The organism is Imperialibacter sp. EC-SDR9 (assembly GCF_902498805.1).
Classification (GTDB): domain Bacteria; phylum Bacteroidota; class Bacteroidia; order Cytophagales; family Cyclobacteriaceae; genus Imperialibacter.
The window spans coordinates 1-55930 of sequence record NZ_LR701609.1; the positions used below are offsets into that span (position 1 = coordinate 1).

The window sequence follows — 55930 nt, forward strand, 5'->3', positions numbered from 1 at the left end:
TCTACCCCTATACAAACCCAAAATAGTTGACCAGGGGGGCTTGTTCCCCAATTGGAACCCAAATTCACCATAGAACTCTCTATGACAACTTATTTATCCTAACTTCATATCGTTTAGGACGCTATTGGTCAAAAACAAATCATGTCGCTGAAATATTTGGGAATCATGTGATAAAAAGAAACAAAGAGGAGGGCAGCTTTGACGCATCACGCTTCCTCTATTTTTTTACCTTGCCCATCAAAACTAATTTTAACTGGAATCGTTAGTTACATGTATATACATATAATTAACTGAAAGGAACACATATGTCAGCCATTATCAAAATAAAACCGCTGGGCTTCCCCTGGGAAACCCAGGATCCCTTCCTCTTCTGTGTGCACCACGCCGATGCCTATCCTAAGGGCAACGACCACATGGGCCCCGATGCTTCCCTGGCTGGAAGAGCCATTGGCAACGACTTCACCATCAAAGACGGCTGGAGAATGTACCACGGCTCCAAGGTGCCCGGTTTCCCGGCCCACCCTCACCGTGGCTTCGAAACAGTGACCATTGCCACCAAAGGCCTGATCGACCACTCTGATTCTCTCGGTGCCGCCGCTCGCTTCGGCAATGGCGACGTGCAGTGGATGACAGCCGGCAAAGGCGTGCAGCACTCGGAAATGTTTCCGCTGCTAAGCAAGGAGAACGGCAATCCGCTGGAGCTGTTCCAGATCTGGCTCAACCTGCCCCAGAAGCACAAGCTGGTGCCTCCCCACTTTGGCATGCTTTGGAATGAAACCATTCCCCGGGAAGTGGTAAAAGACGCCAATGGCAAGGCCACCGAGGTAATGGTCGTGGCCGGTAAGCTGGGCGACAAGACCGCTCCAACGCCCCCACCCCACTCCTGGGCCAACGAAGCCGACCATGACGTTGCCATCTGGACGATCAAAATGGAGCCGGGCGCTACGTTTACGCTGCCTAAAGCTTCGAAGGGAGCCAAAAGGTCGATCTACTTCTACAAAGGGGAGCTGCTACAGGTGGAAGACCAAAGCATCAATGCCTACAAGGCTGTGGAGCTGCATGCCGACCAGGAAGCAGTATTAGTGAATGGCAAAGAGCCAGGCTTTATCCTGATGCTACAGGGCAAACCGATTGGGGAGCCAGTGGCACAGTACGGCCCGTTTGTGATGAACAACCAGGCTGAGATACAGCAGGCGATGCAGGAGTACCAGCGTACGCAGTTTGGCGGCTGGCCCTGGCCCAACCACGAGCATGTGCATGCGAGAGAAAAAGGCAGGTTCGCCATCCACGCTGATGGGAAGGTAGAGGAGAAAGGGTAATCAGTAAAGAGGTCGCTCTGGCCATCCAGCAAGAGCGCCCTCTTTACTTTTTGTTCTTGCTAACCGCACCGTGGTCTGTCCCCCGACAGATGGGAATAATGAAGTGTGCTGTCAGGGGACAGCACACGGGTACGGGAGTATCAGCGCACGCAGTTTGGCGGCTGGCCGTGGCCCAACCACGAGCACGTGCATGCGAGAGAAAAAGGCAGGTTCGCTATCCACGCCGATGGGAAGGTAGAGGAGAAAGGGTAACGAGTAAAGAGGTCGTTCTATCCGCCAGCACAAGAGCGCCCTCTTTACTTTTTAACAAACCCTTTCTTTACCGCACCCTGGTCTGTCCCCCGACAGACGGGAATAATGAAGTGTGCTGTCAGGGGACAGCCCATGGCTGCCGAGTAATCCCAAAGCACCAAACCCCCGACCCACCGGTTATTGCGAGGCACAAACTCAATCACTTATTGTGCTACATTATTGATTTGCCGTGGCAATCTGCCGCTTGGGGAATCGTACCTTACCTGGCAGATTGCCCGTGACGGGGAAACACAGCTGCCGTCACGAGATTTCACACACAATGATCAAATATTGAGGCAGCTTCGTAATTACCGGTAAGGGGGCAGCGGAGGGCATCGCCATCAAATCGTTCAGGTGTGGTGTCTTCACCCGCCGATTGCCGCCACAAATACCCTCTTCCCCTGATACGATTTGCCACACGGCACTGATACCCCCGACCGATGCTACGCAAGATATTTGTGCAAAAAAAACCTATGCGCAAATTAGCACTTACCCTATTCGTAGTTGTCGTCACGCTGAGCCAACTCAAAGCACAGAGTTATTCTTACACCGTTCTTGAAAACAACCCTGAAAAGGCTTACACCAAGTTCATAGCGCCAGAATTTGGCTCAGAGTATTCCGGAGCTAACATAAGCATACTGGTCGGTGCCAATGCCCGCATGGGTATTTCTGATAAACTAACTTTTGAAGGCGATGCCCAATTGGATGTCTACCAGTTGAATGGTAAAGGCCTGGGCTATCACCTGGAAGGCGGCGTTTTCCTTCCCCTGAAAACAAAGACCAAAATCAAAGACGTGCCGGTGATCCTGAGCTACAACCCCTACGCAGGCACCAAATACGAGAACGGCAAAAGCTACAACATAGAGGAAACCAAATACCTCAACATTCCGAATATGGACTACAAAGACCAGTACGGCGTAAGGGGTGGTATCTACACCCGTGGAATGAGTGTTGAAAGCGATGGTATCAGAGCGGCTGCGGCAGTAGGAAACCTGTCTCTTGTGGGCCCCTACATTGGGGTTCAAAAAACGTCGCAGGCTTATGTGAAAACAAAAATCAACGATGACGTTGACAGAATTGGCGCTGGCTTTGGCCGGTACTTCATAGATGTGATGCTCTTTCCGGTAAGAAGCTTAAGCGACGAGGCTATCGCACCCGAACTAAAGAAAGACAAATTTGTTGGCTGGCGTGGCGGCTTTCAGTGGTACCTCGATCCGCATGATGGTGACTATAAGCGCCTGATGAACAGCGTGTTTACAGCAGAAATAGGCTCCAGGCCCTACACGGGCTTCTACCTGAACTTCACATGGGGCTTTGCCTTCATGAATCAGCGATAGCGAAGCGCTTGAAAGCTTTCGGCCGGCACAAGCCAGCCGAAAGCTTTTCACACACACCAAATTTTACTTTTTACCGAACAGGTACTTATTCAGCAGCTCTTTCCCTTTTTTGATTTCCGCTCGACCGCTCGACTCAATGCCATACCAGCCACTGTAGCCCGATTCCTTGGCCATGTTGATCATTTTGGCTGTCAGCTCCTCCGTTGGCTGGTTGCGGTAGCTCATGCCGTGCGCATAAGGCAGCGTCTTCTCCAGGTAGCTTACATTGTCAAAGTCATCCATCGGGCGGCGCCAGTCGGGGTACGTGCCAAAGTACAGGTTGTTGACCTCCTGCATCAGCCTCACCATCCAGTCGCCGTCGTTCGACACGCCACCATGATTTTCGATCACCACCTTGATACCGGCTTCCATGGCATACTCCAGCAGCATATTGTACGATTCCACTGCCCATTTAAGCGCTTCGTCTTTGTTGGCTCCCTCTGGCCCTCTGCAGTTGGTGCGAATGGCATGACAGCCGAGATACTGGGCGATGTCGATCCACTTGCGGTGATTGATCACAAACTGCTTACGGCCCTCTTTGGTATCGGAGGCTCCGTCGCCTTCGGCATCCACCATAATGAGCACATTTTTTACACCGTGGTCGGCGGCATTCTTGTTAAGCTGTTTCAGGTAGTTTTCGTGAGGCACTTCCATGAGCGTGTTCACATATTCTATCCCGTTAAGACCAAAGTCTTCCCTGGCCACTTTGGCAAAATCGACGGTCTTCCATTTTCCTTCTCTGACCTCATCCACCAGCGACCACTGTGCAAGCGAAATGTCATCTTTCATAATGATAGGGGTTGACGTTTTCGTTTTGGAGGCCGCAAAGGCAGCAGGCCCCACCAGGGAGGCAGCCCCAACAGCCGCTGTCTTTCCCATAAATTCTCTTCTGTTCATGTTGTAGGTGTTTAATTCTTCTTTTGGTTAGTCTTGTCGGTGCAGGTCGTGCCACCAACAAGTTGTGGGCACGACGTCAGCCATCCTTTTGCTATAACTCCCATCCTTTCCGGTACTCCCTTCTCAGGAACTTGTTCGCTTCGGCATCATTCGTAATTTCCATCTTCGCCGAGTCATACACCACCCGTTTGCCTGCTCGAAGGGCCACAGCCCCAAGGTTGATCGTTTCAGAAATAGCCCCTGCATAAAGGAAGCTTCCGGGCGACTGCGTTTTGCTCTGAAAAGCATCAATCCAAACATCGTCGCCTCTCACTGTGGTCTCTTCCGGTGCTGGCTTCCCTACCAGGTAGCTTTTCATCCTTGCTTCGGGCAGCAGTACTGGGTTCTCACACCTGAACTCCGCCAAAATCTTTCCCTTATCACCCACGAACATCATACCCTCCTGAGGCATGTCTTTGCCATCCACCTCAAGCTCCTCAGGTGTCGGGGGTTTCATACCACCGTCGTACCAGAAAAGGTCGAAGGCAGGGAGCGCTTCCTGTTTGGCAAACTTGAACCGAACGATGCTGGAATAGGGGAATGCGACGTCGTTTACCACCGCTTTGCTTACCCCATCCACAGTTGTTCTGGTAGTAGTGCCATAGGCTTCCGCACTGTAGGCGGGTGTCTTCACTCCCAGTGTCAGAAACAGCGGCCACAGGCTATAATGCCCCATATCGGCTATGCTGCCTCCACCGAAATCGTACCAGCCCCGGAACACACAATGTGTGTAGTTTTGGTGATAAGGGCGGTCAGGCACGGGGCCGAGCCACAGGTCCCAGTTGAAGCCATCGGGCACAGGCTGCGTCTCCGTAGGGTTTTGCGTCCATTGCTGCCACACCGGGCGGTACGACCAGTTGTGAATTTCTTTCAGGTTGCCAATGGCCCCTTCATCAATCCATTTTTTCACCAGATCATTACCACTTCGCTTGCTCCAGGCCAGCAGGTGGGTGCTTGTGCCGGTTTTCCTGGCTGTGTCTATCGTCAATTTGGTTTCGTACATCCTGTTGGCAATGGGCTTATGAATCACCACATGCTTGCCTTTTTTCATGGCTGCTATCGACACGGTGGCGTGCAGATGATCGGGCGTCATCACCTTCACCGCATCAATGTCTGTTTCCTTTTCAAGCAGCTCCCGGAAGTCTTCATAAGACTGGCAGCCTTTGTACTTTCCGGATGGCTTGTTCTTAGCGTAGTATCTCGTTACAAAATCGTGACCTACATCCCTTCCGCCCATAATCCCATTGAAGTTGGCACCCCATGAGTCGTCGCCCAGCGCCTTTCGGATGCTATTCCTTATGCCGTAGGGTGACCAGTCGATGTAATTGGTGCTTAGCTTATTGGGATCGCAAACGGAGGTGATCTGTAGCTTGGGGTTGGCAATAAGGCCAACCATTTCCCGCATGCCCTGGGTGCCGCAGCCAATGTAGGCCAGGTTGAGTTTGTCGCTGGGAGCAACATAGCCTGTGCCGCCCACAACGTGCCTCGGAACAATGGTAAATGCCATCGACGCCAAAGCAGCAGATCCAACGAACTCCCGCCGGTTGATTTTTCTTGCTGGTGCCATAGTTTAAGTAGTTTGAGCGTTCTATAGTTTTTCCAATACATGGAACGTACTATAAGTTACTACCTGGCTATGAAGATCACAAAGCAAAAGTGTTGAATGGGGAAATTGTTGGCGGAAACATCGGTATACCGAGTCGTCGCTGGCAAGAGGCTAGGCTAGCTGCACCTCATGATACTCCAGTGCCCACTCCAAGCATGAGCCTCACCCTGTTGGGCACGATCTTGTACATGATTAGCTGGGGATTATCAACGCTGCCCAGGTAGTGCTGCAACAGGCGGTTGCCGTTCCAGATGTCTTCCAGCAAGGCCCTGTCAATCACCTCTTTTTACATTTGAGTGACACAGCGCTATTGTGTATTTAAATGCATTGAGTCTTTGACTCTTTCCACCAAAGAAGCTACGAAAGATCTGTCACAGTTTGATATAAACCGAGTCGGAGACTCCCCGCTATTACCTATCCTGGAGCCCTTTGAAACCCCAGGGAAAGTTGGTGGAAAACGACCCGATTGACTTATCTATCGTTTGAGATGCCGGATGAATTTATTTGTAAATTGGCCCGACAGTAAACGGTTAATTATTAATTTCACCTTGCAGGGCAGGCACGAAAAACTATTAATCAAAATTCTACGTGGAACTTCCGATAAAAATATCGGGTTTGAGGAATTCAGAAAATTGCTCCTGCACTTAGGGTTTGAAGAAAGAATAAAGGGAAGCCTCACATTCTGTGGAAAGATGGTATTAGCGAAATCTTGAATATTCAAGAAACTTCGGGCAAAGCCAAACCATACCAGGTTAAGCAAGTAAGGAATATCATTGTGAAATATCAGATTAACTTGAGAGAGAATGAATAATAAACCCAGGTACGAAATAATTATTTACTGGAGCAAAGAAGACGATGCATTTGTCGCTGAGGTACCAGAACTGGCTGGGTGTGCCGCAGATGGAGAAACATATCAGGCGGCCTTGGCAAATGTCGAAGTGGTGATAGAGGAATGGATAGAAACTGCCGTTGCGAACGGACGAAATATACCAACTCCCAAAGGAAAGCTGATGTTCGCTTAAGCAGGCTATTCTAATTTTAAAGCACTTCTTAACGCTATGTATAGCGGTTCAACGACTTACGTTAGCGGCACCTCATGATACTCCAGTGCCCACTCCAGCATGAACCTCACCCTGTTGGGCACGATCTTGTACACGATTAGCTGGGGATTATCAACGCTGCCCAGGTAGTGCTGCAACAGGCGGTTGCTGTTCCAGATGTCTTCCAGCAAGGCCCTTTCATTGACCACCTCTGCCACGCCCGTAATGCGCACCTGGTTGTGCTCTTCGTCTACATAGCAAAGCTCTACTTTTGGATTGGCAGCAATCTCCGCTGTTTTCCCGTAGCTCTTCAGGTTGGCCACATACACCGTAAAACCGTCTGTGCGCACCGGCGACACGGGCCGCACCCTGGGCTGACCGTTGTCGATGGTAGCCAGCACAGGGAACTTCACTTTTTTCACAAGCTCGGCTGCAAGCTGTGGTACTTTGGCAGGGTCGATAGGTTCTGGAGTAGGCTTCGGCATAGTTCTCTTTTCTTATTGAGCTAAAATTAACTGTTTCCTTTGAAAAACAGCAGGATAAAAACCATCCCACTGTTGGTTAAATTACGTCTCCTGAATACCTTCGTTCATGCGTCTTCTTTACCTTTTCCTGGCCCTGGCAGCCATAGTGCTGATCTCCTTCTTCATCTGGGGCGATCCGCTCATGGAGACTTTCTCTATGGAAGGCTCGGTTAACTGGCTGAGTCAGTATGGCAGCTGGGCCTGGGCCATGGGCATTGTGCTGCTGATGGGCGACCTGTTATTACCGCTCCCAGCCACGCTTGTCATGTCTGCGTTGGGCTATATTTATGGGCCTGTCGTTGGGGGACTTATCAGCGCAGCAGGTTCTTTTATCACTAGCTCCTTCGGTTACTGGCTGTGCCGACTCATGGGCGAGAAAGCTGCCATCAAGCTGCTGGGTGAAAAGGACTATGAAAAGGGCAAAAAGCTTTCCGGCAAAATAGGGGGCTGGGTAGTGGTGCTTTCCCGCTGGCTGCCGGTATTTCCTGAGGTGATTTCGTGCATGGCTGGCATGGTGCGCATGAACGCTACACACTTTCACCTGGCGCTGGCCAGTAGTGCCATACCCATGGGGTTTGTTTTTGCCTTTATCGGAAGTGCGGGGACAGAGAATCCTACCATTGCAGTGATATTAAGCGCAGGGCTGCCTCCGCTGATTTGGCTTGCCATCAGGCCGATTTTTAAGGCAAGGCTTACAGCGTAAGCCCCGCCTTCATACATTAACGTGAGTTCGATATAAGAATGTAACAAAACATCACCGAGGGGCGTCATTGCGGAAATTTTCTTCAGATATTTTTCTTATCTGAAGAAAATTATCCGTTCCACGTCGGCGCAATCTCCGCCTCAAGACATATGAGATTCCGGGCTGCCCGCCTGGGATAAATATTGGCCTATTTTGATTTTAGGCCAATATTTTCCGGAATGACGACATTCTTATATCGAACTCACGTTACATTAGCAATTAAAGTCGCTTTACGCTGGGTTTCAAATCCGTCAGGTCGGCAATCTTGATCTTCTTATTGCCTTGTTCAATGCTTTTTCGGGCTGCCACACCAATCAGCACCGCCATAGCGCCATCCCGGCTACCGGCCGCATGGCGTAGCGGATCAGGCGCATTGGGGTCCTTAAAAATTCTGTCCTGCAGTCGGCTATCACCTCCCCCATGGCCAGCTCGCACTCTCGGCACTTTGATCTGCTGGTAGTCGGCAAAATTCTTCATCACCATCATCTGATCAAACTCCTCAGCTTCTTCCTTTTTGCCTTGCGTCATTTCCAGCTCATGGCGGTTGGCCTGATCTACCTCATCCTTCCCCTGCTGCCATGGAATGTCCTCCCAGCTATCCAGCCTGCCTTCCATGCCATTGAATGCCACTCTCCAGCCTTCGTAAGGCGAATACGTAGTCAACGAGTAGTTCACTACCACCCCATTGGCATATTTGATCTGGGCACTCATTTTATCATAGATATTGATATCGTCTTTCCATACGCAGCCGTCTCTCAGGTAACCATCATATTTTTCATTGTCGGCGTACAGGCTCATCAGGTTTTTACTTTTGGTCATGTCCCAGTAAAACTTGCAGTTGCTTTTGTGCGGGCACGGCCGACAGTTGGTGTGCTTGAATTCAGTATGGTTATTGCCGTAGTGCTCCAACTCGCCAAACGCTACCACTTCAATAGGATCAGAGTCTATCCACCAGTTGAGCAGGTCAAAGTGGTGGCTGGCCTTGTGCACCCAAAGGCTACCGCTGTTCTCAACCAACCGGTGCCAGCGACGGAAGTAATCCGCCCCGTGATACACGTTCAGGTACCAGTGAAAATCTACAGAGGTGAGTTTACCGGCTACATTGTCTGCCAGTTGCTGTTTGATGGCGGTGGCCAAAGTAGAGTACCTGTAGTTAAAGCCCACAATCACCTTTTTGCCCGACTTGCGCTCGGCATCCAGTATCGCCTGGCATTTCACATCATCGGTCGTCATGGGCTTTTCCGTCAGCACGTTATAGCCTTTATTCAGCGATTTGATAACAAACTCATGGTGCGTAGAATCCATGGTGGTAACAATCACCAGATCGGGCTTTGTTTTGTCAAGCATGTCGTCGAAGTTGTCGAACATCTTGGCATTTGGTGCAAATTCGTTTTTGGCCAGGTCCATCCGTCCTTTGTTCACGTCATGCAGCCCAACAAACTCAAGGTCGTCGCCATAGCTGCTCACAACCCTTTTTCCCCAAAAGCCAATTCCCCTTGACCCTGTACCCACCATGACAACTTTTCTTTTTGCCCTTTTGGCGAAAGCATTCATGGGATTCACAAGCATGGAGCCCGCAACAGCCGCTCCGGTAGTAGCTACAAATGATCTTCTCTGCATATCTGTTTAAATAGGTTTCAATCAAGATACCCATTTGTCCCGGGAATTCGAAGCATTTCTTGCAAATAGCCAAATGGTTGACGTGAACGGTGGCTCATGCTTTCAAATTTGGCTATATTGTGTAATGAAAAAAATGCACCTGACCTTCCTGGCTGTCGTCTGTTTCGCCTTCAGTTGCCAGCAACCTGAAAAGTCCTCTACTCCCTACGAAGCTGCCATTGCTGAAAGTAGTCGCATGATAGATTCGCTAATGACTGCTGAGAAAGTGCCTGGCATCGACGCAGCTATTGCCATCAACGGGGAGATTGTCTGGTCACAGGGCTTTGGCTATGCCGATCTGGAGCACCAAGTTCCCGTCAAAGCAGGTTACACACTTTTCAGGATAGGTAGTGTTTCAAAGCCAATAGCCGCATCCGCCGCTGCATGGCTGATGGATGAAGGTAAACTTGACCTCACACAACCTGTTCAAACTTACGTACCCAGTTTCCCTGCAAAGAGGTATCCCGTAACCGTGAAGCAAGTGGGCGGCCATATTGCAGGCATCAGGCACTACAGGGGAAATGAAATGCTAAATAGCAGCTATTACTCATCGGTTTCGGAGGGGCTCAATATCTTTAAAGACGACACGCTATTATTTGCGCCCGGCACCCAGTATTCTTATTCGAGCTATGGCTTCAACCTTCTGAGTGCCGTGGTAGAAGGCGCCAGTGGGGAAGATTTTCTACCTTTTGTGCAAAAGAATGTGTTTGACGCCCTGCACATGGATCGTACTACACCAGATGTCAACCATGACATCATCCAGGGGCGCACCTCTTTCTACGACCTCGACAGTCTGGGAAGCATCGTGAACGCAACTTATGTTGACAACAGCTACAAATGGGCTGGCGGCGGATTTATTTCCTGCACCACCGACCTGATAAAATTTGGTGAAGCCTACAGAACAGGAACTTTCCTGAGCGATAGCAGTCGTTCCATTTTGCTCACCTCTCAAGTGCTGGCAGACGGCAACCCAACTGGTTACGGGGTTGGTTGGGGTGTTTGGGAAAAGAACGGCAGAAAGGGCTTTGGCCACACCGGCGGCTCGGTGGGAGGAATAACAGATTTCCGGGTCTACCCCAAAGAAGGCTTGATCCTCGTGCTTTTATCAAACTCTTCTGTTACAAAGTATGGAAATGTGGGTGACCGGATCGTCGAGCTTTTTCTCGCCGGTGACAAATAATGATGATATGTCGAAGGCTGTAAAAGAAGAAAAGCCTCCTGAAGATCAAGAGGCTTTCTTTACTGTTAAACAGGTGTATGAATAAATTTGTGTTATGTAAAGGTATATACGTGACATACCCATTAAGTAACCACCTCCCCCAGAAAATAATTTACTTTTTTTCATTTTATTTTAAAACCTGATATTTGAGCATGGTAAAAGTACTTTTTGTGTGCCTGGGAAATATTTGCCGGTCACCTATGGCGGAAGCAATTTTCAACAGGCAGCTCAAAGAGCGGGGGCTGTCCGACCAGATAGCGTCCGATTCAGCTGGAACTTCACGGTACCACATCGGGGCCGACCCCGATCCACGTACCATCGACTGTTCCATCACCAACAATACCCCCATTGACCACAAAGCCAGGCAGGTTCGTATTGAAGACTTTCACGAGTTTGATTATGTCCTCGCTATGGATCAAAACAACTACAGAGACATTGCGTCGGTTTTCAAAAAGGAGCATCCACACTTTCACTTGATGCGAGAGTTCGATGAGCGACGAGACAGCCTCGATGTGCCCGATCCCTACTTCGGAGGCATGGACGGCTTTCAGCAAGTGTACGACATGCTGTGGCGGGCAAGCGACAAACTGATTGACAGCATTGCCAGGGAAAATAACCTCTAAATGTTTGATGAGCATTTTAAATCGTTCTTCGAAAAGGTCATCTTCCAAAGTACGGGTGTAGAAACAGAAGAGATCGATTTTAGCTTTGTGGCCGGTGGCTGCATCAACAACACAGTCAAATTAAGCTGCAAGGCAGGTGTGTTCTTTCTGAAATGGAACGAAAGCGCACCAGCAGGCATGTTCGAAGCAGAAGCCAAAGGGCTGAAGCTCTTGCAAGACACAGGAGCCGTGGGGGTGCCGGAAATAATCAACAGGGGTAACATTGAAGGGAAAGATTATTTATTACTCGAATTCCTGGAGCCGGGCAGGCGGGCTGCCAACCAGGCGGAAACACTTGGAAGGGAACTGGCCGCCCTTCACCAAAACTCCTCCACCAGCTTTGGCCTCGATCACGACAATTACATTGGCCGACTCCCTCAAAAAAATGAAACGAGACCATCGTGGATCGATTTCTTTATCGAGTGTCGGTTGAAACCACAGGTGGGTCTGGCTGCTTACAATGGCCTCATCGCAAACGATACGGTGTTGCGATTTGAAGCCTTCTACGCTAAGCTGCCCGCTCTTTTTCCTGAAGAGCGCCCTTCCCTGCTCCATGGCGACCTTTGGAGTGGCAATGTGCACATAGGGCCCGGCGGACATGTCTGGCTCATTGACCCTGCAGTTTATTTCGGACACCGGGAAATGGATCTGGCCTTTACCCAGCTGTTTGGAGGATTTGATGCCTCCTTCTATTCCGCCTACCACGAATCCTTCCCCCTGCAGCCTGGCTGGAAAGAGAGAATCGATCTCTGTAACCTCTACCCTCTGATGGTGCACGTCAACCTGTTTGGCACCTCCTATCTCGCAGCCGTTGAGCGAACACTTTCCAGGTATATTTAAAATATTTCCAGCAGTTTTCTTGCTGGTGCAATCGATTTAGATGTAGTTTTAGGCCTGTTTTAGACGTTAACCCAAAGTTTAAGCGGATGGTAGACAAAAGCAAATTGGGCCAACCCGTTGGCACAACGCTTGATCGTTTTATTAAAAACAAACAAGACGAATTTTCTTTTGCTACCGGGGAATTATCCCAAATTCTGAGAGACATCGGGCTGGCAGGCAAAATCATCAATAGAGAGATCAGCCGTGCCGGCCTGGTGGACCTGGGAGGCTCAGTCGGTGAGCAGAACATCCAGGGTGAAAATCAACAAAAGCTTGATGTCATTGCCAATATCCGTTTCAAAAGAGCCCTGAGAAACGGCGGCGAGGTGTGTGCCATCGTATCGGAAGAAGACGACGGCATCATCGACCTCAACAATCCGCATGGTCGCTACATTGTGGCCATCGACCCACTCGACGGCTCTTCCAACATTGACGTCAATGTATCCATTGGTACTATTTTTTCCGTTTACCGAAGATTATCGCCTGTAGGCGGCCCTGCCCTGCGGGAGGATGTTCTGCAAAAAGGTGACGACCAGGTGGCTGCAGGCTATCTGCTCTATGGCTCCTCCACCATGCTGGTATACAGCACAGGGCATGGCGTGAATGGATTTACTTATGATCCGTCGCTGGGAGAGTTCTTTCTGTCGCACCCCAACATGAAAACTCCAACCATTGGCAATATTTACTCCATCAACGAAGGGTCGAGTCAGCTTTTCGATCCTGGTGTTCAGCAGTATATTCAGCACTGCAAAGAAAACCAACTCACCGCCCGCTATATCGGCTCATTGGTCGGCGACTTTCACCGAAACATGCTGAAAGGCGGCATTTACATCTACCCGACCACTCCGAAAGCTCCCAATGGGAAATTGAGACTGCTTTACGAATGCAATGCACTGGCCTATATCATTGAGCAAGCAGGCGGAAAAGCCACAGACGGAAAAGGAAAACGAATTCTTGACTTACTACCCAACGAGTTTCACCAGAGAACACCCTTTTTCATCGGATCCAGCGAAATGATGGAAATGGCAGAGTCGTTCAGTCTGGCGACTGCCGATACCTCTCCCTTAGTTTGATTTTCTCCAGCTGCCGATCAACAATGGCAGCGGTAAGATTGGCCGCCACCTGTTCGGGTGCGCTCTCTTCCAGCAAGGATATCAATTTAGGCTCGGGTAGGTCGATCCGGTAGAGGATGTTCAGTAGCTGTTCAAAGGATTGATCAAGCATTCGACGAATGACAGGAGTCAGCACTTCTATAAGCAAACTCCTGGCTTTGTCTTCATCATTGGCTGCGGTGTTCTCAACGCTTTCAGGCACCTCGAAATGCTTGTTCAGCAATTCCAGTGCCCTGTTGGCAAGATCACGCTCGGCCATTACTTGCCTGCGGACTTCTTTTTGGCAGCGGGCTTGGCCTTGGATTTTTCCTCTTTAGGTTGCTTTTCAGCAGCCTTGGCAGCAGGAGTCTTCGTAGCAGCCGCTTCTTTAGGTGCCTTTGCCTTAGCTAGCTTTTCTTCCTTCACCTCTTCTTTGGGCTCGTCGAAAACCTCAGGGGCCACCTCCACCAAAATGCTGTACCAGTTCACCAGCTTCTTAATGTCGGACACGTATACCCTGTCGGCATCGTAAGTGGGCAACACATGCTTCAGAAATGACTTCAGCTCCTCGTTATCAGAGTTTTTGGTTAGACCAGTGTCGCCGGCAAATTCCTTGTGCACCTTGCGCATCACGTCCTCCAACGCCACCGTGCCTTCATTGTCGGTGGTGTAAATAGAAATCTCATGAAGGATAGACACTTTGGAGTTAGCGTTGACTATCAGTTTGGACTTCTTCTCATCTAACGATTCCAGTATGACGCCTGAGCGGGTAGGATTGAGAACTTTGTAAAGTCCGCCTTTGCCAGACACTGTTGCAATTTCTTTAAACTCCATATTTGTCAGTTTGTGGGCGCAATTTTAGATATTTTAATCTCACCATTCAACGCTTAATCACTTTTTTCCATAAAAAGCCCATTGGCTTCTTCTATATAGCCGAGCAATTCTTCCTTGCCCCGCTTGTCTTCAGCAGAAGTTACGAAGGATGGAGGCAGAAAAATCCAATACTTCTTCAATTCCCTCATAAAGGCCGCCACGGAAGATTGGGTATGGTTTTTTGATTGTTTGTCGGCTTTTGTGAACACTATCGACAAAGGTATTTCGTTCTCCCCAGCCCAGTTAAGAAACTCCAGGTCAATTTTTTGCGGAGGGAGCCTCGAATCGATAAGGACAAACAGGTTGCACAGGTTCTTTCTTTCCAGCAGGTATTGCTGGTTCATGATCTCCCACTTGGCTTTTTCAGTCTTGCTAACTTTGGCCCAGCCATACCCTGGCATGTCCATCAGCAGCCACGAATCATTGATCAGAAATTGGTTGAGCAACTGTGTCTTTCCTGGCTTTGAGGATGTTTTAGCCAACTTACTGTGATTGGTCAGCATGTTAATCAACGACGACTTGCCGACATTACTGCGCCCAATGAAAGCATACTCCGGCAGCTCGGATTCGGGGCAGGTATTAACGTTGGCATAGCTTGCCAGAAAAGTGGCTGTATCAATTCGCATTTTTTGAAATTTTGGCAAAGATACAAACCCTGCCGAGAACAAATTTTAAAAACGCAAGGTTTGCAGTATACTTGCGAAAAGTTTCGCACACCAGTTCCCTCATTCATTGCCCTTTTACTGGTTTTATTGACAATTATTTGCATTAGATGACCGTAGTACCCTACAAAGAAAAGGAAGGAAGCAAGAAAGCCCAGGTGGCTGAAATGTTTAACAACATTAGCCGCCGGTACGATTTCCTCAATCACTTCCTCAGCCTTGGCATCGATATCGTTTGGAGAAAAAAAGCTGTTCGGGAGCTCAAAGAGATACAACCAAAGCAAATACTCGACATCGCTACGGGCACCGGCGATTTCGCTATTGAAGCCCTTTCGTTGAAACCCGACAAAGTAATTGGTGTCGACATTTCGGAGGGCATGCTGGCCATGGGCAAGAAGAAAATCGCCCGGATGAAGCTGGAAGACAAAGTTGAACTTCAGATGGGCGATTCAGAAAAGTTGCTCTTCGATGACAATACCTTCGATGCGGTGATCGTTGCCTTTGGGGTAAGGAACTTCGAAAACCTGGAAAAAGGGCTGGCCGATATGTGGCGGGTGCTGAAACCAGGAGGAAAAGTGGTGGTGCTGGAGTTTTCAAAACCCACCCGCTTTCCCATGAAGCAGCTTTATAGCTTTTATTTTAAGTACATATTGCCTATTATCGGCAGAATGATCTCTAAAGACCGGGCGGCATATACATACCTTCCCGAGTCGGTAAAAGCGTTTCCCGACGGGGCGCTGTTTACTAACATACTGGATCGGGTTGGGTTCAAAAAAACAATATGCAAACCACAAACCTTCGGCATTTGCTCCATTTATACCGGCATCAAGTAGCAACAATCGTTTTGCTGCTTGGCCTTGCTTCGCCATCCATAGCGCAGCACAGCACTGTTATCAACCTGCCCAACTACACTGAAAAGTTTCTTCATTACGGATTTGGCATGGGCCTGCACAGTTCCCGATATGCCATTCAATATTCCGATGCCTTTGCTGACGACGACACGCTCCATTCTATTGTTCCACACAGCCTGGGCGGTTTCAAAATTGGCTTTATCTCCAACATGAGGGTGCTGCAATACCTCGACTTCCGGTTTCTCATTACCGTTGGTTTCTACGAAAACAAACTATTGTATCGGTCGGTGACAGGAAACACGCTGGAGCAGCTGGTTGACGCCACCACGGTGGAGTTGCCTATGCTACTCAAATACCGATCAGTGAGGCGTGATAATATTGGCATGTACCTGATAGGCGGCATCACTCCCACTATTGAGGCCCGTGGAAAAGACGACAAAGCTGACGCCAGCGAGCGTTTGCTCACGAAAAGCACTTCTGTGGCGCTGGAGGCAGGTGTTGGCTTCGACCTCTACTACCCGCTGTTCAAGTTCGCCCCTGAAATCCGCTACTCCTGGGGGATCTCCAATATCCTGACTAACGACGTCAACAAGTACAACGATCCGCTAAAGCGGGTTTCGCCTCACAACCTGACCCTTTACATCACCTTCGAAGGCGGTCCATCTTAATTCTGCCGATGACCATTCTCAACCTTCAGCGACTATTTGTCCACTGATTGTGGCAGGCTATGCGCCATTTGGTTGAAGTTTAGGTCACGATATCTTTAATTGCTGCTGTTTACTCACCAAAGCATTTTAGCTCCATGAAAAAAATTGCCCTCATCACAGGTGCCACCTCAGGCATTGGAAAATCAACCGCTCACTACCTTGCCGACCAGTTTTACCTGATCATTTGCGGAAGGCGAAGAGACAAGCTGGAGGAGCTGGCACACAACCTGCGAACCGAAACTGACGTGCATATTCTCAACTTTGATGTAAGAGACCAGCGTGCTGTAAATGAAGCCATTGAATCGCTGCCATCAAACTGGAAAGACATCGATGTGCTGATCAACAACGCCGGCAATGCGCATGGCATGGATGTTATTCATGAGGGCAGCACGAAGGACTGGGACGACATGATTGACATTAATGTGAAAGGGCTGCTTTATGTAAGCAAGGCCGTTATCCCCGGCATGGTTGAGAAAAAATCTGGCTTTATTGTAAACATTGGGTCAATTGCCGGAAAAGAGGTGTACCCAAAAGGCAATGTGTATTGCGCCAGCAAGCATGCCGTAGATGCCATCACCAACGGAATGAGACTAGACCTTAACCCTTACGGCATTAGAGTAACGGGCATTCATCCCGGCCTGGTGGAAACTGAATTCTCACTAGTTCGCTTCAAAGGCGACGAAGAGAAAGCCAAGCAGGTATACAAAGGCATGAAACCTCTGACAGGCGACGACGTGGCGGATGTTATCAAGTACGTGGTTACCCGGCCTCCTCATGTGCTGCTCAGCGACATCGTGCTATTCCCGACCGCCCAGGCAAGCGCCACCATGGTGCACAGGGAGTCTTGATCAAATTTCGGACTCAAAGGGAAACGGCATCAAGTCACTGGCTTTTTCGAGCACCAGCACTTCCTCGTTGGGGTAAAGCAATAGCAGCTTGAACGGACGGCGTTGCTTATGCTGCATTTCCATCATTACCTGTCGGCAGCCTCCACACGGATGAGCCGGCTCGGCCACCGCCAACTTTGCAGGAAAAGCGACAACAGCCAGCATTTCAATAGGTGTGTCGGGGTAATTAGAGGAAGCATGATACAGGCAAACCCTCTCAGCGCAAAGCCCTGCAGGAAAGGAACGATTTTCCTGATTGGAACCGACAACAACTGTACCGTCAGCCAGCAATGCCGCCGCCCCCACCTGAAAATTGGAATAAGGGGCGTGTGCAGTGAAGCGTGCCTGCAAGGCGCTTTCCATTAGTGCTGCCTCTTCTTTGCTGAGCTCCTTTAATGACACGATTGTATAATCGATTTCTACTTTGCCCGTTCTTCTCATGTATACATATTCGATGGACAGCATTATACTGATTTATTGTTGAAAAAGTTTTAAAGCCTCCACCAAATCGGCTAATTTTCGAGCGATTTAACCCAAAATATACATGACGAAGCGCATACTGTTAGTCGGAGCCGGAAGATCTTCCTTCTCTTTAATCAACTATCTCATTAGCCTCTTAAGAGAGAACAACTGGCAGCTTTGCATTGGCGATCTCGATGTTGGTTTTCTAAGTGAAAAGTTCGGCTCCGTTGAGAATGTGCAAGTAATCTCCTTTGACGTTTTTAATCAGGAGCAAAAAAACAAAGAAATAACCCAGTCCGACTTAGTGATTTCTATGCTTCCTGCCAAGTTCCATATCCAGGTGGCAGAAGTGTGTGCTGAGCATGGCATCAACATGATTACGGCGTCGTATGTTACCGACGACATCAAAGCGCTTGATGAAACCTTCAAGGCCAAAGGAGCCATTTGCGTCATGGAAATGGGCCTCGACCCCGGCCTCGACCATATGTCGGCCATGAAGGTGCTTGACCGGATCAAGGACAAAGGCTACAAACTCCATGCGTTCGAAACCTTCACCGGAGGGCTGCTTGCCCCCTCCACCGAAGACAATCCATGGCAGTACAAGTTCACCTGGAACCCCCGTAACGTGGTGCTGGCGGGGCAAGGCATTGTAAAATTTATTCAGGAAGGGCGGTTTAAATACATTCCCTATCACAAGGTATTCAGGCGTACAGAAGTCATCCACATACCCGGACATGGCTATTTTGAAGGATACGCCAACAGAGACTCGCTGAAGTATGTCGACTCCTACGAGCTTCAGGATATCCAGACCCTTTATCGGGGCACGTTGCGCAGGCCTGGATTCTGTAAGGCCTGGGATATTTTTATCCAGTTGGGAGCGACTGATGATTCCTTTAAGATGGAAAAAGTTGACGAAATGACACACCGCCAGTTCATCAACTCATTTCTTTATTTCAACCCTCATGACTCAGTAGAATTGAAGCTGGCCCATTACCTGAACATTGACATGGAGTCGGAAGAAATGTACAAGCTGAAATGGCTGGGGCTGTTCGATGACGAGTTGGTGGGCTTAAAAGAAGGCACCCCGGCACAAGTTCTGGAGCATATTCTGAAGAAAAAGTGGACGCCCCGCAAAGACGAAAAGGACATGATCGTGATGTGGCATAAGTTTGATTTTAAAGATGGCGAGCAGGCCAGGGAAATCCAATCGTACATGGTGGTAACGGGTGACAATGCCAACGATACGGCCATGGCCAAAACAGTGGGACTACCCCTTGGCATTGGCGCTAAGATGATTCTGAAGGGAGAATTCAAACTGACTGGCGTGCAAATACCTACGAAAAGAGAAATTTACAAGCCGGTGCTGAAAGAACTGGAAGCCATGGGCTTCGAATTCAGCGAAAGGGAAATAGACTTGATGGAAACAGCCAAAGGATAGAAACTGTCATAGATTCAAGTAATAAGGCGCCAGCAGCTTTTCAAAGGCTGCGGTATAGGCATTCGAGTCATCTCGTATGATCAGTTCACTTTGCGTCGCCGTAGTTTCTGTTTTACCATAACACGTGATCATTCTGAATATCGAGCCACCTTCCTTGTTCCTGATAATGTGGTTTTCCAACGGATGTAGCCCTTTTAATTTGGCCGTTTGGGCAAACAGGCCTGCCTCGTAGGCAGGATAGATCACGTAGAATCTTCCTTCCGGCTTTAGCAACTGGCTCACAACGTCGGCAAGATCCTCCATCGAAAGGCTGTAGGTGTGCATCGCCAGCTTTCTTCTGACATCATCGGATGGTAAGTAGTTGGTGTAAAATGGCGGATTGGAAACGATCAAGTCGAAACGCTCCTTCGCTTGTTCTGCAAAGACCTGAATGGTGCTGTTGACTATATTCACTCTTTCACTCCACGGACTGCTTTCCACATTTAGAAGGGCCTGGATCGCTGCCTCCTCGTCAGCTTCAACAGAGGTTATTTTCCCATTCGTGCGTTGAGCGATCATTAAAGCCAGCAAGCCCGTGCCGGAGCCAATGTCCAGCACGCTGGGATCGTCACCGCAGGTGGCAATCGCTCCCAGCAGGCAGCCCTCAGTGCTCACCTTCATGGCGGCACCCTCCTGGTTGATCCTGAATTGCTTGAATTGAAAAAAGTTATTTCCCATACAATATCGCCCTCAAAATCTCTCACCTTCCAGTGACACGCTCATTTGTAGCCCATAAAAATCCTCATTTGGAAGGTTAATACGATTTCTGGTGTTAAAAATACCTAAAAATAGGTATAGAACTCCGTGTTATTCTTGGGTACTTCGATAGTACAAAAACGACAGCAGAAATCCTCTTCGGAAGCGATACTTAGAAAAAGTAAAGCACCCGGAAAAATGACCTGAGCAATCATTGGGGTTTCTGAAAATGTCGAACTACTAACTTCTAACCCCCGTGAGGCCATGCAACCTGAAATCAACAATGATAAACCAATTGCGGATGATCTTAAAAGCTCATCTGTAATAGGGCTGATTACCAATTACAAGAGAAAAGGAATGTTTGAAGCTCGTTTGGTAGAAAAAGACGACGATGATAAAAAATATATCTATTTGAAAGTGGGCCACGAAGACTTCTATATTGATCTGGACGAGAATGACATCCTAAGCGATATGTTCTCAGAGCATGAAATGGCCTCGCTTATCGAGGAACTGATCATTGAAAATTTAAGACTGGAAAGCAACCTGAGGGCTGCATCACAATGGCTCACAACTGATGAGTCGACTATTTTGGAGCTATCGGCCAAAGGATACAACGCACAGCAATTGTGCTCAAAAACAGGCCTTTCATCAGACACTATCGAAACACTGAAGGGAGATCTAAGCTTAAAACTGAACAAGAGCAGCTTCGAGGAGGCTCTGGAATTTATCAGAATCAAGAAACTTTAGTAGTCGTAAGTTTAAGTAGTAGAATCCTCGAATCCTTGGTCAACTAGTAAGTGCGGAGCTTCAGCGCTTTGCACTGCTAGCTGATCACACCTCTCATTCTCTACGTTACCTGCATGGCCCTTCACCCAGTGAAACTTCACTTTATGAGGTGATGAAGCTTTTAAATACTCCTCCCAAAGATCCTGATTCTTCTTTCCCTTAAACCCTTTTTTCACCCAGCCTGCCAGCCAGCCTTTTTCCACTGAATTCACCACATACTGTGAGTCGGAATATACATCCACCTGCACGCCCGGCCTTTTGAGTGCCTGCAGTCCTCTGATGACAGCCAGCAGCTCCATTCTGTTGTTCGTAGTCAGCCTGTAGCCTTCACTTAGCTCCTTCCTCAGGTCTTTGTGCAGCAGCACAGTGCCGTAGCCACCAGGGCCTGGATTGCCTTTTGCTGCGCCGTCGGTGTACATGATTACCTTCATGTCAGCAGATTGGTTTTAATCAGTTTGATGGCTATCGAAAGCAAGATGATTCCAAATACCTTGCGAAGGATGTTGAGCCCGGCCTTCCCCAGTTTACGTTCGAGCCAGTTGGTGGTTTTTAACACCAGGTAAACGAACAGAAGGTTGACCACGATGCCCACCAGAATATTCGGCAGCGAGTACTCGGCCCTCAGTGAAAGAAGGGTTGTCATGGTGCCTGCCCCGGCAATTAGCGGAAAAGCAATGGGCACAATGGAGCTGGATGTAGCTCCTCCCTCTATTTGCTCGTGTTTAAAGAACTCTACCCCAAGAATCATTTCCAAACCAATAATGAAAATCACCAGTGCTCCGGCAATGGCAAACGAGCTGATATCAACCCCAAAAAGGCTGAGAATTTTTTCTCCAAGAAAAAGAAAAACGATCATTAAAACCCCCGACGCCAAAGTAGCCTTTTCTGACTGGATATGCCCTACCTTCTGCCTGAGCGACACAATGATGGGAATGCTACCAAGGATATCGATAACAGAAAAGAGGATAAGAGATACTGAAAGGATTTCTTTGAAGCTGAACATTTTCCTTATGAAAAATTGGGAGCGCAAATTTTGCTCTCTGAATCAGCTAATCAAAGTTTTTCTTGAGGAAAAACCGAAGAGATTGGATTTCTTTTTTCTTGATAGATGGAAAATTGGCAATTCGTATAGTGTCTTCCTTCCACTCACCATAGCCGCTTCCGAGGGTAAACCCTGCATCGGAGGCCTTCTCTAGCAACTCCTTTATCACCGACGGCGCAGCCTTCAATGGGATAACGGTCGTAGAACGCACCGATTCATTCTCCACAAGGGGCGTCCATGAGTCGAACTTATCCAGAAAATCCATCCAGTCGAGAAACCTGTTTTTGACTTTTCTATTAATTTCTTCAATAGGTCTTCTGTCTTCCATTAGCCGATAGAGCAGGTAAATACCTAATATATTCGGAGTGTAGGGCGTCTGGTCTTTTCTGCTATTGGCAATAGAAAAGAGCAGGCTATTGTAGTGATCGTTTTCATTCAGCTGCTCAGCCTTTGCCACGGCAGCTGGCGATAAGATCATAACCCCCATACCTGAAGGCAATCCGAATCCCTTTTGAACGGAGGCAAACCAAACGTCGCCCATTTTGAAAGGCAGGGTTGTGGCCGCCATGCTGGAAGTAGCATCCACAGCAATGAGCCTGTCGGCGAACTGCCGCCGTAAAATTGTTAGTTCTACGTCGCTTACCTGCGTGCCGTTGGAGGTTTCATTTTGTGTAACGCAAACAACATCCGCCTCGTCAGGAACGGCAAGTAACTTTATGGGGATTGAATCTTCTATATCAAATGAAGCGGCATGGGTTTCAATACCAAGCTTTCCAGCATATTCACACCATTTATTACCAAACGCTCCGTTATACACATGAAAACTGGCTTTTGCTGTCAAGCTCTGCGCAATAATCTCCCAACATTCGGTAGCTGACGAAGTGAAAATGATCTCGTAGTCTTCGGGCACATCGAGTTTTTGTTTGAGCAGCTTCTTTGTCTTTTTGAAGAGCTTCATAAAGGCAGCACTCCGATGGTTTTCGGAAAGTATTCCTTCCATGTAAGCATCATAGAAGTACTCAGTCACCTTTGCATTGACCCTCGACGGCCCCGGATAAAAGGAGATGTGGCTCATTTATTATCAAGCAGATATTGAACTCCTAGTTTGTAGCCTGTAAGCCCCAGTCCGCTGATGATGCCTACACAATTCTTTGTCAGGTAGCTGTGATGGCGAAAAGCCTCACGGGCATAAATATTGGAGATGTGAACTTCCAAAACCGGTGTTTCGATAGCGGCGATGGCATCGGCAAGCGCCACCGAGGTATGTGTAAACGCACCTGCATTGAGCACGATACCTTTGTATGAGAAACCCACCTTGTGCAGGTAGTCCAACAACTCCCCTTCGTGGTTTGACTGAAAATACTGCAAATCGACAGACGGAAATGCTTTCTTGAGTTCCTCGAAATAGGTTTCAAACGACTGAGCACCATAAATGCTTTTCTCCCTCACTCCCAGCAAGTTCAGATTTGGTCCGTTAACGATACTTATTTGCATACCTTAAGCCTGTGTTATCTAAATATTTTGTAAAGTAAATGTTCCTTGACTATTGGCAAGTACAATTCCCCTAAATTTACTGCCTATGGCCTGGGAACTTTACGTCAAGCAATTTAAGAATTACCTGAAACTGGAGCGCTCTCTGGCTCAGAATTCTATCGATGCCTACCTCCACGATGTGCGCCTGTTTGCTCAATTCATGGAAATCAACGGGCTTTCGCTAAGCCCGGAAGAAGTAAAACCCAAGCATATCCACGACTTTCTTGAACATGTGAATGAACTTGGATTGGCAGCTCACACGCAGGCACGGATCATCTCCGGTCTTAAGGCCTACTTCCGGTTTTTGCTCAATGAGGGCGACATACAGAAAGATCCGATGGTGCTGATTGAGTCGCCCAAGCTTGGGCGCAAGCTGCCCGACACTCTAGATTACAACGAAATTGAGCAACTTCTTGCTGCCATCGACCTATCAACACCTGAGGGAATGCGTAATAGAACCATTCTTGAAACGCTCTACGGGTCTGGTCTTCGGGTATCCGAATTAGTCGGTCTCAAAAGAGAAAACGTGTTTCTGGATGTCGACTTTCTCAGGGTGCTCGGCAAGGGCAGCAAAGAAAGGCTGGTTCCGCTTGGCTCCGACTCCAAGAAATACCTCACTATGTACATGAACGAGGTGCGGGTGCATATTCCCATCAAACCTGGCAATGAGAGCTTTGTGTTCCTAAACAGGCGGGGCTCGAAGCTCAGCAGGGTAATGGTGTTTATGGTCATCAAAGACCTGGCAGCCAAAATCGGCTTGAAAAAGAAAATCAGCCCGCACACTTTCCGCCATTCATTTGCCACCCATCTGATAGAAGGAGGTGCCGACCTGAGGGCGGTGCAGGAAATGCTGGGGCATGAGTCGATCACCACCACAGAGATTTACACCCACCTCGACAGAGACTACCTGAGGCAGGTGATTACGCAGTACCATCCGAGGAGTTAACTAATTCACCTTTCTTGAAGTGATAAGATTCTGACACGCCGGTAAGCCGGATTAAGTGCCAAACCGTACTGAAGTCGAAGAAATTCCCTTATTTGGAGAAGGTTTCCCCTGGGTATTTTGAATTCAAAAAAACCATTTAATTCCGTATCATCTATCAGAATAGTGTCGGACATTGATTCCAACTCGTTTATTAAATGAGTGATGTGGGCATTCTTAAGTAAAACATAGTCTTCAAAAACCGCCCGACTCATACCTCCAGTTGATGTTGCAGTATCTAGCGCATTTTCCACCAACAACAAGGGGTCTTCAAGGCTAACTTCGAAAACTTCTACCTCCTTATCTTCCCAGGAGGAGGAGATATTCAGTTCATCAAGAATTGCTTCGAACGTGGTGGCTTTGATGTCGATGCCTTTGCTTGCACTCTCAAGGGAAAACTGAACATCATAGTTCTGATATTGCCCCAAGGCTGCCGATATCCTTGAACCTGATAAACCTAAAAGTAGTTGGGCTATTTCAACGACCGACTTATTGACGATATTGACCTGGCTTTGGTCATATTGAAAACCTGAGCCGCTTTTTTGGTCATCGTTTATCCCCACTTCAATGTTGTAGGCGATTTCCCCCCTTAACTCGCCAGTATTATAGGTAACGGACTCATCCTCCGTTACATCTGCCTGGTATCGATCTCCAATCAAATAGTCTAACATTCCCTCCGTAATCTTTCCGGGATATCCGCTCCACACAACTCTTCCTTTCCGATCAATGAGGTATGTCGTAGGATAGCTTTTGACATCAAATTTTTGCGTCAAATGCTCAGTGCTGTCTATCCCAATTTTGGCATGAATGGTTCTCCTGCTTAAAAAGCGTGACACAGTTTCCGATGACTCAAAGGAAATCGCAACAAACTCAACACCCCTGTCCCGATATTTATCGGCCAGTTCGTTGAGATGCGGGATGGTATAAATACAAGGCGCACACCTGGTAAACCAAAAGTCGATAACTACTACTTTTCCGTCGAAGTGATCTGATGAAAACTGTGATTCACCTATCCATGCGTCCGGCCGAATATCCGGCGCAGGGTAGTTCAGCTGGACGTTATCCTGACCAAAAGCTCTAGCAGACAGGATAAAAGTGAGTGCCGTAATTATTGCTTTTTTCATCCTCATGTTTTTTTCAATCACTTAAGAGCAGGAGCAGAACTATTGGCTGTCTGCTCCCACATCAATTGCACTATTGCTCGTGATTTGTTATTTTATCGCACTTGCAGGTTACTGCACTAGAATCGCAGCACGCATAATAGCCCTCTGAGCAGTCAACGGAACAGCCACCAAGGCCAAAAGGCTCATCAATTGAACAAGAGGTAGAGCCCTCACCTCCACTCGTACACCCCAAAACCTTCCCATTGGGTGCTGGTTCGACAAGGCTATTTGTCGAAAATAAGCGAATTGCATCGAACGCTGTAAGTTCGGAAGACATCTTTGTCCTGTCGATTATCCAGTCTCCTTTGAAGGCTGAGAGTCCATACCCCATTCTGATGGCTGACTCTTTAACGCCACGCTGCTTTATGTCTTTAAGTACCGCTTGGGAAACTTCGCTATCAACCGACAAAGTAATAAAGTCCCCTGAATTACTTTGCAACAAAATGACGCCATCCAGTTGTAGCAGGTTTCCGCTAAAAATTGGGTTGTTTGCGAAACTACGATACTCCTCCGAAGCGAGTACGTAAGCTTTGCTAAAGTGCGTTCTGGACCCGTTATCAAACACTACGATCAGCGTCTCATTGTTGCTCATGCTAAAGACCTCTACATCTACATTGGTAAATAGTTCGCCATCATAGGTTCTTGAAAGTTCGTGCATATAGGGTAGACTAATATCTGGGCTATCCAATTGAAAATTTTCGCTACAGCTACCAAAAAGCAAAAAAACAGATAGATAAATGATTTTTTTCATTTTTTAAATAGTTATAGTTAAACATAATTTGTACAAAAAAAAGAACAGAAAAATAAAATGTCAACAAAAAAATAAAATCTTTGGTATACACTTACAAATCACACAACTACTTACCTTCCAATAAAAACCTGGAAATACAGGGCTTTATAGCTACTTTTGCCTAATATGTACAAAAACCTCCTCAAACCTCTCTTTTTCCTCCTTTCCCCCGAAAAAGCGCACTACCTGGCCATGGATTTGCTTTCGCTGGTTTGCAAAATACCTGGTGGAAAGTGGCTACTATCAACACTCTTTCGCTACAAGCGACCTTCACTGGAAAAAGAAGTGTTTGGCATCAAATTCCCCAATCCTGTGGGCTTGGCAGCGGGATTTGATAAGGATGCCAAGTGGATCGACAGCCTGGATGCTCTGGGCTTTGGCTTTATTGAAATCGGCACATTGACGCCAAAAGCGCAGGACGGAAACCCGAAACCACGGCTTTTCAGACTACCCGAAGATGAGTCGCTTATAAACAGAATGGGCTTCAACAACCAGGGAGTGGATGCTGCGGTGGCAAGGCTTCGTCAAAGAAAATCAAAAGTCATTGTGGGTGGCAATATTGGCAAAAACAAAGTAACCCCCAATGAGAAAGCTGTCGACGACTACGTGCTCAACTTCCTGAAGCTATTTGATGTGGTCGACTATTTCGTAGTGAATGTAAGCTCGCCCAACACGCCCAACCTTCGGGCGCTGCAAGAAAAGGAGCCTTTGAAACAGCTGCTGTCCAGTTTACAAACGGTGAACCTTTCCAAGCCAGCACCTAAGCCTATCCTCCTGAAAATTGCTCCCGATTTGACCAACAGCCAGCTGGATGACGTAGTGGAAATTGTCACTGAAACCGGCATTGCTGGCATTATTGCCACCAACACCACTATCAGCAGAAATGGCCTTGTTACTGACAAGCAAGAGGTAGAACAAATTGGCGCCGGTGGTCTCAGTGGAAAGATTCTGAAATCAAGATCAACCGAAGTCATTCGCTACCTGCACGAAAAGACCGGAGGAAGCATCCCCATTATTGGGGTGGGTGGCATCTCTACAGCGGCCGATGCGAAGGAGAAACTTGATGCTGGCGCCTCCCTGGTGCAGGTGTACTCAGGCTTTATTTACGAGGGACCAGCCATTGTGAAGAACATTCTCAAGGAGCTTTGATCCTGCCAAAGCTATCAGCATAAAGCATACAGCGGCTTCAACGGAGACCACAAGAAACTCCTGTGTCTTTCGTTGAATTGCTGAAGAGGTATCACTATTTTTGAGGCTTATTCATACATCCTGGGAGAACCTCCTACATGGCAAAAAACACTTTCAAAACAAATAATTACAAAAAAGAAGAACCAAAGAAGGAGAGCACGCCCCTTCCCAATTTTTTCAAGGACAAAAGAACCCACCTCGTTTTCGGCTTCTTTTTGCTCATTCTTTCCATCTTCCTATTTGTGTCATTTTTCTCCTACTTGTTTTCGGGTAAGGCCGACCAAAGTGTGGTGGAGTCATTCATGGATACGGGAATAAGGGCTTCGGGGTCGGAAATCAAAAACTGGCTTGGGCTCCTCGGTGCCGTCACTTCACATTTCTTTATTTTCAAGTGGTTTGGTATTGCGTGCCTGCTGGTTCCCCCGTTTCTATTCATCGTTGGGTTCAAAATACTGTTTGGCAAATACCTGCTCCCACCCTTTCGGGTGCTTTCGTTTTCTTTGTTCTTCATCTTTTGGACAAGCCTCCTGCTGGGCTTCTTTTTGCTTTCCAGTAATGAGATTTCGGAATACGGATTCCTTAGTGGAGGCATCGGCTACGAGCTGGCCCTGATTTTTAACGAATTCATGGGCTGGGGCACCTTCTTGTTCCTGGTGTTCGCATTTCTGGCTTTCAATATCTATTTCTTCAACATCACTAAACTTTTTACTGAAACAGTTCCTGCTCCGGTAGTCAAAAATGAGGCTGGGGAGGGAGAATTTACGGAAGAAACAGAAGAAGTTTCCGACGAAGAAGAACTCGAAAGCTGGACTGTGAGCGGGAAAGAAAACGAAGAGCCGATAGAACTAGCCCTTGACAAGGAGCCACCCGTAAAAGAAAAAAGCACCGGCAATGTGCCGCTGGAGCTACTCAATGAGGAAGATCTGGAGGCAGAGCAGGAAGTAGACAAAGCCCTCAAAAAAATCCTCAGCACATCGCCCAAGCCCTCAGTGTCTGAAGACGTAGCCCTTGAGGTGGAGGAAGTCGAGGAAGAGGTTGTGGACGGAAAGCTGGCCAACTACGACCCCACTCTTGACCTGCCGAAATATAAGTATCCTACGCCTGAGTTGCTGAACGACTACCCCGACAACAAGGTAAAAGTGACGAAAGAAGAGCTGGAGGCCAACAAGGATAAGATTGTAGAGACCCTTACCAACTTCAAAATTGGCATTTCCAGCATTAAGGCAACCATCGGCCCTACTGTTACGCTCTATGAAATAGTGCCGGACGCTGGGGTGAAGATTTCTAAGATCAAGAACCTCGAAGATGATATTGCCCTAAGCCTGGCTGCTCTGGGGATACGGATTATTGCCCCCATTCCGGGAAGAGGAACCATAGGCATTGAAGTGCCTAACAAGAACCGGGAAATGGTGGACATGAAGTCGGTGATCATGACGGAGAAGTTCATGAAAAGCGACAAAGAACTGCCCGTGGTTTTGGGTAAAACAATCTCCAACGAGGTCTTCGTTCTTGACCTGGCCAAAATGCCCCACATGCTGATGGCAGGTGCCACCGGACAGGGAAAGTCAGTGGGTATCAACGTACTGCTCACCTCTCTGATCTACAAAAAGCATCCTTCTCAGCTCAAGTTTGTGCTGGTCGATCCGAAAAAGGTAGAACTAACACTATTCAACACCATCGAGCGGCACTTTTTAGCGAAACTACCCAACAGTGAAGAAGCCATCATCACCGACACCAAGAAAGTGATATTCACGCTGAACTCTCTGTGTATTGAGATGGATCAGCGCTACGATTTGCTGAAAGATGCGGCTTGCCGGAACATCAAAGAATACAACGGAAAGTTCGTCAACCGAAAACTGCTTCCAACCAAAGGGCACCGGTTCCTCCCCTACATCGTAGTGGTGATTGACGAATTAGCCGACCTGATGATGACAGCCGGCAAGGAAATAGAAACACCCATTGCACGACTTGCGCAGCTAGCCAGGGCCATAGGCATTCACCTGGTGGTCGCCACACAGCGCCCCTCTGTGAACGTCATCACGGGTGTAATCAAAGCGAACTTCCCGGCAAGGCTTTCATTCAGGGTAGCCTCCAAGATCGACTCACGCACCATTCTCGACGCTGGCGGCGCCGATCAGTTGGTGGGCATGGGTGATATGCTGCTGTCTACAGGAAGCGACATCATTAGACTGCAATGCGCCTTTGTTGACACGCCAGAGGTAGAAAGGGTGTGCGAATTCATTGCAGCTCAAAGGGGTTATGACACGGCCTACATCCTTCCGGAATTTGACGGAGATGAGGGCGGCGAAAGCGGAGTTGGTGAAGTAGATCTATCCGACCGGGATGCGTTATTTGACGAGGCAGCCAAGCTTATCGTTATGCATCAGCAGGGCAGCACTTCGCTGATCCAGAGAAAAATGAAACTCGGCTACAACAGGGCGGGAAGACTCATCGACCAGCTGGAAGCAGCCGGAATAGTAGGGCCATTTGAGGGCAGCAAGGCGAGAGAAGTGCTGGTGAAAGACGAAATGGAGCTGGAATTTATCCTTAAAGGGCTTGATAATTAAACTTGGCACCAAACTTGGACAACAGGTACCTGACGTCCACAATCTGAAGCATTCAAACTTTATTGAGAGATTGGTGAGATAAAAGGTGTAGTTTTACAAGTTGAAAATGATAGTTTTTAAAAAAGAAGCAATGACATTAAAAGGAGTATTGAGTTTATTAGCATTAGTATTGACCACTTTTGTTTACGCACAGCAAGACCCGGCTGCAAGAGAAGTGCTTGACGCCATGAGCAATAAATACCGCAAAGTGCCAGCGTTCACAGCCGATTTTACTTACACACTTGAGAATCCGCAGGAAGGTCTCAATGAACAATTTGCAGGGAAAATTACGGTAAAGGGAGCAAAGTTTAAGCTCGAGCTCGAAGGGCAGGAAATCATCAATGATGGCGAAACAGTTTGGACTTACCTTGGCGAAGTCAATGAGGTGACGATCAACACCTACAGCCCTGATGATGCTGAGATTAACCTGAACAATATCTTTGACTTGTATAAAACAGGTTACAAATACATGATGGTGGATGATATGACCACTGCTACCAAAAAGACGGTGGACTTGGTTCCCGATGACAAAAACCTGAACTACTTTAAGATAAGGATGGACATTACAAGCGCAGGAAACAACCTGAACAGCTTTAAGATCTTCGACAAATCGGGTAACAGATACACTTACGCAATCACGAAATTTACTGAGCAGCCAACACTTAGCGACAAAGTGTTTGTGTTTGACATAGCTGCCCACAAAGGTGTAGAGGTGATTGACTTTCGTTAGTCATCCTGCTTCTAAAGAACATAAAAAAGAAGGCCATCGGAACATCGATGGCCTTCTTTTTTATGTGATTCTGTTTGAATTACCTCACGCTGAATCCAACGCCAGCAGTAATTGTATTGTACTTCTGCACGGTATAATCACCATGTAGGGTGAGGATAGCCAATTTCAAACGAAGTCCGATGGTGGCTCTTGCTCCTCCTGACTTGAACATCAAGTCGACAGGATCCTGCAATTCGATATCCGCAGAAGCACCGTTTGAAGCTTCAGCTTCGATTGTGTAAGTACCCAACATTTTCAAGTTCGACTTAATCGAATTGGCACCAAACCCGCCGTATACGGTAAGGATGGATAGCTTTTTGGATACAAGTATCTGATAAGTCAGCGAGCTCACGGAAATCTCTCCGGTTCCATCATCAGTGATTTCAGAACCAGCAAAACTGTTTTCAGCACTTAGCTTTGTGTAGCCAATAAGTACCGAGGCATCGAACGGGAGCACTTTCATTCCAGGAATCCATTGTTTGAAGTCGTGCATGACGCCAATACCGAATAGGCTAATAGAAAAATCCTCTGAAGCAATGGTTGGCATCAACCTCAGTTTCAAATCAGTGCCTTTCGGCAAGCCTATGCCCAATTGTGCTACAGGCGTTGGTACATAAGGAAACCCAAACCCTGAAGGTAGCTCAACAGCGCTATTTACCGTATAGGTCTGTCCCTGGTATTCTCTTTGATAACTTAACTGTAATTCTGATTCAGTGTCTCCTGGCCCGAAAAGTGTTTCCACATCGGCAGTGCTTTGGGCAGCGCCGCCATTTTGACTCACGCCAGAAATTGAACTGTAGTCGGATGCATTGAACTTAAAAACCTGTCCCTCTTGCGGAACTGAGGCCAAATTCACGGAAACGGTCAAATCAAAGCCCGGAAATTTGTGAGGAGCAGCAGTGTTGTACCATCCATTGGCCATCCCTACGCCAAAGCCAGTAAAAAAAGGCCCCACGTAGTTTTCCAGCAATTTTTCGGCATCGTCACCTTGCGCTTTCAACACTTCAGAGAAATCCTGACCTCTTGACTCCTTTGAAGAAAGAACAACAATAAAAAGGGCTAACCCGAGACAACTAAAAACTTTTGTAAAAACAGACTTCATACGTTATACGATTTAGATTGGTTCATTATTTAGTCAAACCTATTAAAATGTAATTTTAATCAATTCATCTCAAGATTTATCAAAATGTTCTCAAAATTGACTTTTTCGAGCGTTGGCATCAATCCCCTAAAGTGGGTATTTATTTTGCATAGCTCCCCGTTGACTTAAAAGGGAGCACACAAAGTCCGCCCAAAAGCGTCAGCCAGCATTCCCTGCGAAGAAGCGAAGTTGGTCAGCATGGTGGTGCGTTTTTTACTTAATTTGCGGCATGATCTACTTTCTTTATAAAGCAGGGGCCTGGATATACTTTGCATTGATAAGAATTGTTGCTGTTGTGAACCCGAAAGCCGCCCTTTTTTATAAGGGGAGAAAGAACCTGTTTCGTAACCTTGAGGACAATTTACCTTCGAGCAGCGAACCACTTGTTTGGTTTCATGCCGCCTCACTGGGAGAGTTTGAGCAGGGAAGGCCCGTGATCGAAGAACTCAAAAGAAGGCTGCCAAACGTGAGAATTCTGCTCACTTTCTTTTCTCCATCGGGCTTTGAGGTGAGAAAAGGGTATGCGATGGTCGATTATATCTGCTATCTGCCCATTGAGTCTGCAGAAAACGTTAAACGGTTCTATGATCTCACCAATCCAAAGCTGGCTGTGTTTGTTAAGTACGAGTTTTGGAAGGAATACATAGACCAGGCACACAGCCGAAACATCCCACTGCTCTCCATTTCGTCTATTTTTTGGGAAGCCCAGATTTACTTCAAAAGCTATGGCAAGTTTCTTAAAGAGTCGCTCTATTATTTCGATCACTTTTTTGTGCAAAATGAAACGAGCAAGCGACTACTTGAAAGCATCAATATTGACAGAATAACAGTTGCTGGTGACACCAGATTTGACAGAGTAACCACCATAAGGCAACAAGCAAAGGACATTGAGATAGCCAGGGTATTTAAAGATGATGAGTTGGTCATTGTGCTCGGAAGTGTGTGGGAGAGTGACATGAAAGTACTCTTTCCGGCGCTCAACGCTCTGGGTAAAAAAGTCAAAGTCATTATTGCTCCTCATCAAATTGAGCCGGGTTTTCTGACTAAAATTGAAATGAAGTTCAATCACTCATCCGTCCGTTTTTCGAAAGCAACCGCTGAAAACGCCGCTAACTACCGACTGCTCTTGATCGATAATATTGGCATGCTATCATCTCTTTATGGCTACGGGGAAATCGCCTTTGTGGGTGGTGGCTTTCGGGGAGGGCTTCACAACACCCTGGAGCCAGCAGCCTTTGGCATTCCAGTGCTGTGGGGCGACAGCGAAACAAATGCAAGATTTGCGGAAATCGCAGGCCTTGTCGACTCTGGAGGAGGGCTGCCAATAGGCAGCTCTACCGATGCTGCAAAGGTACTGGCCGATCTGGTGGAAAACGCAGAAACTAGGAAGGCGAAGGGTAAGGCAGCCGGAGACTACGTCCAAAGTAAAACAGGAGCCACCGACACCATAGTTGAGTACCTGACCAAACAACTTAAGTAGCATGAAGGGCAGAGTTATTAAGTCGACCGGGTCATGGTATTCAGTGCTACTGGAAAATGAATCCGTTGTGAACTGCCGCCTCCGGGGAAAATTCAAACTGGACAAGCAGAAGGTAACCAACCCGGTGACGGTTGGAGACTGGGTGGAAATACTTGTTGAGCCAAGTTCTGACACCGAGTACATCATTACGGATATTTATCCAAGAGACAACTACATCATTAGAAAGTCGCCAAAAAAAATGGCCTATGGGCACCTGCTGGCTTCTAATATCGACCTGGCAGTACTGGTCGCTTCCGTCGTTTACCCAAAAACTTCTACAGGCTTTATCGACAGATTCCTTGTCACTGCAGAAGCCTACCGCATACCTTCCCTTATTTTGTTCAATAAGAAAGACTTGTGGGATGACGAGGCACACAGTTTTGTCGAAGAAATGGTGGAAACGTACAAATCGATCGGCTATTCGTCACTCATAATGTCTTCATTTGACGACGTGGATGTTCAAAAGCTAAGAGAAGTACTCCACGGAAAAACATCGTTGTTTTCAGGCCATTCCGGCGTGGGTAAATCGACCCTTTTGAATAAGCTCACCGGCAGCGTCACCCAAAAAACACAGGAAGTATCTGACTTTGCAAACAAAGGTGTGCACACCACCACATTTGCAGAAATGTTTGAAATTGAAAAAAATACTTTTGTAATTGATACACCAGGAATAAAGGAGCTAGCTTTGGCAGAGATTGAAGAAGAAGAGCTCAGCCATTATTTCCCTGAAATGAGAGAGCTTATCGGGCAATGCAAATACCACAACTGTACGCATACCCATGAGCCGGGGTGTGCGATAGTTGAGGCGCTGGATAGTGGGAAAGTGCCAGCGAGCAGATACAACAGCTATTTGTCGATGTACGACGATGAGGACAATCGCCGTTAGCGCCTACCCCAAAAGAAAAGAGCAAAAGATATAATTAAGAAAAATGAAGGCAAACGTAGGATTTGGATCAATTGACTACAAGGTAGAAGGGGAGCCTTTCGTTGGCAGGAATGAAGTGCTGGCAAAGCTGGATGATGATCTTACTGCAAGGAGAAACTGGCACAAACAGGGCTATGTAATAAAGAGGTTCCTCCCTTCTGGCACCTACCTTCAATTTCATGGAGGCATGGAAGAACTGTTCCGCAAATGCCTTACCCGGGCAGGTATCGAAGTCAACCCAAATTTCAAGTCAAGCAATTATCATGAGCTTGTTAAAGGTAATTATGATCTCCACCTTAAAGTAATAGAGCAAACCAAACTGCTTCAATGGTATGACTTACCTATTCATGTGTCAATAATTGAGGAGATCGTCTCAGAGATAGTATCGATACCAGTGAGATCCGTCAAGCCTATGAACGGAGAGAGAGTCTTCCATTTTCGGGTGGTGAGACCAGGAGAGCCAGACTTCAATCCGTTGCACAGAGACGCCTGGCAGGAGGAAAATAAGGGTGCCATCAATATTTATGTGCCACTTGTAGGGAGCAATCAAAACTCATCACTATTGCTGGCTCCGGGTTCCCATTTATGGCCTGAGCATAGAATTACCCGCTCAAAGGAAGGTGCCGTGATGAATGGTGTGAAGTTCAATGTACCCGGAGTCATCGACTCTCAAATACCCATCGCTCTTGAGCGGCCAAACCCGGGCATCAACCATGTGATGGTGTTTTCTCCCTACCTTATTCATGGAGGGGCTGTCAACAAGAACAGAAGAACCACCCGAATATCACTTGAAATGAGATTTTGGCGCAAATAAGTGGCCTTGCAGCCAATGGTAAGTGTTTCGCAACCACCTAAGATCAATTTTAAGCCGGTTGAGAAGCTCCAAAATAAGATAAATCAAGGGGAGGCGGCCATACCCCTTAAGCAAATCCAAAAACAACGTGGCTTCTTTGTGGTTGGCACTGAACACCGACTGACGTATTTCGTACCTGAGCCTTCTTCTAAGGGCGTGATCCTCCTCTTCAGACCGGTTCATCTGTTGTATTTTCAAGCAAACCAGATAGGTAGAATGCAGTTGTTCGTCGCCCTTTTTATACCACCGGGTTGATAGGGATTCTGAATGCTTCCTGATCGAAGTAAACACCTCAGGCTGATAGGCATATTTATACTTTCTGGCAGACCTCACCCAAAAATCGAAATCTTCGTAAGAGAGCCGGGCATCGTATCCGTCAAGATTGTCAATCACCTGCTTCCGGAACATCATTGTGGGTGGAGCGATAAAATAGGTGGAGATAAGCAGCTTGTAAATGTCTGCTTCCGGCTGACGAAAGGAAGTAAAAAAATGGTGCTTCAGAAAATTGCCGTTTTCGTTAATGTATTCAGCGTTATGGTAAATGACTCCAAAGCTTTCATTCAGTGTTTCAAAAAAAGAGACTTGGGCAGCGACCCGGTCAGGGCGCATCACATCATCAAGCGAAAAATCGATGATGTAGTCACCTTCTGCCAGCTTCAGTGCACTGTTGAACGAACTACAGTTCCCCAGATTTTTCGTATTCTCAATAAATGGAACATCTGGTTTACCTTTCAACAAAGACTTGATAACTTCACCGCTGTTGTCCGTGCTGGCATCGTCTACTACGATCACCTGAATATCAGGATAGGTTTGGTTCCAAACCGACTCCAGCGCCTCCTGTAGGTAGGGTGCCTGGTTATAGCAAAGACAGATGACGGATACCTTTTTCAAATCGTTTGCAAAATGTACAAAAATGGTGAAAATAAGATTTTTTGCATTGGACTGCTGAGAACGGGTACTACTTCCAAGAGCAAACGCATTGAAAAAAGCTAGTGGTCATTGTTGGAGATGAGAGTCAGCAAGGCAGGCAGACCTGACACGAGGTCTCATATTCGATTGTTAAAAAAAACGCCCCATCTGAACCAGTTCAGTAGGAGCTAATTTGAGCATTATCTCCGATAGTTTTTTTGACTGTTTTGGAGAAAATGAAAGACTCCAGAGGAACATAGAAGGGCAACCTGATGACTTCCCGGGCAAGACAATGCTTAGGTCGTATGACAGTCATCGGCAGCACAAACTGAAATAGAAACTGGCTGGCATATCAAATCATCATGTACACCCCGACCCCTTGAGTTATTGTCATTACATGCGGATTTATAGAAGCATTCTAAAACACTATGTTTTAATATCAATTTTTCAAGAAATAAGCATTTTTTAGCACATATCCTATCATACTATATTCTCTTTCTACCAAAAATTTAACAAACTTATTGTTATTATAATCCTTAAAATCAAAGGTTTCATCCTCGACAACTATCAGTTTTGGCTGATACGATGAAAAGTCCAGAGAAGTTAAAACTTCAAGATCATGCTCCTCACAATCTATAGATAAAAGATCAAACTTATTTGGGACATTATATTTTTTAAGTATTGAATTTAAGGTTAAGGTTTCTCGATTTTTAGTTTGGTAAGATAAGCCTAAGTTAACTGCTTCTTTGAGATTGTTTTTGTCAAGTGTTGACAGGACATTATTTTCAATTTGATAAAAATCAACTTGTTGAACTGAATTAGAAATGACTTCAGCTATAGCTATATCTTTTGGTCTGTACAAGCAGTATTTTGCAATCAATTTCTCGTTAGCGTCTATACAAATCCCTCTCCAGCCTTTTCTATATAAGCCATATGTATTAGAAAGAAATTTAGGATGATTACAGCCGACATCCACATAAAAGCACGGATTGGATATTATTGGTTTTAATATTCCTTCTATTATTCTGTCTTCACCTGTAAATGCAAAACTGTATTTTGTAATTCTTCCTAATAGCAATCGAGTAGTTGATGAAAAAAGAATACCAATAATATTAAATAGGCTTCTAAATGGGTATCTGATTGTATAAAATTGACTAAAAACACAGCGAATCTCTTTCAGCGAAAGCCCAATCATTGTATAAAATGCCCGTGAATACGCCCTATTATATAACGACTTATGTAATTTGTTTTGTAAGTAAGATTTCATCAAACTATAATTTGTGATAACGTCCAACTATCATCCGTAAGCTGAGCTCTTCAAATTTCTATAAAAGAATCGAACCGCACTAGCCTTTGTAGCTCCATTTGTACTCTGCTACGCTGGAGTCCACAATTTCACGAGGTAAGAAGGAAAGTAGCTGGCAAAGTATGGGCTGACCGCTTAATTTGCATTCTCATCCATGATGTAGGTTGTTTAGCCCCGCCAAACATCATGACTTTGGTGGGGTTTAACTACCTCGCTATTGTACTTTTCTTAATCTTCATTAAATTCATTAGCTTTTCCCCCAGAGGACAGTATTAGAAAATTGAAAATTTCACTAGAAAATGAAGTTAGCACGATTACTACTGCAAATTCCTTTCAAGTTCAATACGATTGACTTTAAGGAACGGTGGGAAGGCCGCATACCGGGAATGTTAGCCGAGGATGTCGGCAAACTTCAAAGAGAATATCCCATCAAACCAACGAACAGGTGGGTAAACAAAATCCCCTTTCTATTCTCCGTGGTTCAAAATATATCTGTTCTTAAATCCTGTGTCTTTTATAAGCCAACAATAATCCCAAACCTTGAAAAAGGAATCGGCTATATAAGAATTCACAAATCAGGAAGCTCTTCGATTGCTTCGGCATTATCTCCTTCCCCTGGCGACCACAAGCGATCATTGGAAGCAGTGGAGTGGACTGCCTATTACTACTATCAGCAAGGGATACCGCTCGCAGAACATGACCTGAAATACTTCACTGTTGTCCGCAACCCATTTACCCGCCTGGTATCCGCCTACCTCAACAGCTACTTCGAAGGTGAGTCTTTCCACTACGTGTATGACTGTTATTTTTTTGGTTTGTTTCAACAAAGACATTCGTTTTCCGAATTCGTCGAACGTGTTTTCATGATTCCAGAACCTCTTTTGCTTGACCATATTAAGCCACAAACGACGGTATTAAGACACCTGAGGGTTAACAAAATTAAAGTCTTTAAGCTGGAACAAGACAGTCAGAAAATAACACAATTCCTAGGATTAAAAGAGGGGGAGTTTAGCAAGCTTAATGTCACCAGTTACTATGATTATAAGGACTTTTACGACCTGAAATCATTCGAAAGAGCCAGCAAGGTTTATAAAAATGATATTGAGTCTTACGGCTACCAAAAAGAATGTGAAGAGTTGAAAAATCATGTTTCTAAATAAACGAGATGCTACAGTGTGCCTCGCTACACCAAGTTTCTTAGATAAAAACCTAATAATAAAAGCTAGCCGAACTATTTTACCTGCCGAGGCTGATCAGGAGTTTCATACATTTTACTATTTGCACAAGAACATTTTCGTCATTCCGTCGTGGTACCCTACCAAAGATGAGCCTCGCACTGGCATATCCATCAAGGAGCAAGCTGTTTGAGGCAATGAAACAATTCTCTCAAAAGGATATTGTTTTTGAAACATTGAAGATCAGGGAGTATTTTCTTACCCACTTCTCCAAACAGGTAATTACGCAGCAGTTGGGGGCTCTTTATAAAGAAGTCGTCGATGGGTTCTCAGCGTAGTAACCTTAGGCAAGCAGCAAAGCCCACTTCAGCTCCCATCTTCTCCTTAAAACTAAACAAGCCTTTCTGAGACTCACCACGCACTGACGACTTGCCCATGTCAATGAGTGTATAACCTTGCTCAGCCGCCCAGGTGTAGAGCTGAACGATCAGCAGCACCATTGGGCTGTAATTATTGAAAGCCGTGCTGGCAGCTGGCAAAAAATAGTAAAGCACGTCATTTGACACATGAGTGGTGACACATGCAGCAATGATGCGTTGGTCATCTCTGACCGTGAATGCCTGATAAACCCCTTCCAGGTTCACCCACGAACGCCGAAGGTCACTCTCCGAGATATTGATGGCAACACCCTGCTCCCTCCTGCACTCTTCAATAAATGAATACACCTCGCCGAGTTTTTCAAATGGCTCGGCAGCAAAAATGAACCCGGCATTGAGGCATTTGTTTAAGCGCCGCACCTGACTGTCATGCATTTTTTCTTTCAGTCGGTGCGCTGGCGTTACAGCGATGTGTTGATGCAAGTCAGCGAATTGTGTAAAAAACCCAGCCTCCTTCAGACACCTCACAAACATATTCCCGGCAGTTGTCGGAAGTTCGGGGAAGGGTAAATAAACTGTTACGTGGTTCTCCGAAGACTCACCTACTATCCGAGCGGCAAGGGCTTGAATGTGTTGTTCGCCCACTTCCTGCGCAACCGAGAGCCCCCCAAAAGGACTTTTTGGCATACTCACCCAACCGCCATTATCAATAGAAAAGTGAATGATCCCATAAATCTCCCCACCCTTCTCCAAAGTAAATGACACATACCCCCCTTCAGGAAATTGGTTTCCCATAAATGCCATAGACTGAAATAGCAACGGATTAAACGCCCACTGCCTTTTTTCCAGGCCCTTTCCATTCTGATAGAAATTTACCTCCATACAACCTGGGTTACCCATGTTTGACGCCAGCCTCCGTTGACCATCTTATTGCTAAAGAAAAAAAAGCTTCACAACATAATTCATGCATAGTTAAACGTTTAGTTTTTAGTTTTGCAACTGAATGAAAGATTATTGCTGCCATCTATGAAACCAACCTTTGGGCTAGTTATTGTTCTATTGTTCGTCATCCTCTCTCCTCCTCACACCGCAACATCGCAGGAAAGGCTTCCCCTTTTTAGCAGCAAGAGTAAAATAAAATTAGTGCAGCTGTGTGTGGACCACATCTACAACATGGAATTTGATGAGGCCAGAGTGCTTTACAAAGAGATAAAAATTGCTTTGCCTGGTCATCCGGCCATCGATATGCTCGATGCCTTTTTTATCTCCTGGCAGGAAATGCCTTTCAATGTTCATTCCCCGGGTTACAAGAACCACATTGCCAAACTTGAAGCGGTAATTGAAAAGTCGCAAAAAATATTGAAAGAGGACACTGACAATGAAGAAGGCATTTTCTTTGAAATGTCGGCCCGAGGACTCCTGGCAGAATATTACGCCGACGAGGGCAGCTACATGAGGGCCATCAGCGAGGCGAAACAGACTTATGATTTCATCAAAAAAGGTTTCGAGCTAACTGACAAAAATCCGGAGTTTCTGTTTACTGTTGGCTTGTACAATTATTTCAGAGAGACATACCCTGAAAGGCATCCTATCTACAAGCCATTTTTGTGGTTTTTTAAGAGTGGAGACAAAGAGCTCGGCCTTAAGCAGCTTGACCAGGCCTGTCGGCAAGGGGTGCTGACGAAGGTTGAAGCCAATCTTTACACTTCGTACATCTACTTACGATATGAGAACAATCCGGAAACTGCCCTCAAATACCTCAGAAGACTTAATAAAGACTATCCGAAAAATGCCTTTTTCCAAACGAAGCTTGCTGAGGCGCTGGTAATGAATGAGCGTTACAAGGAAGTAGGTCCACTGGCTGATGAGCTACTTGGGAATTCAGACGCTTACTACCGTATGTCGGCCAACTTATTTCTTGGCATCATGGAGGAAAAGAGAGCTCAAAACTTAAGTGACGCAACCTATTATTACCAAAAAGCCCTGAGCGAATCAGCAACATTTGAGTTCAAGGGCGAATACTACAAAAGCCTGGCCTACCTGGGCTTGGGCCGAATTTTTCGGAGGCAGGGCAACAGCGACCTTGCCGACGGGCAGTTTAACCTGGCCATTGAATGGGCCACTACCGAGGAGGTAGAAAAAGAAGCCAAAGGTTATTTAAAACATTAGTGAAGTGGCCTCTTTTCAATCCATTAAAGCCACATCAGAAGGTTTCTACAAAGAAAAGGGCAGCAAGTTTCTGGCATTTGCATTCCCAGTGCGGACGGAAGATGATATCAAGCACCGGCTTGATGAGCTCAGAAAGCAATACTATGATGCCCGGCACCACTGCTACGCCTACATCCTGGGCAACAAAAGTGACAAATACAGAGCCAATGACGACGGCGAACCCAACCACAGTGCAGGCGACCCTATACTTGGCCAAATCCGATCCAAAGACCTGACAAACACCCTTGTGGTGGTGGTTCGGTACTTTGGTGGGACAAAACTGGGCGTATCCGGGCTCATCGCAGCCTACAAAACAGCAGCAAAAGAGGCGCTGGATGCTGCTGAGGTAATTGAAACCACCATCAAAGACGAGGTATTGATCGATTTCACCTACGAGCAGACCAGCGATGTGATGAGGCTTGCAAAAGAGTTCGGCCTGGAAATAGAGGGGCAAACATTTCAGGAAATGTGCTCACTTCGGGGCTTTATAGAGGTTGGCACTGGAGAACCGCTCAAAGAGAAACTTGCACTGGCAGGAGTTTCCAGTGTTCGCATCATCAAAGCCACATAACGTTAATACAAATAACCCTTGCTGTTCAGCACCTGGTAAATTTCCCGGCACACCCAGGCATCGGTAGCCGCATAGTGGATCTGCGCTTTGGTGAGCTCTTCATTTTCCCAATTGGAGGTCTGCTGGGCTTTGTTAATTCTTTTGCCCAGAATCATGCCCGTCAAATTTCTGGCACCCATGTTTTCAAACTCAAGGTCTTTCACCACCTCATTCAGGTCAATAAACCCATCGGGTTCGAAGCGTCTGATCTTGTTCAAATCTACCAGGTCGTCACGCAAGGCCACACCTATTTTGGTAATGGATACGTCCTCCATTAGGTCATAGATTCGATAGTGGGGCCCCAGGTGGTTGATTCTGAAGAGAAAGGCCTCTTCCTGAGTAGCAAACTGCACCAGAGCTGTCGGAAAATATTGGCCTTTTCTGAACGCTGGCTTTGTCTCGGTGTCGAAACCTAAAAACTTCTCTCTGGCTAGTATAGTGGTGGCATCCTTAATGTCTGCCTCATTCGAGATCACATGCACCTTACCTTCAAATCGAAACTCGGGTAATTGCAGTATTTCCTCTTTCGTAATTTTCTTTGGAAAGGTCATTAAGCTACTGCCTCCTTCTGCTCCTTGTACCTTCTGATTTTGATATTAAACACAGCAAAAGCAATGGTCATTAGTGGGCTTATTATATTAAAAAAACAATACGGTGCATAAATAAAGGTGCTCACACCAAGTACGCTGGACTGAGTGGCTCCGCAGGTATTCCACGGCACCAGCACCGACGTCACTGTTCCGCTGTCCTCCAGCGTTCGGCTTAAGTTTTCCGGCATCAGTCCTCTTTCTCTGTAAATATCCGCATACATTCTTCCAGGCACTACAATGGCCAGGTACTGGTCAGAAGCTGTGATATTAAAAAACACGCAGGTAGCGGATGTTGAGGTAATCAGCGACCAGGTAGAATTCACCCGCTTAATAATCTCGGCAGCAATTTTTTTCAACAAGCCACCTGCTTCCATGATACCTCCAAACACCATAGCGCACAATATCAGCCAAATAGTGTTGAGCATGCCCGACATGCCGCCAGTTGACAGCAATTCGTTCACCATCGCATTGTCAGTCACCACATTGATATCTGTATAAAGCGCCTTCATCACTCCCACATATGTTTGTTTCCAAAGAGGCCCGTCTACGGCGGCCACCTCCAAAATGATATTGGGCTGGAAAATGAAAGCAAACACAGCTCCCAGCAGGGTACCGGCCAGGAGGGCGGGAATAGCAGGTACTTTTCTGATAATCATAAAGATCACAGCCACGGGCACTATGAACAACCATCCGTTGATATCGAATTTATCACTTAGCGAGGCCAGGATAGGTGCAATATCATTTACTGTGCCGTCGGATGACGAGAATACGCCAATTCCGATATAAATGAGCAAAGTAAGTGTGAGCGAAGGAACAGTGGTATAAACCATGTACCTGATATGTGTAAACAAATCAGTACCGGCCATCGCAGGGGCGAGGTTAGTTGTATCAGAAAGAGGTGACATCTTATCGCCAAAATAAGCACCTGAAATAATGGCCCCGGCTACAAGCCCTTCGGAGATTCCGAGTGCCTGCCCGATACCGAGCAGAGCAACACCAAGGGTAGCAATCGTAGACCAGGAACTGCCCGTTGCCAGAGACACTATAGCACTAACAACGCAGGCGGCAAACAAAAAGATGGTGGGGTTAAGAATTTGAAGGCCATAGTAGATCATAGCAGGAACAATACCGCTTAGCAGCCAGGTACCTGCCAGTGCCCCTATCAACAAAAGAATCAAGATCGAAGACATGGCAGAGCTGATACTTTTCACCACGCCGTCAATCATATCATCCCAGGAAATACCCAGCCTCGAAGACACAATGGCTGCTACAGCCGCTGCCAGAATCAATACAATCTGGTTGGAGCCATCCAGGGCGGCATCACCAAAAATGACAACGTTGACAGAAAGCAGCACAATAAGGAAAATGATGGGAACAAAGGCGTGCCAAAGGGTTGGCTCTTTCGTTTTTTGCATAAAAACGGATTATAACGATTTTAATAAGGTTTGAAGATAGTAAAAAATCAAAAGGGAGGCCTGCTTTTGCATTTCAATAAATATTTTACCGGAAATGTTTTGATTCTGTCTTCGATAAGTACAACTATTCATCAACAGCCAACTGCGCCAGCTCTTCGCCAACCAGCGTGCCAATAGCCACGCCCATACCACCGAGTCTCACCCCAATGGTTATGTTATCCGAAACCTTCTTTACAATGGGTTCCTTCGTTTTCCCAAACGCCATTATGCCAGACCATTGCTGGTCAATTTTCAACGAAGAACCCGGCACAATCACCTCAGCAAGCAGTCGTTTCAGCTCCGCCAAAATTACCTCATTCACGCCAAAGTCGGTGGTAGTTTCTTTATCAAAATCGAGGTTCCTACCGCCGCCCAGCAAAATCCGGTCGCCAGCGTTCCTGAAATAATAGAAGCCCTGATCCATATGAAAAGCACCCCGAAAAGGAATCTTTTTCATTGGCTCGGTCACAAAAACAAGCCCCCTGCCTGGCTTAATATCGAGCTCAGGGAAGTACTGTGAGGCAAATGCGTTCGTGCAGAAAGTCAGTTTTTTGGCTTTGAAAGTGATGTCGGTGTTGGTGGCAGATGAAAAAGCCGATACCTCCACATGGCTTTGCAGGTCTTCGTGCCGCTTTACTTCGCAGCCAGTAAGCACGTGTATTTTTTTGGCTGCGGCGATTTGATAAAGGCTTCGCATCATGTTGCCGGTATGCAGCTGCCCCTCCAGGGGATTGACAATGACCGTTTTCACCACCGACTTGTGGAAACCGAATTTTTGAACAAGCTGTGCGTCCTCCTGAAATACTTCAATACCGAAAAAGCTTTTCAGCAACCCATTCACTTTGGGGATTTCGGGCAGGTACTTTACCTCAGCTTCCGACACCAACTCATAGCCTCCATTTTGCTGAAAGCCCAGCCCGGCATCCCCCACTCGTTGTCTGAGCTTCTGGAGTCCGGCCCACCTGCGTTTCACAAGTGCCAGGCAGCCCTCCTCTCCCAGCACCCTGATGTCTTCCACCAGCTCGGTGAGGCTGCCAAAGCAGGCAAAACCTGCATTCTTTGTACTAGCCCCTGATGGCAGCAGACCACGTTCCAAAAGCAATATGCTGGCATCTGGCGTTTTCTCCCGCAAACTGATGGCAGTACTCAACCCAACAATACCTCCGCCTACGACGATGTAGTCCCAGTTTTGAAACGATTGGCTTTCCCAAAAACTTAATGACATAGCGTATTCTGTTTGCCTGCAAGCTAACGAATCAATCAATTGCCGGACACCTGTTGTTGATAAATGGGCTTAAAATATCAAAAGGATTATGTATTTTAGAAGAACATAACCCTAATGATCATTATGAGAAAAATAGACGCCCTTCTTTCGGAGTATGGCGAAAGCCACCAAAACGGAACCAATAAAGCCATTCACTGGATTTGCGTGCCACTGATATTTTTTAGCATTGTGGGGCTTATCTGGTCTATCCCCAGTGGCTTTTTGCAGAATTTTATCAGCGACAATCCCTACGTGAACTGGGCCACTCTTCTGCTGGCAATCACGCTGATCTACTACATCACGCTTTCCATTCCCCTCTCCTTTGGCATGCTGCTAGTGGCCGCTGTTTGTTGTGTGGCGGCCAATTACCTGAGCCAAACTTTTGCCACGCCCCTGTGGGCCATTTCGCTGGGCATCTTTGTTGTGGCGTGGATCGGGCAGTTCTACGGACACAAGGTGGAAGGGAAAAAGCCATCATTTTTCAAAGACCTCCAGTTCCTCCTTATCGGGCCAGCCTGGCTGATGCACTTTATTTATAAGAAGCTGGGAATACCTTATTGAGATGGGATTTTAGGAAAAAAGCTCTTGAAGATGCCTATTTAGGCGAAATGAGTTTCTTGTAAAGACTTACCACCTCTTCACCCATCCTTTGCCATGAAGCCTTTTTAAGGTCGCTTTCCTGGGCTTTGGTGTAGGCTTTGAGCCTGGCTGGGTCGCTCTTCAACTCACTGATGAAGTTCTTGATGGAGAATGTATCCCATGGGTCAAACTTCGCTGCATGGGTGAGCACTTCGGTAACGCCCGCTTTGGCAGACAAAACAGCCGGCACGCCTGCGCTCACGGCTTCCAGCGCCACAATACCAAACGGGTCGGAGTTAGATGTTAGCAGAAAAACGTCAGTGTCTGCAAAAAACTGAGGCAACTTCTTTTGGTTCAGAAAACCCGGGAAATTGAAATAGTGAGACAAATTCATTTTGTAAACCTTCTCTTTCAGCTCGTCGAGCATATGGCCACTGCCAGCCATGGTAAACCTGTAAGCATCGTCCATTCGAAGGAGCTCTCTGGCTACATCCACAAAATGTTCCGGTCCCTTTTGCCCAACCATTCTCCCCAGAAACGAAACATTAAAAGTATTTCTCTTGTGGGGCTTCGCAGCTGCCACAGGAAAATAACCGTTGTGAACGACATGAATTTTGGACAGCTTGATCCCATAGTGAAGATGGATAAGCTCTTTCGTTTGATGACTAACAGTGATCACCGCATCGGCTGCCTCGAATCCTTTGCGCTCGATATCGTAGATGTACTGATTCACATGCACGCCCATTCTATCAAATTCGGTGCTATGACAGTGCACCACCAGCGGTTTGCCGCTAGCCGACTTTGCCATTACTCCTGCCTCGAATGTCATCCAGTCGTGCGCATGGATAACGTCGGCATCTGACTTTGTGGCTTCCTCTCCAACTATAATGGCATACTTAACCACCTCATTGAACAGATCAGGGCCGTAGCCACCTCTCAGTTTCTTGCGAAGCGGTTCAAGCTTTTCTTTTAATACCGTTTTTTCTTTTGTTTGCTTTTGAACGACGTGCTGTTTAACAAACTGCTCTTCCGACAAGTAGGGCAAGAGATAGGAGCCTATTTCCAGCACTTTCACATCTTCCCACCATTCCCGCTCTTCCGACAACACCTTTTTCCATTCCACTTCCTCAGCCTCCCTGAGCGAGACTTTGTTCCACGATTTCTTCGCTGTAACCTTCGGAAGTATAAAATCCACCGACACGTTCTGCTCACTCAGCCCCAGGGTCAAGCCATGACACGCAACACCTAATCCTCCGGAAATTTCGGGCGGGTATTCCCACCCAAGCATGAGTACCTTCATTCAAATGGATTTATGCTTCAATATAAAAAAGAAAGGATCAGTGTGGTAGATAAGTTCTGTAAAAAAGGAATTAATTATAGACGATTCTCAACACCTCTACCTTCACGCCATGCTCCTTCATAAAGTTGATCCAAAAAACCTGATGAGCCGATAGATGGTCGGTGGGTGATTTCACCTCCCAAAAGTGATAGTCATCACTATTCCACACAAACAGATCGGGCAGGCCAGTGCCATTTTCCAGCGGATTGCGGGCCATTTCCAACGAGATTTCCTTCAGTTGCTCAAGGCTTAAGTGCCGAAATAGCGCCTCCATGTGGGCTGCCAAATCAGGATGCCAGCCGACCCAGGGGTTGACAATACTCTCCTTGGCCTGCATGGTCACGTAGACTTTTTCCTGTAACTGTTGTTTACTCTCAAAAACAGACAAAAAATGCTCGAAGGCCTGGTAACGACTTTTTAAATAACGACGATCCTGCAAGTCAACCGGCACACGCTGCAAAGGCTGGTGAATGAGCGCCCGTTCCTGGCTGTAGAGTTCTTCCCAAAAGACCAGGCCAAACAGACTGCGCCAGATATAGTTCTCGGTGTGGGCGCCTTCAAAGCCTTGCTCCCGCAGCGTAATCAAAACATGCTCTTCGATGTTCAGGCTTCCATCGGGCTTTGGCACAATCAGCTCCGGCGCCTCCTTCATTACCTTTGTGGTGGTGAGTACTTGTTTTTTACCGGAAAGCTTCACCAGTTGATCGCTGGCAAAAAGCCACTCAGAGTGCGTTTCCGGCTCGGCTGCAATTCGTTGCAGCACTTCCTTTGCGTCGTCCTTTTTTCCGAGGCTTATGAGCACCCGCACCAGCCGCTCCCTCGACTCCGGCAACGAATGCCTCGAATAAGTGATGGCGGCTCTTTCCAACAACTTATTTTGCTCATACCACTTGCCGGTGCGCATGATGAATTTCTTTACAATGGATTCCGCCACCGGCGACAGATTTTCAGGCACATAGGTCAGCGCACCTACAGCTTCATCAATTAAAGCTTCATCCTCCACTAGCATAGCTCTTTTTAGCGACCGGTATTGCTGGTGCAAATCGAACAGCTGGCTCACCTCGTCGTAGCTCCTGAATTGCGGCTTGAACAGCTCTTCGTCGTACGTTTCAAACTTAGCATTGCCAATGTCCCTGATCACGAACTGCGACATGTCACCCCACGGATGCCCGAAGAAGAAAAGCCTGATCATCTCCAATTGTTCCAGCTTTGCCATCTCCACCACTTCTTCCAGGGCAAGCAGCCTGTCCCTCATTTTGGGCAATGTAAACGTTTCAAACAGCAGCAATATCAGCTCTTCTCTCTTTGCCTGTTTGGCCTCGACGCCCACGCTTTTCAGCACCTCTTTCAGTTCGCCCACTGTGAAAAGCCTCACCAAGTCCAGTGCATCCCATTCGTCGTTGACAATGGGCGAAGAAATAAACCCATTCTTGTGTAACTCTTGCCAGGCAGTGGCGGTATCCTTTATCTCAGGATAAATAAGTTTAGCTGGCCGAAAAAATCGACCTTTGCGGTTGGCCATCCGGATGTAAAGGCACTGAGCACTGATGCTTAAGGCACGAAAGTCGGAAAGGAAGCCAGTTTCAAAAGGAGTTAAAAATGAAGCGTATAGTCTTTCTACATGAGCCAGCACATAGAGGAAGTTGTCGTGGTAGTAGGTATCGTGAAGGCGAATTGGAGGCGTTCCCATTATTTTTCTTTCCGAAGATGCAACCCTGACACCAAATTAGACATCTAATAAGCAAAATCAATTCATTTTGAAAAGAAGAGAGTTAGCGGCCTATTTACTTTTTACACTTGCAATCCTGTATTGCATAGTGGTGGAGCGCAACCATCTGATGGTCAGCGATAGTGAGAAGGTTCTCGAGCGACCGCTGCCTGCCTTTACCGAGTTGATTATTGATATTCCCTGCCAGGTGAGGGTACATACGCAACGAGTTGGCCAGGGCAAAATCATCGGCGACAATGCCCTGCTCGACAAGCTCAACCTTTCCTCGGAGGAAGGAACCCTCTACATCAAACTGGACGACCCTGAAGCCAAGCATTGGAAAAACTTTCTTTTCAGTCGCTGGGAAAGCGTCACGCTCGACATCTACATCCCTTCAGATGCACCACAGCTGGCTGGCACCTCAAAATGGCTAACTTTCAAAGAATCGGAAGACGACGGCATGACCATCCATTCTTTCGGGCTGAGCAGCCTGAGAATCGGCACTGATAGTGTGATGTCGGCTAGTTTTTGAGTGCTAACATCAACTTTAAAAACTTTTACTCATCACTCATATTCAGTAACTTCATCAAGAATTAGTCAACCCACCTCATTGTTTGAAACTAGTTAACGAATATTAAGTGCCAAAAATATTTGAGTATTTTGGGATAATTATCTTTTTCTATTCAAATGAACATGATCCAATACACGTTCATGCTCAAAAAGGTGAATATGAAACCAAAGCCGAGTTCTTCCTTTTGAATGGAGAAATCACAGAGATAAAATTGTCGGCAGTCAAAGGCAGAAAAAGTCTTAAAAGTGGTGATTTAAGAGACTTCAAATTGTTCCTATCGAACTACTCCGAGAAAATAGTCGAAAAGTGGGTTGACTTTTTTGTGTATCATAAAAATGTTAGTTTTGAGAAGATTACAACAAAGCTGTCATGATTATCACTGACGATACGAAAGAAAGCAGCCAGGCTATTGTGAGCGTTTCGATGGCGGAGTATGTGAATGACTACACCATTCGGATTCATTTTAGCGACCGCACTACTCAAGTGGTCGATTTCAAAGAATTTCTAACCAAAAGCAAACATCCCGCTGTTAAAAGGTATCTCAATAAGGATTTGTTTACGAAGTTTGAGATAGTTGACGGTAATCTTAACTGGATGGATTACGATTTGATTTTTCCGGTTTGGGATTTGTATACTGGCAAAATTAGCTGAAACTAGTCCCCCCTGTAAGCCGCTTCAGTCGTTCTTCTTGCCAAATCCTCCAGGTCAATCCCCACTAGCTCCTTCGTTGCTTTTAATGACTTTTCCTTCAAGCCTTTGGGCAAGCCGTCGTATCCCCAATAAGCCCCAAGAATCGCTCCCGTGATCGCCGCTACTGTATCGTTGTCACGGCCGTAGTTGACCACAAACTCCATCGCCTTTTGGAAGTCACCTTCTGAATACTCCAGTGCCACCAAGTTGATGAAGTGGATTTCTCCGGCATGAAAAGGAATGTCCTGAAGCCTGGCGTCCATCAGCTCATAAGCTTTTGATAGCTGTGCATATTCCAGCCGAGTTCCTTTAAAGTTTTTGGGCACTCTCAATGCCTGGTCAACATCTTTTTCCGTCATGCCTTTGGCTGTGTGGGTAATCTCTCGTGAAGCGGTGTAGCTGGCATAGGCCAGGCGGCCTATCAGTCGGCTGTTGAAATACCTCAGTGGATCAACCTCCCTGGTTATCAAGGCGATTTGCTCCGGTTTTACACCCGGCTCCATGGCTTTGGCCACATAGGCTGCAGTAAGCCCGGTAATATCACGAGCATAGCCATGATCAAAGAAACCCAACCTGTAAGATTCTGTATATGCTCTCTGAGGCTGCCCGGGATAAAACCCACCGATAGATGGCGAATAGAGCATGCCTGCACAAGCCATTTCTCCCCCATAAAACCTGTTCACAGCATAACTATAGGCCTGCAAGTCGTCGTCAGCAAATGGCTTGGCTACCTTGGCCCACTCCTGTAGCCAGGTCATGTGCATCAGCTGGCGTTCCATGGCTTCGGGCCCAAAGGCATCTATTTCTTTCACCTGTTGCATTTCTGCTTTGTACAGGTTGATGATGTGATTGGCAAAAGCCTTTGCATCCAGCGAATCGTTGCCTTCTTGTGCAATCAGGTAGTTCCCCATCAGCAATTTCCAGCGAGTGTCGTCGGTGGTTCCACCGGCAGCCAGGTTATCTTCCCATGGCCCCTCTGGTGAACCCTCCCGGGTTACCGCATCAAGGCTGTCGACAAAACCGAACTGAGCCTGAATACCGCTGCGGTGCCACATTTCTGTTGGGGCCCCCATGGCGTCGCCAATAGCCGAGCCTACCAGCATGCCCAGCACTTTGTTGTAATACTGCTCCTTTGTCAGACCTTTTGGCCAGTCGGCCGAGACCTGACCAGAAGGTGCAGCCGGTGACGGGAAGGCGGGTTCCTTCTTTTCCGTTTTCTGCTGGCATGCCAGAAACCCGATCATCACGGCCAACGAGGCAGTGGAGGCTATACGTTTTATCTTAAGCATTTGATGTTATCTTTTTAGCGGCCAGCTTTAGCAGCTCTTCTTTTTCTTCCAACGACAAATCGAGGGGAAGTTGGGCCAGGCCAATGATTCTCCTCAGCACCTCCATTCCTTCAATTTGTCCGGCCAGGCCGGCATTCACGTTGCCGCCGTATTGTGCTACCACCTTCTCTATATCGGCTTCCGGCTGCTGCGCCATGCGCAGATGTGCCAGCATCACGCCCAGATCGTACTCAGCAGGGCCAAAGAAACAAAACTCCGGATCGATGACCTTAAAGCGGGCATTGACCCGGAGCCAGCTGCCCGGGTAGTAGTCGCCGTGCAGCAAGGTGCTGCCAGCCGACAGGTAAACCTCGCCAAGCGCCGACACTTTTTGCTTTAAGGCCGAGTCCTTCTTATAGGTCATTGCCAATGCCTGAAGACCCGGCTGTATTGTATCAAGATCAAAGCCATTGTCTTCCATATAAGGATAAACAAACAGGTGCTCGTGGTTGAGCTTTCGAAGGGCCAGGTTGTCGGGGAATGTGCTCATGGTTTCAGCATCGAATTTTTGCCCATGCAGCATCTTTAGAAAATCCACTGCGGCCGTCAATTCTTCGGCTGTCATCTGTTCGTCTTTCTTATAAACAAATGTGTAATCAGCGCCTTTTCCAAGATCCTCCAACACCATCAAATGATTTTTAGCATCGAAGCCGACTACCCAGGGCAGGTATTTCCTCAGCTCCGGCAGTGAAGCCGCCAGGGCATAAAACCGGCGCTCTACGCCTATTCTTTCTATGGGTGCGGCAATTTGCGGGTACTTGTTAACAAAAGCTCTGGACTGCTTTAGAATAAGATTTCTGGTGTCTCCCACTACCCTTACCACCACATTCATATTGCCTTCGCCGGGCTTTTCCAGTCTGAGCACCTCCTCGTAGGGTTCCACCCAGTTTCTATCCTGCAAGTACTGTAGCATGGCACTTCTCGAAATATCCAGGGATAATTCCATCTGACGCTTACGGTTTTGATTAAATAACGCTTACAATCGCAAAATGACTATTTGAAACAAAAGTTGCTGTATTAAAAGTCACTTTCTATTCAAATGGTCGGCAAGCAAACCAAAATTGCAGGCGTCGGTACGGCAGCAGTGGGTTGAGCGCTGCAAGCCGTCAACCGCCGGAGTACGATGCTTCAGGTTTTTTGAATGTATCAAAGTAGGCTTAACTTAGCCGCACAAAATCATATTTAACTTTTCCAATGCCACAAATCGACACCATTATTTTTGACCTGGGCGGCGTACTCATCGACTGGAATCCCCGTTACCTGTACCGCAAGATTTTTAAAACTGAAGAGGAGATCACCTGGTTTCTTGACAATATTTGCACCAGTGCCTGGAACATCGAACAGGATGGCGGCCGCTCTTTTGCCGACGCCACAGAACTGCTTGAAGCCAAACATCCTGAGTGGGAGGAGCCCATCAGGGCTTACTACGGCAGGTTTACGGAAAGCTTCAACGGTGCCATTCAGGAAACGGTGGAGATATTAGATCACCTCAAAAACAAAACGGATCACAGACTCTACGCCCTTACTAACTGGTCGGCAGAAAGCTGGCCCTATGCGCTCGACACGTTTCCTTTTTTGCATTGGTTTGAAGGCGTGGTAGTGAGTGGCGTGGAGAAAACAAGGAAGCCTTACCACGACATTTACCAGATCGTTTTTGATCGCTATAGGGTGAATCCGGAGACGGCCATTTTCATTGACGACAACCATGATAACGTGGAAGCCTCAAAGCAGCTCGGAGTAACGGGCATCCACTTCAAAAGCTCGGCTCAGCTTCGGGAAGACCTGCAAAAGCTAGGCGTGCTCAGCTAGAGATAGGGCTCAAAAAAGTCGACAGGCAGGTGCCAAAGCTTGTCTTTGAACCTGCTTCGGAAAAACCCAAAATGACCGATCTCCTTCAAGCCGAAATCTGATGGCTTCAATTGCTGGTGGGTTGTTTCGGCGTTCGAGTACTGCGTTTGCAAAAACTTAACGGCTCGTGGGGGTGCCATCATGTGGTCGTCGTGCACACTAACAAAATGAATGGGTATGGTGAGAGCTTCGAACTTTTCCTTCACGGCCTTATCGTCCTTCCAGATACCCTGCGGATGCAAACCCCAGCTCCTCCATTCGAGGGCTGCGTCCTTTGGTAGTGGTGGGCCTCCACCCACCACAATGCCCGGCATATAACCCAGAGCGTTGGAGCTAAGCGGAAGGGAGACTTTCCAGAAAAAATCAACAAGAAATCTGTAAACGCCATCCCACAAATGGTTGGCCGCACATTGGGATCCAACAAACCAGACAGCAGTTATTCGGGGGCTCAATTCCGCCAACGGAAGTACCTGGCCCGCCACGCTGTGGCCGATCACAAATACCTTTTCATAATTATCGAATCCCCAGGCCAGCGCCGCCTGCAGGTCGAGTCGGCCCCAGTCGCTCATTTTGGCATCAAAGCCTTTGATGGGCCCCTGCAGTGATTCGCCAATACCCCGATAGTCGAAGGTCAGCACATTGAACAGCCCTGTTTCTGCCAGGTAGGCGGCGTACTTGCTGTAATAAGGCTTGGGCACGCCGGTGGCCGAGGCGATGACCACCAAGGCCTTAGAAGGAGTCGATGCTTTGAATAGCTGAGCCGATAGTTGGTAACCATCGGAGGCAGTTAGCTGGTGAGGGGTAGTGTTCATATAGGTTAAAAAAGTATACATAAAGATAGTATCATTCCGCTGATACGGTAAGATACTGCTCTTTCTAAACCCATCTGGCCCGATTTTCGTATATTAACATAAGAGACGTGCATTTCGCCGCTCTACTCCACTGATTCCCCCGCAGCCCATCAAAACCCTACTTGCTGCGCACCACTCACCCATACTGCCCACCACTTCGCAATATTGAAAAACCCACGGTACACCTCCGCTTTAGCCCCGACATCAAATCGGGCGTGGAGCGGCTAAAGTTTGAAAAGGCCGACGCCGATGCCCTCAAGCGGGCCGGCGTAAAGCATGCAGAGAAGCGATAACCATTCACCGCCGTAGATTTGGGTATATCGTTACTGCTGCTTTGAGCAGTCAATTAACGGATGTTTAAAGGCAACTTCAGGTATTGAGTGCGAGTTTTTCACCCATATATTCCTGCCAGGTGACGAGGAGGTATTTTTGCTTGTTGTTGTGGGTGATGCCCAAAAATCCGAAATCGTAGCAAAAGAGGTATGTGTCGCCGTTTGGGTTTTTCCAGAAGTGGGTAAAAAGGTGTGGGTTGAAGCCTTCGTTGTGGAGTGTCTCCCGCCGAATGGTGGTAAGGCCGCTGACGTTGTATTTTTTAAGAATCTTGCGATTGATTTTAAGCTGTTTGTCGACCTGAAAGTAAAACTTCTCGCTTTTCAGTTTTTTTTCATACTGGTCGACAGATTTACACTGCACAGAGCAGTATATTTTGTCGACCCGGCCTTTTACAGCGCCTCTGCACACCGGGCATGTCCTCATATCAGTATATTATACGTGTAGTATGCGACTAATATACGCATAATATACCGATATATTTTTTCTTTCTCTCGTTATTGCTCCCCCATGGAAAAGCTACAAAACATTACTTTGAGGCATTTGATTATCGATAATACCAAGTGTATTGGTCTTCAATTCTTTGCTCACAAGGTTATCCATGCCCTTGTCAAGGAATTGCCTGATCCCAAATGGAGTCACGAACACAGCATGGTATACGTAAAAAACACTCCCCAAAACCTTACAGCGATATTCAATAAGTTCAAGGGAGTAGCGTGGGTAAATTGTCAGTATTTCTTTAAAGACAGGCCTGTTAACATACATAGCGACGAACATGGGGATATTTCCTGGGTAGAAAAAAGGAAAGTATCTGACGGCTATAAGGTTTGCCCTGCTGAATATCTTCAGAGGCTCTCTATCAAAAGGTATTCTTCCAATACCATACGTACTTACGTTTACTATTTTGAGAAATTCATTAATCACTACAAAAGCGAACAGTTAAATTCTCTATGTGAAACCCATATAAGGGCATTTTTGGAGGAAATGGTCAAAAACAAAGCCTCTGGCTCAGCAGTAAATCAGGCGGTGAATGCTATCAAATTCTATTATGAAATTGTGCTGGACATGCCCAGTCGATATTATCAAATAGAAAGGCCAATCAAGGAGCACAAACTACCAAAAGTCCTGGCTAAAGAGGAGGTGAAAGCCATCATAGCGAACACAGGAAATATCAAACATCGGTGTATTGTGGAACTTTTGTATTCAGCAGGATTAAGGAGAAGCGAGCTTATCAACCTGAAGATCAGCGATATTGATAGTGGCAGGATGACGATAAGGGTAGAAGGAGCGAAGGGAAATAAGGACAGGTTAACGTTACTATCTCAGACAGTGCTAGACGACTTAAGAAAGTATTTTGTGAAGTGGCGCCCTAAAAATTACCTATTTGAGGGTGCTGGAGGTGGAAAATACAATGGCCGAAGTATTGAGCACATTTTGCAGCGTGCCGCAGTGAAAGCTAAGGTAATGAAAAGAATAACACCTCACATGTTGCGGCACAGTTTCGCCACTCACTTGCTGGAGAACGGCACCGATTTGA

General features: G+C 46.9%; 61 protein-coding genes (1 of these 61 cut by a window edge). 32 read left to right on the forward strand and 29 right to left on the reverse strand.

The features are described from left to right. The first annotated feature begins 305 nt into the window (after positions 1-305). The 3 genes from GC130_RS23365 (at position 306) to GC130_RS23375 (ending at position 2947) form a co-directional block, all read left to right on the forward strand. Positions 306-1319: a pirin family protein gene (locus GC130_RS23365; protein WP_152000789.1), complete on the forward strand. Its 1014-nt coding sequence runs from the start codon at positions 306-308 to the stop codon at positions 1317-1319. 105 nt (positions 1320-1424) lie between these two features. After that, the gene (locus GC130_RS23370; protein ID WP_317490817.1) at positions 1425-1571 is read left to right on the forward strand and encodes a hypothetical protein; all 147 of its coding nucleotides are present in this window, start codon (positions 1425-1427) and stop codon (positions 1569-1571) included. 512 nt (positions 1572-2083) lie between these two features. Beyond that, on the forward strand, positions 2084-2947 hold the full coding sequence (locus tag GC130_RS23375; RefSeq protein WP_152000790.1) for a hypothetical protein: 864 nt from the start codon (positions 2084-2086) through the stop codon (positions 2945-2947). A 63-nt stretch (positions 2948-3010) separates the two neighbouring features. Here GC130_RS23375 and GC130_RS23380 read toward each other — a convergent pair whose 3' ends face one another. From GC130_RS23380 to GC130_RS28720, 3 genes are all read right to left on the reverse strand, one after another. Continuing rightward, complete coding sequence (locus tag GC130_RS23380; protein WP_152000791.1) at positions 3011-3883, reverse strand: TIM barrel protein; 873 nt, start codon at positions 3881-3883, stop codon at positions 3011-3013. A 91-nt stretch (positions 3884-3974) separates the two neighbouring features. Continuing rightward, positions 3975-5489, reverse strand: a complete 1515-nt coding sequence (locus tag GC130_RS23385) for a Gfo/Idh/MocA family protein (RefSeq protein ID WP_152000792.1) — start codon at positions 5487-5489, stop codon at positions 3975-3977. A gap of 166 nt (positions 5490-5655) precedes the next feature. Further along, entirely contained in the window at positions 5656-5808 is a 153-nt protein-coding gene (locus GC130_RS28720; RefSeq protein WP_193217968.1) for a hypothetical protein, read from the reverse strand. Between the two features lie 523 nt (positions 5809-6331). Here GC130_RS28720 and GC130_RS23395 point away from each other — a divergent pair. Further along, positions 6332-6550: a type II toxin-antitoxin system HicB family antitoxin gene (locus tag GC130_RS23395; protein WP_152000793.1), complete on the forward strand. Its 219-nt coding sequence runs from the start codon at positions 6332-6334 to the stop codon at positions 6548-6550. 56 nt (positions 6551-6606) lie between these two features. On the opposite strand, the gene GC130_RS23400 is transcribed toward GC130_RS23395, so the two are convergent. Next, positions 6607-7053 carry a pyridoxamine 5'-phosphate oxidase family protein gene (locus tag GC130_RS23400; RefSeq protein WP_152000794.1) on the reverse strand — a complete coding sequence of 149 codons (447 nt, stop codon included), beginning with the start codon at positions 7051-7053 and terminating at the stop codon, positions 6607-6609. 106 nt (positions 7054-7159) lie between these two features. On the opposite strand from GC130_RS23400, the gene GC130_RS23405 reads away from it, so the two are divergent. Next, positions 7160-7795, forward strand: coding sequence for a TVP38/TMEM64 family protein (locus GC130_RS23405; protein ID WP_152000795.1), 636 nt, complete (start codon positions 7160-7162; stop codon positions 7793-7795). 258 nt (positions 7796-8053) lie between these two features. Here GC130_RS23405 and GC130_RS23410 read toward each other — a convergent pair whose 3' ends face one another. Further along, entirely contained in the window at positions 8054-9454 is a 1401-nt protein-coding gene (locus GC130_RS23410; RefSeq protein ID WP_152000796.1) for a Gfo/Idh/MocA family protein, read from the reverse strand. A 133-nt stretch (positions 9455-9587) separates the two neighbouring features. Here GC130_RS23410 and GC130_RS23415 point away from each other — a divergent pair, with 133 nt between their 5' ends. From GC130_RS23415 to fbp, 4 genes are all read left to right on the forward strand, one after another. Then, complete coding sequence (locus tag GC130_RS23415; protein ID WP_193217969.1) at positions 9588-10673, forward strand: serine hydrolase; 1086 nt, start codon at positions 9588-9590, stop codon at positions 10671-10673. A 191-nt stretch (positions 10674-10864) separates the two neighbouring features. After that, positions 10865-11335, forward strand: a complete 471-nt coding sequence (locus GC130_RS23420) for a low molecular weight protein-tyrosine-phosphatase (RefSeq protein WP_152000798.1) — start codon at positions 10865-10867, stop codon at positions 11333-11335. Further along, positions 11336-12214 carry a fructosamine kinase family protein gene (locus GC130_RS23425; protein ID WP_152000799.1) on the forward strand — a complete coding sequence of 293 codons (879 nt, stop codon included), beginning with the start codon at positions 11336-11338 and terminating at the stop codon, positions 12212-12214. An 86-nt stretch (positions 12215-12300) separates the two neighbouring features. Next, the gene (gene fbp / locus GC130_RS23430; RefSeq protein WP_152000800.1) at positions 12301-13326 is read left to right on the forward strand and encodes a class 1 fructose-bisphosphatase; all 1026 of its coding nucleotides are present in this window, start codon (positions 12301-12303) and stop codon (positions 13324-13326) included. Here the strand turns inward: fbp and GC130_RS23435 are convergent. The 3 genes from GC130_RS23435 to yihA are packed head-to-tail and all read right to left on the reverse strand — an operon-like array spanning position 13289 to position 14843. Continuing rightward, positions 13289-13624 carry a hypothetical protein gene (locus GC130_RS23435; protein ID WP_152000801.1) on the reverse strand — a complete coding sequence of 112 codons (336 nt, stop codon included), beginning with the start codon at positions 13622-13624 and terminating at the stop codon, positions 13289-13291. The two genes, fbp and GC130_RS23435, sit on opposite strands and share 38 nt — an antisense overlap. Next, complete coding sequence (locus GC130_RS23440; protein WP_152000802.1) at positions 13624-14178, reverse strand: DUF5606 domain-containing protein; 555 nt, start codon at positions 14176-14178, stop codon at positions 13624-13626. The genes GC130_RS23435 and GC130_RS23440 overlap by 1 nt, the downstream gene beginning before the upstream one ends. A gap of 53 nt (positions 14179-14231) precedes the next feature. Then, positions 14232-14843, reverse strand: a complete 612-nt coding sequence (gene yihA / locus GC130_RS23445; protein ID WP_152000803.1) for a ribosome biogenesis GTP-binding protein YihA/YsxC — start codon at positions 14841-14843, stop codon at positions 14232-14234. A 146-nt stretch (positions 14844-14989) separates the two neighbouring features. On the opposite strand from yihA, the gene ubiE reads away from it, so the two are divergent. From ubiE to GC130_RS23460, 3 genes are all read left to right on the forward strand, one after another. Continuing rightward, the gene (ubiE, locus tag GC130_RS23450; RefSeq protein ID WP_152000804.1) at positions 14990-15712 is read left to right on the forward strand and encodes a bifunctional demethylmenaquinone methyltransferase/2-methoxy-6-polyprenyl-1,4-benzoquinol methylase UbiE; all 723 of its coding nucleotides are present in this window, start codon (positions 14990-14992) and stop codon (positions 15710-15712) included. Continuing rightward, positions 15661-16398 carry an outer membrane beta-barrel protein gene (locus GC130_RS23455; RefSeq protein WP_152000805.1) on the forward strand — a complete coding sequence of 246 codons (738 nt, stop codon included), beginning with the start codon at positions 15661-15663 and terminating at the stop codon, positions 16396-16398. Before ubiE ends, GC130_RS23455 begins: the two co-directional genes overlap by 52 nt. Before the next feature lie 134 nt (positions 16399-16532). Further along, on the forward strand, positions 16533-17285 hold the full coding sequence (locus tag GC130_RS23460) for an SDR family NAD(P)-dependent oxidoreductase (protein ID WP_152000806.1): 753 nt from the start codon (positions 16533-16535) through the stop codon (positions 17283-17285). Here the strand turns inward: GC130_RS23460 and GC130_RS23465 are convergent, their stop codons facing one another. Beyond that, positions 17286-17789, reverse strand: a complete 504-nt coding sequence (locus GC130_RS23465) for a cytidine deaminase (RefSeq protein WP_201568379.1) — start codon at positions 17787-17789, stop codon at positions 17286-17288. 79 nt (positions 17790-17868) lie between these two features. Here GC130_RS23465 and GC130_RS23470 point away from each other — a divergent pair, with 79 nt between their 5' ends. Then, positions 17869-19224, forward strand: coding sequence for a saccharopine dehydrogenase family protein (locus GC130_RS23470; protein ID WP_152000807.1), 1356 nt, complete (start codon positions 17869-17871; stop codon positions 19222-19224). A gap of 6 nt (positions 19225-19230) precedes the next feature. On the opposite strand, the gene GC130_RS23475 is transcribed toward GC130_RS23470, so the two are convergent. Then, the gene (locus GC130_RS23475) at positions 19231-19941 is read right to left on the reverse strand and encodes a tRNA1(Val) (adenine(37)-N6)-methyltransferase (protein ID WP_152000808.1); all 711 of its coding nucleotides are present in this window, start codon (positions 19939-19941) and stop codon (positions 19231-19233) included. Positions 19942-20223: 282 nt separating this feature from the next. Between GC130_RS23475 and GC130_RS23480 the strand changes: the two genes are divergently transcribed. Next, complete coding sequence (locus GC130_RS23480) at positions 20224-20706, forward strand: hypothetical protein (RefSeq protein WP_152000809.1); 483 nt, start codon at positions 20224-20226, stop codon at positions 20704-20706. 11 nt (positions 20707-20717) lie between these two features. On the opposite strand, the gene rnhA is transcribed toward GC130_RS23480, so the two are convergent. The 4 genes from rnhA to aroQ are packed head-to-tail and all read right to left on the reverse strand — an operon-like array spanning position 20718 to position 23281. After that, positions 20718-21176: a ribonuclease HI gene (gene rnhA / locus GC130_RS23485; protein ID WP_152000810.1), complete on the reverse strand. Its 459-nt coding sequence runs from the start codon at positions 21174-21176 to the stop codon at positions 20718-20720. Continuing rightward, positions 21173-21748: a MarC family protein gene (locus tag GC130_RS23490; protein WP_152000811.1), complete on the reverse strand. Its 576-nt coding sequence runs from the start codon at positions 21746-21748 to the stop codon at positions 21173-21175. Before GC130_RS23490 ends, rnhA begins: the two co-directional genes overlap by 4 nt. A 46-nt stretch (positions 21749-21794) precedes the next feature. Continuing rightward, complete coding sequence (locus GC130_RS23495) at positions 21795-22862, reverse strand: aminotransferase class V-fold PLP-dependent enzyme (protein WP_152000812.1); 1068 nt, start codon at positions 22860-22862, stop codon at positions 21795-21797. After that, entirely contained in the window at positions 22859-23281 is a 423-nt protein-coding gene (aroQ, locus tag GC130_RS23500; protein WP_152000813.1) for a type II 3-dehydroquinate dehydratase, read from the reverse strand. The genes GC130_RS23495 and aroQ overlap by 4 nt, the downstream gene beginning before the upstream one ends. Before the next feature lie 85 nt (positions 23282-23366). Here aroQ and xerD point away from each other — a divergent pair, with 85 nt between their 5' ends. Further along, positions 23367-24266: a site-specific tyrosine recombinase XerD gene (gene xerD / locus GC130_RS23505; RefSeq protein ID WP_152000814.1), complete on the forward strand. Its 900-nt coding sequence runs from the start codon at positions 23367-23369 to the stop codon at positions 24264-24266. Positions 24267-24271: 5 nt separating this feature from the next. Here the strand turns inward: xerD and GC130_RS23510 are convergent, their stop codons facing one another. Both GC130_RS23510 and GC130_RS23515 read right to left on the reverse strand, forming a co-directional pair. After that, positions 24272-25426 carry a TlpA disulfide reductase family protein gene (locus GC130_RS23510; protein WP_193217970.1) on the reverse strand — a complete coding sequence of 385 codons (1155 nt, stop codon included), beginning with the start codon at positions 25424-25426 and terminating at the stop codon, positions 24272-24274. Between the two features lie 70 nt (positions 25427-25496). Next, positions 25497-26216: a hypothetical protein gene (locus GC130_RS23515; protein WP_152000816.1), complete on the reverse strand. Its 720-nt coding sequence runs from the start codon at positions 26214-26216 to the stop codon at positions 25497-25499. A gap of 165 nt (positions 26217-26381) precedes the next feature. Here GC130_RS23515 and GC130_RS23520 point away from each other — a divergent pair, with 165 nt between their 5' ends. The 3 genes from GC130_RS23520 to GC130_RS23530 all read left to right on the forward strand — a co-directional run bounded on the left by GC130_RS23520 (position 26382) and on the right by GC130_RS23530 (position 30779). Beyond that, positions 26382-27404, forward strand: coding sequence for a quinone-dependent dihydroorotate dehydrogenase (locus GC130_RS23520; RefSeq protein WP_152000817.1), 1023 nt, complete (start codon positions 26382-26384; stop codon positions 27402-27404). Between the two features lie 137 nt (positions 27405-27541). Continuing rightward, the gene (locus GC130_RS23525) at positions 27542-30010 is read left to right on the forward strand and encodes a DNA translocase FtsK (protein ID WP_152000818.1); all 2469 of its coding nucleotides are present in this window, start codon (positions 27542-27544) and stop codon (positions 30008-30010) included. A 130-nt stretch (positions 30011-30140) separates the two neighbouring features. Continuing rightward, positions 30141-30779, forward strand: a complete 639-nt coding sequence (locus GC130_RS23530) for an outer membrane lipoprotein carrier protein LolA (RefSeq protein ID WP_193217971.1) — start codon at positions 30141-30143, stop codon at positions 30777-30779. 79 nt (positions 30780-30858) lie between these two features. Here GC130_RS23530 and GC130_RS23535 read toward each other — a convergent pair whose 3' ends face one another. Beyond that, positions 30859-31920 (reverse strand): DUF6588 family protein, encoded by a 1062-nt coding sequence (locus GC130_RS23535; protein WP_152000820.1) that lies wholly within the window; start codon positions 31918-31920, stop codon positions 30859-30861. Positions 31921-32188: 268 nt separating this feature from the next. On the opposite strand from GC130_RS23535, the gene GC130_RS23540 reads away from it, so the two are divergent. The 3 genes from GC130_RS23540 to GC130_RS23550 are packed head-to-tail and all read left to right on the forward strand — an operon-like array spanning position 32189 to position 35217. Next, entirely contained in the window at positions 32189-33439 is a 1251-nt protein-coding gene (locus tag GC130_RS23540) for a 3-deoxy-D-manno-octulosonic acid transferase (RefSeq protein ID WP_152000821.1), read from the forward strand. Position 33440: 1 nt separating this feature from the next. Then, on the forward strand, positions 33441-34364 hold the full coding sequence (gene rsgA / locus GC130_RS23545; RefSeq protein WP_152000822.1) for a ribosome small subunit-dependent GTPase A: 924 nt from the start codon (positions 33441-33443) through the stop codon (positions 34362-34364). A gap of 43 nt (positions 34365-34407) precedes the next feature. Continuing rightward, positions 34408-35217 carry a phytanoyl-CoA dioxygenase family protein gene (locus GC130_RS23550; protein ID WP_152000823.1) on the forward strand — a complete coding sequence of 270 codons (810 nt, stop codon included), beginning with the start codon at positions 34408-34410 and terminating at the stop codon, positions 35215-35217. On the opposite strand, the gene GC130_RS23555 is transcribed toward GC130_RS23550, so the two are convergent. Both GC130_RS23555 and GC130_RS23560 read right to left on the reverse strand, forming a co-directional pair. Further along, complete coding sequence (locus tag GC130_RS23555; protein WP_193217972.1) at positions 35188-36147, reverse strand: glycosyltransferase; 960 nt, start codon at positions 36145-36147, stop codon at positions 35188-35190. The genes GC130_RS23550 and GC130_RS23555 overlap by 30 nt on opposite strands. A 457-nt stretch (positions 36148-36604) precedes the next feature. Next, positions 36605-37432, reverse strand: coding sequence for an FkbM family methyltransferase (locus GC130_RS23560; RefSeq protein WP_152000825.1), 828 nt, complete (start codon positions 37430-37432; stop codon positions 36605-36607). Positions 37433-37770: 338 nt separating this feature from the next. On the opposite strand from GC130_RS23560, the gene GC130_RS23565 reads away from it, so the two are divergent. After that, on the forward strand, positions 37771-38631 hold the full coding sequence (locus GC130_RS23565; protein ID WP_152000826.1) for a sulfotransferase family 2 domain-containing protein: 861 nt from the start codon (positions 37771-37773) through the stop codon (positions 38629-38631). Between the two features lie 164 nt (positions 38632-38795). Beyond that, positions 38796-38984, forward strand: coding sequence for a hypothetical protein (locus GC130_RS23570; protein WP_152000827.1), 189 nt, complete (start codon positions 38796-38798; stop codon positions 38982-38984). Here the strand turns inward: GC130_RS23570 and GC130_RS23575 are convergent. Beyond that, positions 38976-39905: a GNAT family N-acetyltransferase gene (locus GC130_RS23575; RefSeq protein WP_193217973.1), complete on the reverse strand. Its 930-nt coding sequence runs from the start codon at positions 39903-39905 to the stop codon at positions 38976-38978. The genes GC130_RS23570 and GC130_RS23575 overlap by 9 nt on opposite strands. Positions 39906-40178: 273 nt before the next feature. On the opposite strand from GC130_RS23575, the gene GC130_RS23580 reads away from it, so the two are divergent. Beyond that, entirely contained in the window at positions 40179-41192 is a 1014-nt protein-coding gene (locus GC130_RS23580) for a hypothetical protein (RefSeq protein WP_152000829.1), read from the forward strand. Positions 41193-41196: 4 nt separating this feature from the next. Further along, positions 41197-41802 (forward strand): YigZ family protein, encoded by a 606-nt coding sequence (locus GC130_RS23585; protein ID WP_152000830.1) that lies wholly within the window; start codon positions 41197-41199, stop codon positions 41800-41802. 2 nt (positions 41803-41804) lie between these two features. On the opposite strand, the gene GC130_RS23590 is transcribed toward GC130_RS23585, so the two are convergent. The 3 genes from GC130_RS23590 to GC130_RS23600 form a co-directional block, all read right to left on the reverse strand. After that, a complete protein-coding gene (locus tag GC130_RS23590) occupies positions 41805-42392 on the reverse strand; it encodes a 3'-5' exonuclease (protein WP_152000831.1) in 588 nt (195 codons plus the stop codon). After that, positions 42392-43846: a Na+/H+ antiporter NhaC gene (gene nhaC, locus GC130_RS23595; RefSeq protein ID WP_152000832.1), complete on the reverse strand. Its 1455-nt coding sequence runs from the start codon at positions 43844-43846 to the stop codon at positions 42392-42394. Before nhaC ends, GC130_RS23590 begins: the two co-directional genes overlap by 1 nt. Positions 43847-43970: 124 nt before the next feature. Then, positions 43971-45110, reverse strand: a complete 1140-nt coding sequence (locus GC130_RS23600) for an FAD-binding oxidoreductase (protein WP_152000833.1) — start codon at positions 45108-45110, stop codon at positions 43971-43973. 123 nt (positions 45111-45233) lie between these two features. Between GC130_RS23600 and GC130_RS23605 the strand changes: the two genes are divergently transcribed. Further along, a complete protein-coding gene (locus GC130_RS23605) occupies positions 45234-45710 on the forward strand; it encodes a DUF962 domain-containing protein (RefSeq protein WP_152000834.1) in 477 nt (158 codons plus the stop codon). A gap of 34 nt (positions 45711-45744) precedes the next feature. On the opposite strand, the gene GC130_RS23610 is transcribed toward GC130_RS23605, so the two are convergent. Continuing rightward, the gene (locus GC130_RS23610; RefSeq protein ID WP_152000835.1) at positions 45745-47028 is read right to left on the reverse strand and encodes a glycosyltransferase family 4 protein; all 1284 of its coding nucleotides are present in this window, start codon (positions 47026-47028) and stop codon (positions 45745-45747) included. A gap of 70 nt (positions 47029-47098) precedes the next feature. Continuing rightward, a complete protein-coding gene (locus tag GC130_RS23615; protein WP_152000836.1) occupies positions 47099-48757 on the reverse strand; it encodes a VRR-NUC domain-containing protein in 1659 nt (552 codons plus the stop codon). A gap of 67 nt (positions 48758-48824) precedes the next feature. On the opposite strand from GC130_RS23615, the gene GC130_RS23620 reads away from it, so the two are divergent. The 3 genes from GC130_RS23620 to GC130_RS23630 all read left to right on the forward strand — a co-directional run bounded on the left by GC130_RS23620 (position 48825) and on the right by GC130_RS23630 (position 49997). Then, positions 48825-49307, forward strand: coding sequence for a hypothetical protein (locus tag GC130_RS23620; protein ID WP_152000837.1), 483 nt, complete (start codon positions 48825-48827; stop codon positions 49305-49307). Positions 49308-49413: 106 nt separating this feature from the next. After that, a complete protein-coding gene (locus GC130_RS23625) occupies positions 49414-49719 on the forward strand; it encodes a DUF4160 domain-containing protein (RefSeq protein WP_152000838.1) in 306 nt (101 codons plus the stop codon). Then, positions 49716-49997, forward strand: coding sequence for a DUF2442 domain-containing protein (locus tag GC130_RS23630; protein WP_152000839.1), 282 nt, complete (start codon positions 49716-49718; stop codon positions 49995-49997). Before GC130_RS23625 ends, GC130_RS23630 begins: the two co-directional genes overlap by 4 nt. A 2-nt stretch (positions 49998-49999) precedes the next feature. On the opposite strand, the gene GC130_RS23635 is transcribed toward GC130_RS23630, so the two are convergent. Further along, a complete protein-coding gene (locus GC130_RS23635) occupies positions 50000-51325 on the reverse strand; it encodes an ADP-ribosylglycohydrolase family protein (protein WP_152000840.1) in 1326 nt (441 codons plus the stop codon). After that, a complete protein-coding gene (locus tag GC130_RS23640; protein ID WP_152000841.1) occupies positions 51318-52310 on the reverse strand; it encodes a phosphotransferase in 993 nt (330 codons plus the stop codon). The genes GC130_RS23635 and GC130_RS23640 overlap by 8 nt, the downstream gene beginning before the upstream one ends. A gap of 248 nt (positions 52311-52558) precedes the next feature. Between GC130_RS23640 and GC130_RS23645 the strand changes: the two genes are divergently transcribed. Continuing rightward, a complete protein-coding gene (locus GC130_RS23645) occupies positions 52559-53173 on the forward strand; it encodes an HAD family hydrolase (RefSeq protein ID WP_152000842.1) in 615 nt (204 codons plus the stop codon). Here the strand turns inward: GC130_RS23645 and GC130_RS23650 are convergent. Continuing rightward, a complete protein-coding gene (locus GC130_RS23650) occupies positions 53170-54024 on the reverse strand; it encodes an alpha/beta fold hydrolase (RefSeq protein WP_193217974.1) in 855 nt (284 codons plus the stop codon). The genes GC130_RS23645 and GC130_RS23650 overlap by 4 nt on opposite strands. A gap of 161 nt (positions 54025-54185) precedes the next feature. Here GC130_RS23650 and GC130_RS28725 point away from each other — a divergent pair, with 161 nt between their 5' ends. Further along, positions 54186-54356, forward strand: a complete 171-nt coding sequence (locus GC130_RS28725; RefSeq protein WP_193217975.1) for a hypothetical protein — start codon at positions 54186-54188, stop codon at positions 54354-54356. A gap of 76 nt (positions 54357-54432) precedes the next feature. Here GC130_RS28725 and GC130_RS23655 read toward each other — a convergent pair whose 3' ends face one another. After that, positions 54433-54819 (reverse strand): hypothetical protein, encoded by a 387-nt coding sequence (locus GC130_RS23655; protein WP_152000844.1) that lies wholly within the window; start codon positions 54817-54819, stop codon positions 54433-54435. 84 nt (positions 54820-54903) lie between these two features. Here GC130_RS23655 and xerA point away from each other — a divergent pair, with 84 nt between their 5' ends. After that, a protein-coding gene (gene xerA / locus GC130_RS23660; protein ID WP_152000845.1) for a site-specific tyrosine recombinase/integron integrase crosses the window boundary here: on the forward strand, positions 54904-55930 show its 5' portion. It continues 104 nt past the right edge of the window; only the first 1027 of its 1131 coding nucleotides appear in the window; the start codon lies at positions 54904-54906; the stop codon falls past the right edge of the window.

Bases quoted from the DNA above. Each gene is read 5' to 3' on its own strand.
- GC130_RS23600 (WP_152000833.1), bottom strand. From the start codon at position 45,110: ATGTCATTAAGTTTTTGGGAAAGCCAATCGTTTCAAAACTGGGACTAC.
- GC130_RS23385 (WP_152000792.1), bottom strand. From the start codon at position 5,489: ATGGCACCAGCAAGAAAAATCAACCGGCGGGAGTTCGTTGGATCTGCT.
- rsgA (WP_152000822.1), top strand. From the start codon at position 33,441: ATGAAGGGCAGAGTTATTAAGTCGACCGGGTCATGGTATTCAGTGCTA.
- GC130_RS23490 (WP_152000811.1), bottom strand. From the start codon at position 21,748: ATGTTCAGCTTCAAAGAAATCCTTTCAGTATCTCTTATCCTCTTTTCT.
- xerD (WP_152000814.1), top strand. From the start codon at position 23,367: ATGGCCTGGGAACTTTACGTCAAGCAATTTAAGAATTACCTGAAACTG.
- GC130_RS23575 (WP_193217973.1), bottom strand. From the start codon at position 39,905: ATGGAGGTAAATTTCTATCAGAATGGAAAGGGCCTGGAAAAAAGGCAG.
- GC130_RS23510 (WP_193217970.1), bottom strand. From the start codon at position 25,426: ATGAAAAAAGCAATAATTACGGCACTCACTTTTATCCTGTCTGCTAGA.
- GC130_RS23480 (WP_152000809.1), top strand. From the start codon at position 20,224: ATGCAACCTGAAATCAACAATGATAAACCAATTGCGGATGATCTTAAA.
- ubiE (WP_152000804.1), top strand. From the start codon at position 14,990: ATGACCGTAGTACCCTACAAAGAAAAGGAAGGAAGCAAGAAAGCCCAG.
- GC130_RS23630 (WP_152000839.1), top strand. From the start codon at position 49,716: ATGATTATCACTGACGATACGAAAGAAAGCAGCCAGGCTATTGTGAGC.
- GC130_RS23495 (WP_152000812.1), bottom strand. From the start codon at position 22,862: ATGAGCCACATCTCCTTTTATCCGGGGCCGTCGAGGGTCAATGCAAAG.
- GC130_RS23470 (WP_152000807.1), top strand. From the start codon at position 17,869: ATGACGAAGCGCATACTGTTAGTCGGAGCCGGAAGATCTTCCTTCTCT.
- nhaC (WP_152000832.1), bottom strand. From the start codon at position 43,846: ATGCAAAAAACGAAAGAGCCAACCCTTTGGCACGCCTTTGTTCCCATC.
- GC130_RS23540 (WP_152000821.1), top strand. From the start codon at position 32,189: ATGATCTACTTTCTTTATAAAGCAGGGGCCTGGATATACTTTGCATTG.
- GC130_RS23420 (WP_152000798.1), top strand. From the start codon at position 10,865: ATGGTAAAAGTACTTTTTGTGTGCCTGGGAAATATTTGCCGGTCACCT.
- GC130_RS23515 (WP_152000816.1), bottom strand. From the start codon at position 26,216: ATGAAAAAAATCATTTATCTATCTGTTTTTTTGCTTTTTGGTAGCTGT.
- GC130_RS23410 (WP_152000796.1), bottom strand. From the start codon at position 9,454: ATGCAGAGAAGATCATTTGTAGCTACTACCGGAGCGGCTGTTGCGGGC.
- GC130_RS23640 (WP_152000841.1), bottom strand. From the start codon at position 52,310: ATGGAATTATCCCTGGATATTTCGAGAAGTGCCATGCTACAGTACTTG.
- GC130_RS23650 (WP_193217974.1), bottom strand. From the start codon at position 54,024: ATGAACACTACCCCTCACCAGCTAACTGCCTCCGATGGTTACCAACTA.
- GC130_RS23380 (WP_152000791.1), bottom strand. From the start codon at position 3,883: ATGAACAGAAGAGAATTTATGGGAAAGACAGCGGCTGTTGGGGCTGCC.
- GC130_RS23530 (WP_193217971.1), top strand. From the start codon at position 30,141: ATGACATTAAAAGGAGTATTGAGTTTATTAGCATTAGTATTGACCACT.
- GC130_RS23475 (WP_152000808.1), bottom strand. From the start codon at position 19,941: ATGGGAAATAACTTTTTTCAATTCAAGCAATTCAGGATCAACCAGGAG.
- GC130_RS23395 (WP_152000793.1), top strand. From the start codon at position 6,332: ATGAATAATAAACCCAGGTACGAAATAATTATTTACTGGAGCAAAGAA.
- GC130_RS23590 (WP_152000831.1), bottom strand. From the start codon at position 42,392: ATGACCTTTCCAAAGAAAATTACGAAAGAGGAAATACTGCAATTACCC.
- fbp (WP_152000800.1), top strand. From the start codon at position 12,301: ATGGTAGACAAAAGCAAATTGGGCCAACCCGTTGGCACAACGCTTGAT.
- GC130_RS23400 (WP_152000794.1), bottom strand. From the start codon at position 7,053: ATGCCGAAGCCTACTCCAGAACCTATCGACCCTGCCAAAGTACCACAG.
- GC130_RS23655 (WP_152000844.1), bottom strand. From the start codon at position 54,819: ATGAGGACATGCCCGGTGTGCAGAGGCGCTGTAAAAGGCCGGGTCGAC.
- GC130_RS23520 (WP_152000817.1), top strand. From the start codon at position 26,382: ATGTACAAAAACCTCCTCAAACCTCTCTTTTTCCTCCTTTCCCCCGAA.
- aroQ (WP_152000813.1), bottom strand. From the start codon at position 23,281: ATGCAAATAAGTATCGTTAACGGACCAAATCTGAACTTGCTGGGAGTG.
- GC130_RS23415 (WP_193217969.1), top strand. From the start codon at position 9,588: ATGCACCTGACCTTCCTGGCTGTCGTCTGTTTCGCCTTCAGTTGCCAG.
- GC130_RS23610 (WP_152000835.1), bottom strand. From the start codon at position 47,028: ATGAAGGTACTCATGCTTGGGTGGGAATACCCGCCCGAAATTTCCGGA.
- GC130_RS23535 (WP_152000820.1), bottom strand. From the start codon at position 31,920: ATGAAGTCTGTTTTTACAAAAGTTTTTAGTTGTCTCGGGTTAGCCCTT.
- GC130_RS23365 (WP_152000789.1), top strand. From the start codon at position 306: ATGTCAGCCATTATCAAAATAAAACCGCTGGGCTTCCCCTGGGAAACC.
- GC130_RS23460 (WP_152000806.1), top strand. From the start codon at position 16,533: ATGAAAAAAATTGCCCTCATCACAGGTGCCACCTCAGGCATTGGAAAA.
- GC130_RS23565 (WP_152000826.1), top strand. From the start codon at position 37,771: ATGAAGTTAGCACGATTACTACTGCAAATTCCTTTCAAGTTCAATACG.
- GC130_RS23635 (WP_152000840.1), bottom strand. From the start codon at position 51,325: ATGCTTAAGATAAAACGTATAGCCTCCACTGCCTCGTTGGCCGTGATG.
- GC130_RS23405 (WP_152000795.1), top strand. From the start codon at position 7,160: ATGCGTCTTCTTTACCTTTTCCTGGCCCTGGCAGCCATAGTGCTGATC.
- yihA (WP_152000803.1), bottom strand. From the start codon at position 14,843: ATGCGAATTGATACAGCCACTTTTCTGGCAAGCTATGCCAACGTTAAT.
- GC130_RS23440 (WP_152000802.1), bottom strand. From the start codon at position 14,178: ATGGAGTTTAAAGAAATTGCAACAGTGTCTGGCAAAGGCGGACTTTAC.
- GC130_RS23425 (WP_152000799.1), top strand. From the start codon at position 11,336: ATGTTTGATGAGCATTTTAAATCGTTCTTCGAAAAGGTCATCTTCCAA.
- GC130_RS23435 (WP_152000801.1), bottom strand. From the start codon at position 13,624: ATGGCCGAGCGTGATCTTGCCAACAGGGCACTGGAATTGCTGAACAAG.
- GC130_RS23375 (WP_152000790.1), top strand. From the start codon at position 2,084: ATGCGCAAATTAGCACTTACCCTATTCGTAGTTGTCGTCACGCTGAGC.
- GC130_RS23570 (WP_152000827.1), top strand. From the start codon at position 38,796: ATGAGCCTCGCACTGGCATATCCATCAAGGAGCAAGCTGTTTGAGGCA.
- GC130_RS23525 (WP_152000818.1), top strand. From the start codon at position 27,542: ATGGCAAAAAACACTTTCAAAACAAATAATTACAAAAAAGAAGAACCA.
- GC130_RS23455 (WP_152000805.1), top strand. From the start codon at position 15,661: ATGCAAACCACAAACCTTCGGCATTTGCTCCATTTATACCGGCATCAA.
- GC130_RS23605 (WP_152000834.1), top strand. From the start codon at position 45,234: ATGAGAAAAATAGACGCCCTTCTTTCGGAGTATGGCGAAAGCCACCAA.
- rnhA (WP_152000810.1), bottom strand. From the start codon at position 21,176: ATGAAGGTAATCATGTACACCGACGGCGCAGCAAAAGGCAATCCAGGC.
- GC130_RS23645 (WP_152000842.1), top strand. From the start codon at position 52,559: ATGCCACAAATCGACACCATTATTTTTGACCTGGGCGGCGTACTCATC.
- GC130_RS23560 (WP_152000825.1), bottom strand. From the start codon at position 37,432: ATGAAATCTTACTTACAAAACAAATTACATAAGTCGTTATATAATAGG.
- GC130_RS23550 (WP_152000823.1), top strand. From the start codon at position 34,408: ATGAAGGCAAACGTAGGATTTGGATCAATTGACTACAAGGTAGAAGGG.
- GC130_RS23615 (WP_152000836.1), bottom strand. From the start codon at position 48,757: ATGGGAACGCCTCCAATTCGCCTTCACGATACCTACTACCACGACAAC.
- GC130_RS23465 (WP_201568379.1), bottom strand. From the start codon at position 17,789: ATGCTGTCCATCGAATATGTATACATGAGAAGAACGGGCAAAGTAGAA.